Genomic DNA, 47703 nt, shown 5'->3' on the forward strand with positions numbered 1-47703 from the left:
TGGCAAGCGCCGAATACGTCTGCGCCCGGCGGAATCAAGGCGAAAGACGCGCGCTTGTTCTTGGGCGGCGCGACGGCGACTGACCGTGTGTACCGCTTGCAGGCGTTCACGCTGCGCGCGTCGTTCCGCGCCCAGCAAGTTCCCGAAATTGGCTCGCGCAACCTGGCTGGCACGGTCACGAATGTGCCGCAAGTGCGACTTGACGTTGAGTTTGCCGCCGCCGATCCGCAGCCCGACTCGACGTTCTTCAGCACCGGCGCAACCAAGTCGGACTATGCCAACCCGACGCTGCTGACGGGCAGTGCGATCCGCGTCTACGATCCCAATGCGGCGGAAGGCGCGACGGTCTTGCGCGCGTGGTCGCTCGAAAACCTGATCGTCGGCGATGCGAACCCAGTGCGCGCCCAAGTTCGCAACATGGCAACCAAGCGATACTCGCTCGTGGTCCCGAAAGTGACGACGGCGGGCAGCGCGGGGGTCAGGCTTTTCGTGGGTGACATTGTTTAATCGTGCGCCGAGCGCAAGCAAAGTGATTGCGCTTGCGCTTGGCGAATTCAAACGGAGGAAAAGATGGTTGAGGAAAAACAGGTTATGTGGAAAGTCAGCGTGGACGATATGTTCCGCTGGGTCATTGCGGTGAATGTCCTGGGTCGTCCGTATTGGATTCGTGCGTTGTCCGATACGGACACCCAGGAACGCGACGCCTACGCGTTGCGCGTGATGGCGTTGCGCCGCAAAGCTCTGTCGACGCCGGGAACGGATGAACACTTGGTCTATATCGAAGGACTCGCCGATGAAGACGACGACGTTCTGCGCTCGGTCGTGCTCGCGGGCGATGTGCGCGACTGGGTGCGTGAAGTTCAGCAAGTCATTCAACCCCAACTTTACCCCTTCCCCGACAACGCGACCGACGAAGAAAAAGCCGAAACACTTGCCCGGCGCGACGCCGAACCCGAACGTATCCGCAAACTGCGTGTGGACTGGGTGAACGAACGCGCCGAGCCGCGCAAAAAGCAACTCGCCGAGTTCGATCACGCGACGTTGGTGCGGCTCGCCAAAGAACGCCAGATCGTCGCGCAGACGCGTGCGATGTACGACAAGGCGTTCATGGATTACACGATTTATCTTGCGTACTTTCGGGACGCCCAATGCACTCAGCGCGCTTTCGAATCGGTCGAACAAGTCGGACAGCAAGCCCCCTTTGCCACAGATGCGATGGCGGACCAGTACATTGAGGAAATGGAGCGCATCACGCCGGAGGACTTGCAGTATTTTTTATCGATGAACGACTCCAAGGATTCTTCATCAACCTAGAAGGATTCCATCTTCAACTTGGCGCTGACCCGCGCCGAATTCCTTGGTGGTGGACGCACGCCTTGGCGATGTATCGCCAAGTCAAGGGCATCCTGGAAGCGAGCGCGCTCGACCACGAGAAGATGGTTGCGCCCAAAGAGTACTGGTTCAATCAACAAGAACTCGACGCCTGGTACGAGTCGCGGCGCGACAAGGCGGCGAGACTCCCGAACGGTGACACATGAGCGACGAACAAGTTCAGGCACAAGGCAGCGACAGTTCGCTGAATGAAATCATCGGCATTGACGTTGCGTTAGACGCCAATGCGGGCAAGGCAGTCATCGAATTGGTGACTGCCTTGCAATCGTTAGACACCACACTGACCAACCTGGGTAGTAAGGATCTCGGTTCGTTCTCAAGTCGGTTTATTCAGCAACAAGCGGCGATGCAAGCGAGCATCCGCGCGACGAATGAGCTGCTGATTACCCAGCGCGAGTTGATGGGCGCGCAAGCGACTGCGCCCGCCGCCGCGCAAACCTTTCCCTCTGTCGCGCAACGGCTTGGACGTGATGAGGGCGGGAGCTACGCCAGCCGCTACGCTACCGTGTCCGAAGCGACGGCGATTGAAAACTCGGTGCGCGCGCGCCTGTCGCGGAGTACCGGCGAGTCGTACACTCCTTCGCCAATCACGAGTATTCGCAATGGAGTTGTGTACGAGAATGTGCCATTTCAACCGCGCTCGGTCTATCCGACGGGCAAGATCGTTCCTGGGTATGGACCTGGGACGATGGATGTTGAAGGCGCTGCCGAACTCGAACGCCACAATGCGCGGAAAGCCAAGCGTATCGCCGCGGCTGAACTTAAAGCCAAGCAAGTTGATCTTGGCGCGATCCCGCCCGGTGCGATCAAGTTCGAAAGCTATGAGCAATGGGACTCACTACGCACGCCCTACTTCAAACGCAACATCGAGGGTGCGGACTATCTCATTCCCGAACCCGTTGAAACGCCCAAACCCAAGAAAATTCGCGGAGCGGAAGCGAAGGCGCGCTCCGCTCGCCGCGTCGTCGAGGACAGCGACCTGGGTGACGTGGTAGGTTCGTCGGTCGGACCGTTGGACCTTGCCGCGCGCGAACGCGCTGGTAGAGTCGGACTGCCCGGTGTTGACTTGTCGGGCAAACACGTCGTCGTTCCGCACCGCACACAAGAACTCAGGTCAGCGCCCGAAGCCGAATCGAGTGAAGCAAAACCGCGTCGCAAACGCCGAACCAAAGCGGAGATGCAAGCGACAGAAGAAAGACTGAAGCAACAAATCCGCGACGAGTCAGCGGCATTTGTTGAGTCAGCCGAACGTCTATATCCCGACGTTGAAATCCAGGACATTGGCGGATTCCAAGTTCCGGTTCGCAAGGCAAATAACGCGGCGCGAAATCTTGTGACTGACAGCGGCAGAGTGTTGCCTATTCCAACTGCGCCGCCCAGCCCATCGCCGAACATTCCGCCGGCGCAGCCACACGTCGCGCCGAACATTCCGAACGCACTTGGTCCGTCGTCAATCCCAATGAGCGTACCGTCATGGTCGCAGACCGCGACGACTCGGCGCGCAACGCAACCGGCGACACCGCCATCGGTTCCGCCAACTCAGCCGCCCCCTCCGTTGACTCCTGGGAACAACACGCCGCAAGGCGCGTTTTCCCAACTGCCCTCGCCGCCGCTCGTTGACCGCATGTTGGCGTACAAGCATGGCGTCATGCGTTCGAGCGCCGATTTCCAGGCAATGAATCCTGAAACTCAAGATCAGTTGATTCAAAGCGTATTGTCTGGCTATGGGCACGAAGGGGTATTCCGGGCGAACAAGTGGATGCCAAGATCGTGGCAACTCAGCCAAGCCGAGCAAGATATTTTGCTCGAGTCGCCGATTGAAAGAACATTCCGACAACACGCCAATCCAAACACAGGCGTGCTCAATACGGATGCGTTTTCGAATCAGTTGGCGCGCGAGCGACTGGGATTCACTGTGCAAAACTGGCAGCGCGCGCAAACGATGCGTCCCGACTGGGCAAAAGAGCAGGCACGCCAAGCCTTGCTCGCCGTGCCCGAAGAAGAAGTGGTCAAGGCATTCACGAACGGCACGATGACTGCCGCGCAGATGACGCAGTTGTTGAACGACAAAGCCACTGCCGCGTCGCGCACGATGTCGGGTTGGCAGCGGGTCTTCAATGGACTTGAGTTTTCAATGGTGCGTTCCATCATGGTGATGGGCGTCATGTGGGGCACTATTCAAACTGGGGGACAAGCGGTTGCCGCGCTGACGGACAATTTTCTCAAGCTCGACAAAGCATCGTCGCAAGCGGCGTATGCGTCGGGTCGCTCCATCGGCGAGATGCGCGGACAGGCGCTTGACGCGATGATCACTGGCGCGAAGTACGGGCAAGGTCCGACCGAAGCGATCAATGCGTTCACCCAAGCCTCGCGCTACACCAAAGATACGAGCGATCAGCAAAGATTGGTGGATACCAGCGCAAAGATGGCGGTGATGACGGGCGGCGATCAAGCCAAGATGATGAAAGACCTCATCACGATCACGCGCCAGTGGAATTTGTCGACCGCCGAAACGACGCGCGTGCTCGATGTGTCCGCTGCTGCCGTCAAGAACACCAATGCGAATCTCGGCGACTTTGTTGAATCGATGGCGCAAGGCGCAATCGTCGGCAAGGAAATGGGCTGGTCGCTTGAGCAAACCGCTGGGATGTACGCGGGCTTTTTGCAGATGAGCGGCAAGGGCGCGGGTGAAGCGACGACGTTCTTTGAACGCTTGACGACGATCGGTTCGCGTCCGACGGACTTGAAACAACTGAATGACATCGGCGTCTACACGCGCGATCAGAACGGTGAACTGCTGCGTTCGTCGCAGATCCTTGACCAGCTTGCGGCAAAGTGGAGCAGGCTGTCGGATACCCAAAAGCGCATGGCGTCGGACTCGATGGCAGGGCAGCGCCAACTCGACAATTTCTTGGTGCTCATCAACAACTATGCCAAGTTGACGGACTATCAAAAAGAATTCGCCAACTCTGCCGGCGAAGGCGAACGCGCGGTCACGACCATGATGAGCAACATCAGCGATCAAGCGGGTCGCGTGTTCCCGGCTATCGGTGCGCTGGTGACGGCGGCGCTGACGCCTGATAGCGAAACAATGGCGTGGTGGACGAATTGGCTCAGGGGGATTGCCGACTCTGCCGGCGCACTGGCGGCGGTCAGCTCCAAGAAGGGAAGTTCGCCGGGACTCAAGTACGCCATGGACCAGGGTGCGGGCTTTGACGTTGCAGTATACGAAGCACTGGGATGGAATGATTCAGCAGACGCGCGACTCCGCGAAGCCATCGCCACAGCCAGCAAGATTGATAATAGCAAGTATCGCGGTTATGGCGCTGAACGCGCACTGCGCCTGGAAGACGCCGAAAAAGAGTTGCGCTTGGACCCGACTTCGGTTGGCATGTCGGAATCTGAAATCATTCGAGAGATTGAAGGGCGAGCCGCGACCCTGGGTTGGCAGAAAAAGGATCTCCGTTCTACCAGCCAGCTGTGGAATTCGATTATTGGCGCTGGCTATCGTGCGCCCGAAGATGGCGCGGCGGCGATCAATGGTGCGCCCGGCACATCGCGCCCGTCGGGTTTTGAGCCGACTGCGTTCAAGTTCGGCAATCTCGACATCACCAAGTACACGCGCGCCGAAGTGGACTCGCTTTCTCAGATGTCGGAAAACTTGAGCAAACAGTATCTTGCCGCGATTGCGCCGCTCGACAAGAACGGTGAGTACGCCAAAAAGATCAAGGAAGAATGGGCGAACACGGCAGTCGTACTGCGTCTGGTCAATGGCGAATTGATGACGTTGACCGGACCCGCCGCCGCATTCCTGGGTCAGACCGAGAAGATCAAAGAGAATCTTCAGCGACCGAACATCCAAACAATGCCGGAGCTGAACAAGCAAACCGCGCCCAAGCTGCAAGGTTATCTCAAACAATACGAAGGACTGTTGACGAATCTCGGCGTCAAGCAAACTCCGCAAGACTATCTGATGTTCGGACAGGGCGGGCAACTTTACAAGTACTTTACGTCGTCCGAAGCGATGACCTTGGCGATGGAGTTGTTGCGCGAGGAAATCAAAAAGAACACTGACGAGCAAGGCAAGCTGCGCGGGCATTACAACATCCCGACCGCGTTTGGCTACAAGCCGCCGACGCCGTGGGAATACTACGACAAGACGGGCGCGCGCGACATGGGTCCCGTCAACTATCCTTGGCTATTCAAAGATGGTCCGACCGACAAGGACGGCAAGCCGTTGATCGGGTCGGTGCCAAGTGGGATCACAAACACGTATGCCACCACATTCGGCGCATCGGTGGACCGGTTCGACGTGGCAGTGACTCGCTTGCTAACTGGGGCTAGTCCCGACGGCAGCAAAAGCGGGAGCGCGTCGGCGCTCCAAACCTGGGCGCGCGGCGAGAATAACGTTTCCCCGGCGAGTTCGCCGGCGGGCGCGCTGCGCGGCGCATCGGCGCTGCAAGCCCGGGCGCGCGAGGAAAGTCAAGTTGATGGCGCTCCGTACAACGGACGCGGAACTTACGCACCTGGCTTTGGCTTTACCGATTTTGCGCCAACTCAATCGCGTGGAGTTGACCTTCAAGACGAATTCCGCGATGACATTTTCTCGAAATACAACTTTACCAATCAGTCGAGAAGTGTTTTGGCAAGTGTGCCGCTCTATCTGAATGACAAAGATAGCCGCGAAGGATACACGGAATATCGTGAACGCGACGACGGCAAAGTCGAAGACATCGCGGTCGTCCTGCAATCTGCCAAGGTTGGGCAGTTCCGCGATACGTCCGTGCATGAATTTGCTCATGCCTGGTTCTTTACGATGGACAAGGCGATGCGCGACCAATTTGTATCGGCTGCGCGTGATGCGACCAAATCGTCTACCCCCGAACTCGCCAAGCTCATCTCTGGGACGAAGGACGAAGAACTGTATGCGACCATCGCATCATTCATCATGGGTGACACCAGCAAGTTGCCAGCCAGCTTGCAGGGCTATTACAGCGGAATGTTTGGCGGACTTGGACCAATGTCCGGCGTTGCGATGTCCACGCCGACTGGGGCGCGCGGCGCGCCATCCCGCAACAACCGACTCAACGTTCCCTACGCCGATCTCATTACTGCTGCCGCGAACAAGTACGGCATTCCCCAGGAAAACCTTGCCGCGATCATCAAAGCCGAAAGCGCGTTCAAGCCCGGCGCGATCAATCGCGCGAGCGGGGCGACGGGACTAGGGCAAGTGATGCCGAGTGACACTCACATCATCCGTAACGGCGTCAACTACGATCGGATGTTCCGCGACCGACCGACGACCAAGCAACTGCTCGACCCAGCCACGAATATCGAATGGACGGCGCGCATCTTGGCGGGCAACTGGAAACGCACCGGTTCGTGGGAAGGCGCGGCGTCGCGCTACTTTGGGATCGGACGCGACGCCCAAGGCACGACCACCTCGCAAGCGATGCGAAACTACACCAACGCGCTCGCACAGATCAACGGCGGGCGACCGATGCAAGTGCAGGGCATTCCGCAAACCAACTCGGCGCTTTCGAATATCAGTTCGTCCAATCGCATGATGGCGACGAATATGTCGGCGATGCCGCGTATGGCATCGGCGATGACGATGATGGCAAGCATGGCGTCACAGCAAGTCTCGCTCTTGTCGCGCATCGCCGCGTCGGTGGGCAAGCCCATCGTCGTAACGGTGCAAGGCACCGGATCGGTTAGCGCGAGTGGCGCAATCGGCAAGGGAAGCGCCGCGTCAGGCACGAGCGGAATGACTGGCGCGAATGCCGGACCGTGGAGGAAATAATGAGCAAGTGGACTATCGGCGGAAACACGTTCGACTTGAATCCCAAGTCCGACTCGGGTTGGCGGTATCCGCCGGTGCGAAGCAAGCTCCAACCCATCGGCGCGAATCGCTCGATCATTCAGCATCACGGCTTTGAGTCGGGCACACGGACAATCGAAGGACTGACCAAGAGCAAGGCGCTGCGCGACGCCTTGCTCAACTTGCACCTGTCGGGCAATCCCTTTACATGCACCGACCAGGACGGCGCATCGTTCTCGGCGCTGTTTGCCGAGACGCCCGAATTCCCCGTCCACATTGATACGAGCAACCCGGCGAACCTTTTCCAGTCCTACGATTTCAAGCTGACGCTCATCAAGGCGTAAGCGCAATTTTTGCGCTCGCCAGTGGTTGCAAATTGCGCTTGAACACAATCACTGTATCATTACACTATTGCAAGTTGTGTTGAAACATAATATAATCTGTAGTGTAAATAGGGTTACTCCCCATGGGTTTGAACGAACAAATCGCCGCCTACTTAAATCGTCCGTCGTTCCGCGTGTTCGTCAGCGGCGCGCCGTTTTACTTGGCGACCCAAATTTCCATTGCCGGTTCGTTCGATCAGCAGATCGCCGAGGCGCGCATTGCCATTCCGAGTGAAGTCGTGCTCGACCCCAGCATGACCTACCCCGTCGAGATCTATCAGGGCTACAACGGATTCGAGGAACGCACATTCTACGGCTTCATCGAAGACGTGGAAGTGGCGCGCGTCCCCGACACCTGGGAACTGGTGTGCTCGGACGCCTTGATGAAAGCGCGCGAGACGTGGCTGGACGAAGTGGGCGTGTCATTTTCGATGACACAAGCCGAAGACGCGGTGCGCCAACTGCTCGGCATGGCGGGACTATCGGTCAACGCGCGCGCGTCCAACTTCTCCATCGGCGACACGCACCCCAGCGAGTTCAAGTTGTGCAGCGTGCTCGACGCCGCAAACCAGATTGCCGCGCTGATTGGCTGGGCGATTTGGGCGACCACGGACGGCACGATCATCTTTGACTATCGCAAGCCACTCCCCGGCACCAACCACTTTTGGACGTACCGCGAAGCGTCGTCGCCCGCTGCGACCGACGGCAATATCATCGGCAAGTTTCGGCACACCAAAACGCAGCGCCATCTTCGCAACCGCACGATCATCCTGGGGTACGGCAAGATCCGCGCGGAAGCCAAAGCAGGTTCGGCTTACGTGCCCAGTCCACCGACCTATCGCACGGCGATCCTGTCAAGCGAGTTGGTGGATACGCAAGGCATGGCGAACGCGATGGCGCCCTGGATGTTGAATGACTTGAATCATCTGTGGGAGAGCGCCGAGTTTACGATTCCTGGAAACCCGCGTCTTCGCATCGGGCACACACTCAAGCTCATCGAGAGCAAGAGTCGGCAGAACGCCAACTATTTTCTATTCGGCTACACGTCGCAGATGGATGCGAGCGGCGGATACACGATGGACTTGGAAGTGGTTGGCGGCAACTCGTCGCCGTTCACGTACGACGGCGGCGAAGAACAAAAGCCCGTCGCGTCGTTCGATTACGAGCAAGTCGTGTGGGGCGATCCAATGCCCGTTCTCTATGTTGACGCATCATCGTCTTATTCGCCGGACGCGACGATCACACTGTATAGCTGGGACTGGGGCGACGGGACACCCGACGAATCCAGCGCATCGCCTTACGCGCATCACAAGTACGACTATGCGCTTTACATGACGCCAGTGACGGTGACGTTGACGATCACCGATTCGCTCGGGCAAACCGCGACGTGTTCCAAAACCATCGTCATCGGCGATGTCGGCGACGAGGGCTTTGCTTATGCGACGCTCTACGCCGGCGGTGACGCCAACGTCTACGTGACACTCGATAGCGGACTGACCAAGACGACGATCCCGATTAGTTCAGCCGTGAATCACATCGCCGCGAATGTTCGCAAGACCAAAGGCACAGTCCTGGTCGGCTGCGTGGATGGCTCGCTCTACAAAGTGACCAGCACTGGCACATCGGTCATCTTGAAGCGAACATTTGGCGCATCGGTACGCTCGTGCTACGTCGATCACAACGACGATGGTCACTGGCTCGTCGGACTCGGCAACGGCGAACTGTGGGAAACCAAGGACAAGGGCGTCGAGTGGACGCTGATTCACACTTTCGAGCACGGCATCCGGCGCTATGCGTTCATCAATCCGCAAGACGCGATGGAGTGGTGGGCGCCGACGGCGGGCGAATTGAATCACTCGATTGACGGTGGGCTAACCTGGGAAAACAAACTCGTCAACTGGGCGAACGGCACATTCAATTTTGTCGTCGGGTTGGCGTGGCATTTTATGCAACACCTGGTCGTCGCGGTCAACGGCGGAACCAATCCGCTCGGCTACAGCGGCGATAGCGGCGGGAGTTTCGTCGGCGGCGGAAATCCGACGTTCTCTCACTCGGCGATCACCGGCGGAATTCTTTCGCCGACCGAGTTCGCCGCGAGTTCGACTGACACGGCGTATGTGTTCGTAACGAACGACGGGGCAGTGTGGACTCCCAGTGAAAACTTTGTGACGTTGCTGGGCGCGCGCGACGTGCTCTATCACTGGCGTTTGCGTGGTACGCTCGCGGCGGGGGGATAGCGATGGGACACGGAGTTGAACTGAGCTTTGACGCGCAGACGTGGAAATTGCTGTTTGAGACGGGCAGCGATCCGGTCAACACGCTGTGCTGGGGACCGATTCGCAAGCTCACCAAGCGCGTGATGTATTGGGGTGACGCGTATCAGGTCGGCGGTGGACAAAATACTGTGGTGGTGTGCTCGCGCGATGGCGGGGCGACGATCTATTCGTCGTGGGACTTTGGCTATGTGTCGGGTGCGCGCAATTACATCGTCGAGATTGCGTGCTGCAAGCTCGACCCGAAGACAGCCTACGTGGTGCTCGACAACGGCAAATGCCACAAAACGATTGACTATGGCAAAAACTGGGCGGACGTGACGCCGACCGACTCACTGTTTTACGGCGCAACTACCCGGCAGATCGCCATTCATCCGACCAACCCGGACATCGTTGTTCTGGCTTGCTATGGTTCCTTTTGGACTTCTGGGTTTTTCTGGTCTACCACTGGCGGAACGTCGTGGTCAGAATATCACACGCACGCCTCTTACGACGACATCCCGCAACGCGGGACCGGTGCGACGATTACTCCCAATGGACTCATCCTTGCGTCGTGCGATTACTTTACGCGCGTTGCGGAATCCTATCCAACACGAAACTATAAACCGTCTGCTAGCGCACAGGTATATCAGGGCGACGCCAATCGAAATGGCGGACGGATGGACTCGGCGATCACGGGCGGCACGCGCGTCTTGATGGCGGGGAACGATCCGAGTGTAGTGAATGGGATCGTTCTTTCCAAGACACAGGGCGAATCGTTTGTTGACCAGTACCCCTCCGGATTACCTGGACCCTGGTACACGGACAACTTTACCAACTGCGCGCTTTCCAAGTCAGGCATGATCGCTTACGTTTCAATCGAAGGGCAAGGACTGTATCGCAGTCAAGACAACTGCGTGACGTGGGAGCAAGTGTACACGTTTGTCGGTGGGGGAGTTGGAAACGACTATCGTGTTCGCAATGTCGTGGTGTCCGATCCAGTCAACGAGGAATGGGTGTGGATGCTCGCCGGTGAAAATCAGGCGCTCGGAATGAATAATCCCAAAGCAATCCGCTTCTCTGAGAATGCCGGCGATGACTGGGAAGACGTACGCGCGTTGGTTTTGCCTAGCCCGTATCTTTCTTACAGCGCACATTTTGCGCTGGGCTACGACAAAACCCTGAACGCGAGTGAGCCGATCCTGACATGAACGACTGGAACAAAATTCGCATTCTGGTTCAGCACATGATCGAGGAAGCTCTGCTGCGCTTCGCGCATGGCGCGGGGACGGGACCGAGCGCGACGAACGTTGTCACCAATGTGTTCGAGGACATCGGCGGCATCAAGGCGGGCGACGCCGCGGGCGGCGATTTGGACGGGACATTCCCAAATCCGAGCGTCAAGGATGACTCGCACAATCACACCGCCGCGACACTTCCCGCTTTTGCCGGCTATACCCACGATCAAGGGACTGCCAACGTCGTGTGGACTATCGTTCACAACCTTGGTCGCTATCCACAAGTGACGGTTGTGGACAGCGCGAACACGCGCATTTTCGGCGAAGTCGAATATACCAATCTCAACCAAGTCATCGCACGCTTCTCGGCTGCCTTCAGCGGCAAGGCGTACTTGGTGTAGGAGTCACAATGTCTATTCCGTTTTTATCCAACATTGATCTAGGCAAGAACGAACTGCAAAACGCGGTCGTGCAAAAACTTGCCGTCGCGCCGTCCTCGCCTGTGCAAGGTCAAGTGTACTACAACACAGCCGACAACAAGACCTATCAGTACAACGGTTCGGCGTGGGTCTCATTGAGCGAGCAAGGCGTTGCCCTTACCAGCAGTACGCCAACCGCTGAAACAGTTGGCGCAACGGGTAACGTCGGCGCTGGAACATTAGCCGCCAGAGACGATCATCGTCACGCTATGCCCGGATTGGCAACTGCAGGCGTAGACGGCTTTATGCCGGGGACCGACAAAACCAAGCTCGACAATGCAACCGCAGCGGCAACTGCCAACATGCTGATGTTGCGCGATGCGAGCGGACGCGCGCAAGTTGCCACGCCTAGCGCGGACGCCGACATTGCGAACAAGAGTTATGTGGACTCCGTTGCCCAAGGGCTTGACGCCAAGTTGTCGGTTCTCGCGGTAGCAACGAGCAATGTTGCGAGTCTTTCGGGTACGACGACGATTGATGGCGTTGCGCTCGTAGCAAGCAATCGCGTGCTGCTGACCGCGCAAACCACTGTTTCGCAAAATGGTATTTGGGTCGTGCAATCAGGCGCATGGACGCGCCCGACCGACTTTGACTCAACTGCCGACGTGCATGAGGGCGCGTTTGTCTTCGTTGAAGAAGGCACATCGTACGAAGCGAGTGGCTGGGTGCTCTCCGAACTCGCGGGGACGTTCCCCAGCAACACGACGATGACCTGGGCGCAGTTCAGCGGAGCCGGGCAGATCGTCGCCGGCAACGGTTTGACCAAGACCGGCAACACACTCGACGTGAGCGTGGACAACTCGACCATCGAGATCAACGCCGATGCGTTGCGCGTCAAGGCGTTGGGCATCACGGACTCACACGTTGCCACCGCGAACAAGGACGGCGCGGCGGGCACGGCGTCCATGCGAACACTGGGGACGGGCGCACAGCAAGCCGCCGCCGGTAATCATGCTCACTCCGGCGCGGCGTTCAAGTATGCCGCCGCGCTTGTGGGCGGCGCGACGAGCGAAGTGGTGACGCACAATCTCGGGTCGCGCGATGTGATCGCCAAGGTGTACCTAGTCAACTCGCCGTACACGGAAGTGGAGTGCGAGATCGAGCATACGAGCACGACGCAAATCACGGTCAAGATGGCGAGCGCGATCGCGGCGGGGACTTATCGCGTCGTCGTGGTTGGATAAGCGATGGCAATTCCAGTTAATTCGGACCTGACTGCCAAGAACATCACCGTCACACGCGCGACGGATGCGGCTTCGACTGAAGTAGTGCATGGCGGGGATACGCGATTAGCGCAAGCCACGACGACTCAACGCGGGACGGTTGAATTAGCGACGAACGGTGAAACTGCCGCGAACGTGGCAGTACAAGGCAATGACTATCGCCTCACTGGGGCGACCATCTCTGCCTATCTTTTCTTGAGGTAAATCAAATGGCAACATCTCCAATTTTTACCGGCACACCCAGGTGCGCCACCGGACAGGTCACGGTCGCCAATACTGGGCGCGATGGTTCTGGTACGCTGGTAGACATTTTTACTGCTGGCGCAAGCGGTGCGCGTGTGTTCCGCGTGTACTGCAAAGCAGCGGTGACAACCACCGCCGGGATGGTGCGACTGTTTATCAACAACGGTTCGACCACGCGTCTTTGGCGTGAGTATCAAGTATCCGCGATCACAGTCGGGTCCGTAACCAAGTCATGGGAAACCGAAGAAGCATTCGCCGACTTGGTGCTCCCGGCAAACTATGTGATCAAGGCAAGCACAGAAAAAGCGGAAGCGATCAATGTCATCGTCGAGGCGGGAGATTTCTAATGAATGATGGGCTGCTCGGATTCCCGCGCGGAATCCAAATCTTGACGCAACCGCAATGGACAAACATCGGGGTTGTGGGAACGAACTTGCAAGCAACGTGGACGCCAGTAGCTCAAGCGGTCGTCTATGAATTGCTGACCAATTCAGCCCCAACCGAAGTAGGGGCATCGGTTCTCGCGCGAGTCGTCGGTAATTCTGTAGTGCAGGCGCTCAATCAATCATCTGTCGGAAACCTGACGCTACTGAATCCTGATTTTGAAAGCGGCGATTTGATTGGATGGAATCTCAAGTGTCCCATGTCCATCACGACTTCGTCGCCGCATGGTGGAACGTACGCTTTATCTTACAACGGAAACGGCTTGCTCTCCAATTTGCCCTTTGCCGTCTCAAACGATTATCCCATCGTCGCGTCAGCGTCGTATGTGGCGTCGGCATGGATGATACTCACGACTTTGGTGGACGCCAACGACTCGATCAAGCCACGGGTTAACTGGAAAGACGCGAACAAGACGACCATATCCTTCGGCGAATTTGGATCGTACGGTAATCCTGATAGTGTGTGGCGTCAATACGCCGCTACGCTCACCGCGCCCGCCAATGCCGCCTACGCGTCGCTCGAAGTCTGGTTTAGCTCTATTGTATATAACTTGCAACCCGTCGCATTCAAGGTAGATGACTTTGCGATGGCTGGACCGACCCCAGCCCAAGATACCAAGTTCTATGCAGTCCGCGGCTATGACGCGAATGGCAATGTTACTCCAACATCTTCATGGGTAAAACCAGTTCAATCTGCGGCGGCGCTGGGTAATCCAACTGGTAGCCATGCTCAAATTGATTACCCGACCGCCACGATCAAGTCATCCAACTTTGTTCCTGGCGCGACTGGGTACAGCATTTCGCCGAATGGGATCGACGGTCGAATGACCGGCGGCGATGGTTGGATCTCGGACGCGGCAACATGGACTTACGCATCGGCGACGACATTCACAATCAGTGGCGATGTGAGGACCAAGTTCCCCAAAGGCGCTAAGATCAAACTGACCCAAACGACCGTCAAGTATTTCTACGTCATCAATGCAACCTACTCAGCGCCGAACACGACGATCACGGTCGCGGCTGGGTCTGATTACTCGTTGGCAAACGCGGCGATCACGTCGCCCGCGTATTCGTATGCAGAAATTCCACAGGGCTTCCCAGAGTGGTTCAACTACAATTGCACGTGGGGTGTAGATACCGCGCCCTTGCCTTCAATTGGCAATGGAACATTCACGGCAGTGTTCAAACTTCAGGGAACACTCGTGACGTTTTGGATTCGACTAAGTTGCGGGAGCACGACCACCTATGGAGGCGCGGGAACATATTATTTCACTGTGCCAATCGCGCAGAGTAGCATGGCAGACGGTCTAAGTCACGGAATGATGAGCGGGTTTGCTCACCGCCCCGGCGTGTGGCTGGTTCAAATGATGCACTACTGGTTCAATCCAACGTCGTTCAATGCGATGTATTGGACAGCGGCTGGGGACCTTGTATTTTTCGGTGCAGCCGCTCCGGGACTGGGTAGTGGCGCTCAAGTTCGTATGACCGGTCAGTATCGGATATGGTAGCTGCGATGCGAACCTTACTCGACACGATCGTGATGATGCTCGGCGCGCTGGCGCTGTCTTTTGTCGCCGAGCGCAGAGATGGAGAAACAAAACGATGATACCGCCATTCCCATACCCACCACCCGGAACCCCGATTCCAACTGTCGTCGCGCTTGAATCGCTTCACGCATTCGCACTGGATCCATGGAGCGTTGTCATCGGCATTGGCATCGGCATCGCGCTGACCATCGGCGTCGCCGCGCTCTTGTTGTTCATCCGCGTGCGCGAGATACTGAACGCGCAGTAGTGAAGGTAATCGTGGACGCCATCAAGAACTACAAATTGACAGTGACCATCCTGGCTTGCATTGTCGTTGTGCTTTGCCTGTGCCTGGCATTGCACTTTGAATACGGCGTACATCGGCCCCCGACACCGAGCGCGCCAATCATTCTCAGTGGCGGTTAGCCACGACTGAAAGGGGGTATGATGGAAGAAACAAAGTTGGCGCAACCAACTCCCGCCGCGCCAACGCAAATTGCTCTAATTGCCCAAGAGTTGAGGCATCTCAGCGATGCCATCGCGCGCTTTGAAACAAAGCTCTTTGGCAACGGCAAACCCGGTTTGATCGACGAAGTAAACGCGATCAAGAATCATGTTGGGTACGCCGCCGGCAAACCCAGTATTCCCGAAGAACTGAACGCGATCAAGGCGCACATCGGCTTCAGCTCTGGCAAAACAATTGACGACCGCGTATCGCGTCTTGAAACAATGGCGGCAGCAGTGCTATTCGTGCTCTCGCCCATTGCAGCGAAAGCGGCGGTGGACATTTATCAGATGTTCGTCAACGTCGCGCAGCACGTCAAATAGCGAGGTCAACATGAGTTTTCTCGAAGGTGTATTCGGTCTCATCAAGATGCTCGTCGGCATGGCGTGGTACTCTTGGTGGAAAAATCAACAGGCGCGCCTAACGCGCGTATTCAGAAAGGAGCAAGTCAAATGGACGAAGGAATGAAGTTGGTCATCGGCACTGTGTCGCTGCCCGTATTCGCGGCGCTGATCTTGTGGGTTGCCCACAAACTCGGCATGTCCGAGATCTACGACAAGCCGCTCGGCTTTGTGATCGCACTCGCGTTCGCCATGCTGGTTGTGACGTTGCAGTTCTTCCCCGAGTACAGCAATTTGATCGTCGGGGCGGTGACGATGATTTACACGTTGCTCACGACTTGGCAAAAGTTCGTGCCCGAATCACTCGTCGCCGTGTTCGGGACGAGAGAGCAAAAGATGACGCTGGCTGCCAGGATTGCAAGGTAAGTTGACAATAACCCAGAAGTATAAGAAAATATCCCACAGGGTTCTGTGGGATATTTTCATTGGTGCAAAAATTGATATGTGGTCTGACGAACAATTAGTTGACGCGCTGATGCGCGGCGAAACCTGGGTCATGTCGGCGCTGTACGACCGCTATGGCAGACTGGTATTTTCGCTCGCGCTGAGAATTCTCAACGACCGCACCGCCGCCGAAGAAACGGTGCAAGAAGTTTTCGTCAAGGTCTGGCGGCGCGCGCGCAATTTTGACGCGTCGCGCGGCAAGTTCTCGTCGTGGCTCACCGGCATCGCACACCACCACGCTATTGACGAACTGCGTCGCCGCCGCGTTCGCCCGTCCGTCGCGGAAGATGAGATGGCGGTGCTCGACGTTGTGGATAGCGGTCCCGCACCGCACGAATTGGCGGTGCAAAGTCATGAACGTCACCGCATTCGCGAGGCGCTCGGCGCGATTCCGCTCGAACAACGGCGCGCGATTGAAATGGCGTACTTTGAGGGCTTGACGCAACAAGAAATCGCCGATGCGTTAGAGCAGCCACTCGGCACGATCAAGACGCGAATGCGCTTGGGCATGCAAAAACTCAAGACGCTGCTCGATGAGACCGTCGCCTAGCGAAAAACTTTGCGAAGGTTGATCGGAAACTGGTTTCTCGATGACGCACCTGCCGCTTGCAAACCACGCTTGTTTTATCGGCTTCACCTTCGCAAGGTCGAACGAGTTTGTGTCAAATAAATCTGTCTTCGTTAGTATTGCGTATGAATAGGTGAGAAGGAACGATGTCCACCTGTCAAGAAATTCAAGAACTCATTCCAGCGTACGTACTGGATGCAGTAACCGATCAAGAACGCATTGCCGTTGAGACACATTTGCCGCGCTGCCCAGACTGCGCGCAATTGGTCGCGGCATACCGTCCGATTGCCGATTCGCTCGCCGCGTCCGTGCAACCCGTCGAGCCGTCCGCGGACTTGAAATATCGCGTGCTTGCGGCGACGATGCCGCGCGCAAAATCGTCGCCTGCGCGCGATCCGTGGTTCACGCGGCTTGGCTCCGCGCTCGCCGCGCTCTTTCGTTCGCCGATATTTTCGGCGACGGCATTGGTGTTGGTCGTCGTGCTGGCGCTGTGGAATTTCTCCTTGCACAATCAGTTGGATGACCAGACCGCCGCGAATCAACGCTTTATCACCGAGTTATCGCGCCAACGCGATGTGATGTCGGTGATGGCGTATGGCGCAGGACAACCGCGTCAAATCACCGGGACGGAAATCGCCGCGCGCTCGACTGGGCGATTGTATGGCAAATCCGATCAAGTCACTTTTGCGATGGTCGTGCATGGTCTCCCGGCGTCCAAGCCAGGCAAGGTTTATCAATTGTGGTTGATTGAGGTGAGCGGTGATCGCACGAGCGGCGGAACGTTTACCGTGGGTGAGGACGGGTACGGCTGGCTCTCGATTCATTCGCCCAAGCCGTTGGGTGATTATCAAGGTATTGGTGTCACCGAAGAACCGGCGGGCGGCAGTCCCAAGCCGACGGGTCCCAAAGTGATGGGAACGAATTTGCAATGAAAATCGCGGGAGAAATATTCTCCCGCGATTTTTTGTTGGGGCTTTGGCAAAGTCGTGTTGTGTCATTTCGAGAAGGCGGTTTGTGCCGGTGCTGAGCGAAGCCGAGGTAAGCAATCCCCGATTCGCTTGTTGGGAATTGCTTCGCCGTTGGGCGGCTCGCAATGACAGCCCGCTACGACTTTGACATGCGCGCGTAGATGGCGTATGATTCCGCGCAACCAAACTGAGAGGTGAAGCGGAATGATAGACAACCAAGTGACACAATCTCCCGCGCCGCGCGCGCGCGTGTGGAGCGCCGACACGCGCCGCTGGGTCATCATCGGACTGGTGCTCGCTGCGCTGTTGATCGAGTACGCGATTCGCGACACGCTGCCGCCGCTGATTATTGCGTTGCTGTTGACGTACTTGCTCAACCCAATCGTGACCGGCTTGGCGCGACGTTTACGCGCGCCGCGCATTCTCGCGCTCGCGCTGGTCTATCTCACGTTCATCGCGTTGAGCGTCGCGGCGCTCGCCACGCTCGTGCCGATTTTGATTCGCCAGGTCGCGTCGTTGGCGACCGGACTCGACCGAATCCTCTTGCAAATCAGTGTCGCCGCCAAACAGATTCCACTGCTCGAAGCGATCGGCGTGCCCGCCGATTCGAGCGCGTTGGCGGACCAACTGCGCGGCGAGATCGCACAACTCGCGTCCTCCGCGCCGCGCGTGCTCGCGGGCGCGGCATCCGGCGCACTCTCGCTCGTGTTCATTCTCGTCCTGTCGTTTTATCTGCTCAAAGACACGGAAGCGATCGAGCGCAGTATTGACGGCGCGATTCCCGAACATTATCGCGATGACGCGTGGCGCATCAAAGCGGAACTGAACGACATCTGGTCGAGTTTTTTGCGCGGGCAAGTCGTGCTCGCGTTGATCATCGGTACGATCACGACAGCGGTGCTATGGGCGCTCGGCGTTCACAACGCGCTCATCCTCGGCGTGCTCGCCGGTTTGCTCGAAGTCGTGCCGACGATCGGTCCGATCATCGCGATGGCGCCCGCGGTGTTGATCGCGCTTTATCAGGGTTCGCTGAATTTGCCGGTGGATAATTCGACGTTTGCGCTCATCGTCGTCGCGGCGTACTTTGTGATTCAACAATTGGAGAATCATCTGGTCGTGCCGAACGTATTGGGATCGAGCGTGAACCTGCCGGCGGTTGTGATTCTGTTCGGCGCGTTCGCCGGCGCAAGTCTCGGCGGGGTGCTCGGCATTTTCCTCGCCGCGCCGGTGCTGGCGACGGCGCGGTTGTTCGGACGGTTTCTACTGCAGCATCTCCTCGAATAGGTAGCACTCGACCAAATCGTGGAGATCGAAGCGGGGCGATTGAAACACCTGCACAGCACCAAACGCAGTGCGGTGCAAGTGTCGCCTTTGTGAGGCGTTCCGCCGGGCGTCCATCCCTCATTGCATTCGGGACAATTGCCTGCGTGGACGCGGTTTCGCCCGTGTAGGCGGGCGACCAGCCGCAGGCTCATGCGGGGCAATTTCAATTGCCAGATGAAATTGCCGCGACTAGAATCCAGGTTTCTTCAAGAAACCTGGATTCTTTCTGTGCTTGCCGGTTGCATTCAGAATGATTTTGGTATATCCTATTTCCAGAACCAAAGAGTTCCTTCGTCGCGTTTTGCATTGTCGAAGCGGAAGGACCAAAGGAGGTCAAGATGATGCGACAGTTTCTGCTCCGCTTGAGTTTATTCCTGAGTATGCTCGTCCTGGGTTTGTGCGCGCCAATCGCGCAAGCCAGTCCCCCCGGCGTGCCGTTGTTGAACGGTTATTTGACCGGCTGCACGGGCGAGTATTTCAACAACATCTCCGTGTCCGGTTCGCCGGCGTTCGTGCGCGGCGATGGCGCGCTGAATTTCTTTTGGCAAGAAAATGCGTCACCCGCGCCGGGCGTCAACGTCAACAACTATTCGGTGCGGTGGACGTGCACGGTGAACGCGCCGTCATCCGCGAACTACACGTTCAACATCGTCACCGATGATGGCATGAACGTGATCGTGGATGGCAACTTGATCTTGTGGGCGTTCTACGATCAAGGTCCTACGGCGTACTCGGCGACGACGTACCTCAACGCGGGCGCGCACACGGTGCGCGTCGAGTACTATAACAAATGGAATCCGGGGACGGCGCAGGTATCGAGTTCGCTCGGCAGTGGCGGCGGCGCCTCGTTTCCGAATTGGAAGGGCGAGTACTTTAACAATCAAACACTTGCCGGCGCGCCGACGATCACACGCGATGATGCGAACATCAATTTCAACTGGGGCACTGGTTCGCCCGATCCCGCGATTCCGACAGATTATTTTTCGGCGCGCTGGACGCGCAATTTTTATTTCAATGCCGGCGCCTGGCGCTTTACGACGACGACCGATGATGGCGTGCGTTTGTGGGTGGATGGCAACCTGGTGATTGACAAATGGTTCGCGCAGACCGTCACGGCGTACTCGGCGGATGTGTCGCTCGGGGCGGGCAATCACGCGGTCCAGATGGAGTACTTTGACCAAACGCTCAACGCGATTGCCCAGTTGAGTTACACGCCGGTGTCTTCGCCGCCGCCGCCGCCGCCGCCACCGCCACCGGGTCCGACGAGTGCGTGGCGCGGACAGTACTTTAACAACCTGACGTTTTCCGGCGCGCCGGTGTTTGTGCGCGACGACCCAGTTTTGAATTTCAACTGGTACGAGGGTTCGCCCGGTCCTGGGATGCCGATTGACTTTTTCGCGATCAAGTGGGACTCGACGCAAAATATTCCGGCGACCGGCAATTACACCGTCTCCGCGACGTCGGATGATGGCGTGCGCCTGTGGATTGACGGCGTGCTCGTGATTGACGCGTGGTACGATCACGGTCCGACCCAGTTCACGACGACGGTGTATCTCACCGCGGGCGCGCACGCGGTCCACGTCGAGTACTATGATCGGCAACTCGGCGCGATGATTAGCGTCCAAATTGGCGGAGGCGTGTTGCCACCGCCGCCGCCGCCGCAACCGGTCGGCGATGTGATCGTGGATGATCGCGGACCGGGTTGGCAAGCCGGCGGTGTGGGCGGATGGCTGGATGTCGCGGCGGGCATCGGCGGGCACGCGTTCGTGTCGTACACGCGACCGCATTCGTCGTTCGGTTACAACTGGGCGCGCTGGTTCCCGACTCTGCCGCGCGCCGGATACTACGAGGTGTTTGCGTACATCCCGGCAGGCACTGCGAATTCATTGCGCGCGCGGTACTGGATCGCGCACGGCGGGCGATACAATCTTTCGGTACGACCTCAAGCGTACTATGCCAATCAGTGGGCGTCGCTCGGCACGTACTACTTTAACGCGACCGGCGGCGAGTACGTCTCGCTCGCGGATGTGACGTACGAGTGTCTCTACTGTCGCTCCGTCGTCTTCGACGCGATACTGTTCAGTCCGCGATAAAGTCGAAAGAATGTAACACACAAGAAAGACGAGAGGCGAGTCATCAAGACTCGCCTCTTGTCGTTTGGGCGGCTATCTGCCGGCGCGAATTTTTGCGCCGCTCAATGGGCAACTAAACAGCGGCGCGAACACGCAAAAGTCGAGTAACCCCGCGAGCAACGGCAACACGCCAACGAACGCGACGATGATGCCAGTCGTGCCGCCAACTCCCAGCAAGCCCCACGCGATCAGGGCGATGCCTGCCACGATGCGAACAAGGCGACCAGTGGTGGAAGCCATGAAACTAATGAACGGGTTCATATCAACATCTCCTTTTGTTTGGGTTTGTAAGCTTGACCCGATTATAGGAGATGTGGCGATTTTTGTCGGTGACAATGTCACACAACGGAGCGAGTTTGCAGAGATTCAAAATCGAGGATTTCGACCGCGCCGCGCGCCACGCGAATCATCCGTTCGCTCGCAAGACCTTCGAGGATGCGGCTGATGACTTCGCGCGAACTACCCAGCTCCGCCGCGATTTCTTGATGCGTGATGTGGATGGGATTCTCGGTTCGACTGCGCTTGAGCAAGAGCGCGGCGACGCGCGTATCCACGCGGCGGAATGCCACCTCGTCCACGATTGCCAGCACGCTGACCAGGCGCTGCGAAAGGAGATCGAAGACAAAGCCACGCCACAGGTCGTAGCGGCGCACCCAGTCGCGAAAGGCATCCGCCGGAATCATCACTGCCTCGGCGTCTTGCTCGACGGTCGCAATCGCGGGAAATGATTGTTGACTGAGAATCGCGTTCGCGGTCAGGATACACGATTCGCCGGAGCCAAAGCGATACAAGGTAATCTCGCGTCCCGTCTCGCCGATTTTGTACACCCGCACCACGCCCGCAAGCAACAGCGCGATCGCATCGGCGCGGTCGCCTTCGACGAACACGTCCTTGCCAGTTGGGATGCGCGCGAAGAACGCGGTCTGCTGAAACTCGCGCACGAGTTGCGGATCGGCGCGCTTTAAGATGGGCACGACGCGTGCGATGCGGTTGAAGTGTTCTTGAGTAAGCATTGGGTTATTGATGTTGAGGTTTGTTCGTAGGATTGGATTGGCGAAAGTATAGCCACGATAGAACTTGGCGTCAATATGTGGAGCCATGACACCGCGCCGCTTTTTTGTTTGACTTGTACCGCGAGCACTTGTATACTTGCCGCAATCCTCTCGAAACGAGAAACCCGATGCCACCTCAAATCGCGTACGACCAAATCGAACGGCTCGTCAAACGATTCAAGAATCTTCCCTCGCGCGAGCGTCACGCGTACAACGAAGACAACACGCGCAAAGATTTCATCCTCCCGCTTTTTCGCGCGCTCGAATGGAACATTGACGACGCGCGCGAAGTGACCGCCGAGGAAAAAATCTCGCGCGGGTTTGTGGATTTTGCGTTTCGCATCGGCGGCGTGCCCAAGTTCATGCTCGAAACGAAACGCGTCGGCGAAGATTTGAACAAGCGCGAATGGGCGCAGCAGGCGGTTGATTACGCGTACCACAAGGACGTAACCTGGGCGGTGCTCTCCGACTTTGAAGGATTGAAAATCATCAATGCCGAGATCAAGGAATCGAATCCGCTCGCGGCGACGTTCAAATCGTTTGCGGTGGACGAGTACGTCACGCGCTTGAACGAATTGTGGTTGCTCTCGCGTCCGGCGTTTGCCGAAGGATTGTTGGATCGCGATGCGGAAAAAGTGTTCAAGCGCAGCATCAAGACGCCGATCACGCAAACGTTGTTCGACAATCTGACGACGTGGCGCAAAAGTCTGTACAAGAATCTGCGCGCGTACAATCCGTTGTGGTCGGACCAGGACATTGACGATGCGGTGCAACGCCTGCTCGACCGATTGATTTTCATTCGTACCGCCGAAGACCGCGAGGTGGAAGGCGAAAAATTGCGCGCGCTCGTGCGCGAGTTGCAAGACCGCAATCGTCTGAACGATTTGATCCCCGCGCTGTCCCAGCGTTTCCGCGCGCTCGACGGAATTTACAACAGCGAATTGTTCGCGCCGCATCTGTGCGAATCGCTGACGTACGAGCCGACCGTGCTCGTGGATATTATCGAGCAGTTGTACGGTTCGGAAGCGAGTTTACTGCGTTACAATTTCGCGTTCATTGACGCGGACGTGTTGGGCAGGGCGTACGAGCAATACCTGGGTAACGTCGTCGCGGGTAAATCGGGTAGGGGCGTTTTATTAAACGCCCCCACAAACGCCGCCCCGACAAAATCGAAACGCAAATCGCAGGGCATTTACTACACGCCGACATTCGTCGTCAAGTACATCGTTCAGCAAACGCTGGGACGCTACTTGGACGAACACGGCTACAACCCCTCGCGTCCGCTGCGTGTGCTCGACCCAGCGTGCGGTTCGGGTTCGTTCTTGATCGAAGCGTTCGACGTGTTGGATCAGTACATCGCGCGCACGACGGGACAAGACCGACCCATCCCCCCAACCCCCTTCCCTCGCAGGGAAGGGGGCAAGGGGGATAGGTTGGACATGCACGATTACGCGCGGCATCGCCAAATCTTGTCCACGAATATCTTTGGCGTGGACAAGGACGCGCAAGCGGTCGAGGTGGCGCAACTCAATTTGCTGTTGAAAGCGTTGAACCACCGCGAGAAATTGCCGAAGCTGGAAAATATTCGTTGCGGTGATTCGCTCATCAGCGGCACGCCGAAAGAGTTGGAAGAATATTTTGGCGCGAGCGCGAAAGAGAAAAACGCGTTCAACTGGGAACGCGAGTTCAAGACGGTGATGGCGGACGGCGGGTTTGATGTGATTGTGGGCAATCCGCCGTATGGAATGCTTCAGCCGCATAACACTGACAAAGCCACGCTCGATTACTTGAACGCAAAGTATGGCGTCGCAAGTTTCAAGATAGATATGTTCCATTTGTTTATGGAACGTTGTATTCATCTGTTGCGTGGTGGCGGTTATTTGGGTTTGATTGTGCCAAACACGTTTATAACCAACGTGTACACTCAAAAACTTCGAGACCTGCTCGTTTCCAATTGCAGAATTTTAGCGATTGTTGTATCGCAAGAAAAAATCTTTTCTGATGCAGAAGTCAATAATGCGATCATCGTTTTCCAGAAAGAACTAGACGCTGATAAGTGTGACGCTAATTATCTGACAGTCACATTAAATGCAGATGTTGCTTTGTTGACCGGACAACCTTCCGCATCTAGCACCCACAAACTAAGACAATCAGACATGGTTTTCTTGGGAAGTGGTTCTTGGAATATCAAGTTGTCAGATGAGGCAGTAAAACCATTGAAACGTATTCAAGCGCATTCAACGTCGCTCGGTGATGTTGCAAAAATCAATCGCGGTCTTATAAGTGGCGATAGAGAAAAATATTTTGCGGCCAAACCAAAAAGCAAGAAATGGTTGCCGATAATCACAGGAACAGACGTAAGCAGGTATTCCATTCAACAAGCCAAAGAGTTCGTCCTGTTTGAGAAACCAGCGGGCGCGGGCGGATGTTGGGATCCGCAAGTACACCAAGCAAGTAAAATTGTAATTCGCCAAATTGGTTACTTTCCAATTGCGGCGTATGACACGCATCCATATTGCGTCACGGGTAATATTTTCACGGTTCGCTCGACGGGAGACTATCTTCCGCAATTTCTTCTTGGGATTCTCAACTCGAAATTCACTCAAGCGTTGTGGCAATTATTGTACGGCGATTTCAAAGCGATCTTTCCGGAACTCAAAGGAATTTACCTTGAACAGTATCCCATCCGCCGCATCAACTTTGCCGACCCAGCCGAAAAGAAACAACACGATGCCATCGTCGCGCTCGTCGAAGAAATGCTTGACCTGCAAAAAGATTACGCGGAGGTGGCGCGCGAAAAATTGCCGCGTGCCGATTCGCTCAAGCGCAAAATTGACGCGGTGGACGCGGAGATTGACGCGGCTGTGTATCGGTTGTATGATTTGAACGCGGAAGAAATCAAGGTGGTGGAAGGAAAGGAATAGGAGGAAGAGTGGAAGCAATTCGTCTGCATCAGGTAATCGAAAAAGACGGCGAGATTCTCGTTACCGGTTTACCGTTCCGCAAAGGGCAACATGTGGAAATGATCGTGTTGCCAGATGCTCCCGCACCGTCAGAGCGTCCACCGCTAACCGTGCGCGCCTTGCTGGAATCGGGATTGATCGGTATGTGGAAAGACCGTGATGATATTGGCGACAGCGCGGAGTTTGCCCGCAAATTGCGTGAACAGGCGCAGAGGCGGTGGTAAACCATGTTGCTTCTCGATACCGATGTGATGGTTGATCTGTTCCGCGAATATCCGCGTGCTCTGGAATGGGTTACGGCACGCGGCGAAGAAATCGTATTGCCTGGATGTGTCGTGATGGAACTCATTCAAGGATGCAAGAACAAGATTGAGCAAGAGCGATTGGAAAAAACGCTCGGCTCGTATGCGATTGCTTGGCCCTCGCCGCAAGTTTGCGATGAAGCATTGTCCGTATTCGCGCAATACTATCTCAGTCAACACATTGGTATCTTTGACGCGTTGATCGGGCAATTAGCGGTTTCGCTAGATGTGCCGCTTTACACTTTTAATGAAAAGCACTATGCGGCAATTCCTAACTTGAGAACCAGGCAACCCTACCCGAAACAACTCCCGTCTTGACAATGCGCGTGGGAAACTCACCGCACGATGCCAGCGTCGCACGCGTACAAGAAATGCTTGATCTGCACGCTCCGCGGGATTACGCGGAAGCAGCGCGCGAAACGCATCGCGTGCCGCGCGCGGCTTCACTCAAGCGCAAGATTGACGCGGTGGACGCGGAGATTGACGCGGCTGTGTATCGGTTGTATGATTTGAACGCGGAAGAAATTAAAGTAGTGGAAGGAGGAAAATGATATGACAGCCCAGACATATCGGCAACTCATATTAGATGGCATCAACGGATTGCCGCCAGAGATACTCGCGGAAATCATGGATTTCGTTTACTTTGTTCGCAAACGAACGTTGCAACCGCGTGATTTTGAAACCGAGTTGAAATTGCTCAGTCGCGCCGAGTCCACCCACCTTGAAAAGGAATTCCAAGATTATGAGCAACGCTACCCCCGCCAATGAGTTCGTCGCCGATACGGTTGCGTTGGTCCTGCGGCTTGAAGAACGCAAAATGGGTGCGAACGCCGAATCTGTGTTTGAGCGAGTCGAGTCCAGCCAAGCCACGATCTACATCCCCGCAATGGTCTTGGCAGAAATTCTCTATCTTTCGGAGAAACGCAGAATCGTTACCTCGCTCGACACGGTTCGTGACTATATGCGCCGCTATCCTAATTGCCAAGAGCAGCCGATGAATTTCGCTGTCATGCGATCGGCGTCCGAGATTACGGATATTCCAGAACTACACGACCGCTTGATTGCTGCCACCGCGCGATCATTCGATCTGGAACTGATTACCGACGATTCGGTGATTCAAGCATCGGCATACGTCAAAACAATTTGGTAGATGATGGTTTCAACGTCACGGTATATCGGTTTATGATTTGAGCGCGAAGAAAACGGAGACCCGCAGAGGTTCCCAAAACCCTGCGGGTCTTATCAATAAAGCCAGGAGCGGAACTGCGTTCCTTCCCTACAAACTCATCCCCAGGTTGGCGCAGGTCGCGGTTCGTTGCCGCGCCGCCCGCCGAGCGCCGAACGAATCATCAGGAACTCGCCCAGATTGTCCATCGTCACCAAGCCGACGAGTTGACCGCCGCGCATCACCGGCATCGTGTGACAAGCGCACGTTTGCAAACGTTCCGACGCGCCTTCAAGCATCTCCGACGCATCGGCGGTGAGAAACTCGCGTTGCATCGCGTCGCCGACGAGCGACATCTCGCCGCGTTGTTTGAGCGCGTTGATCAAATCGGCGCGCGTGAGAATACCCACGACGCGATTGTCCTCCGTCACCGGGAAATCGTGTTGCGAACCGGTCAACAAAACATCCGTCGCGTGCGCGAGCGAATCGTGTGGGGAGAGCGTGCGAAAATCGGTGATCATCGCGCGGCTGATCGGAATGTTGCCGAGCGCCGAACGCATCTGCGTCATGCCCGCCTCTTGCGCCGCGCCGATCCACACAAAGAACGCGATGAAGAGCAGAAACGGATTTGTGAACAAGCCGATGAATCCGAACACGAGCGCCATCCCTTGCCCAATCATCGCCGCGATATGCGTCGCGTTCACGTACTCCATCCGCAGCGCGAGCAACGCGCGCAGGACGCGTCCGCCGTCCATCGGAAATGCCGGCAACAAGTTGAACGCGACCAGCGAGAGGTTCACCGCGAGCAAGCGTCCCAGGAACGAACCGCCCGTCACACTGAGCGATTCAAACGGTTCGAATCCCGACGTAACCGTGAGCCACGCGAACAAGATGATCGCGATGACGACGTTCACCGCGGGACCGGCAAGCGCGACCCACAACTCTTGGCGCGGATCATCCGGCATTCGTTCGAGGCGCGCAACGCCGCCAATCGGTAGAAGCGTAATGTCGCGCGTCGCAATACCGTAGCGACGCGCGGTAAGCGCGTGCCCGTACTCGTGCAACACGACACAGGCGAACAGCGCGAGGATGAATGTCACGCCGTTAACCGCCATCGCGATACTGCGGTCCTGGATCAAGTGGCTCACCACGACCCAGCCCAGCAACAGCAAAAACGTCGCGTGCATGTACACGTCAATCCCGGCAAAGCGTCCCAGCTTCCATGACCATTTCATATTGTTCCCCACTAAACCCGAAGGGTCGCGCAGACCCTTCGGGTTTCCCTGTCGTCAATCCTCGCGTCGTCCGCCGAGCAAGAACACATAGTAAAGCAACGTTGAAACGGCTTGCGCCGCGCCGGCAACGTACGTCAGTGCCGCGGCATTGAGCACCGCGTTCACGCCACTTAACTCGGTATGCGCGAGCAAACCATTGCCGACGAGTTGTTCCTTGGCGCGCGCGCTCGCATCGAATTCGACCGGCAGTGTGACGAGCGCGAACACCGCGACCGCGGCGAAGAGCGCGACCCCCAGCCACGCGAGCGATGTGCCGATTGCGCCGGCGAGAAAGAATCCCAGCATGAAGATGAGCGGACCCACCCAACTGCCGATTTGCACCGTCGGCACCATCATACTGCGCAGCGCGAGAAAGGCGTACCCTTGTTGATGTTGCAAAGCGTGACCGCTTTCGTGCGCCGCGATGCCCGCCGCCGCCAGACTGTTGCCTTGGTACACGTGCGGCGATAAGCGCAACACGCGTTGCGTCGGGTCATAGTGATCGGACAAAAATCCTTCGACCTGCTCGACCTTGACGTTGCGTAATCCGTGATTGTCGAGAATGCGTCGCGCGACCTGCGCGCCGGTAACGCCGGTCGCCGTGCGCACTTGCGAAAACCGGTCGAACGCACCCTTGACGCGGAGTTGCGCCCATAATCCCAGCAAGAGCGCCGGGAGACTGAACAACAAATACAATCCGTAATTCTCAAAACCGAACATGGTTCCTCCGGGGTGTGCCGTGAAAGAAAAAACGAGACTCACACGGCACGGTGTGTCGTGTTGGTCTCGCCTCTGGTCTGTCTCGCCAGCGAACAGCCGAGAGCGATGCTCTGTCTTGACGACTGTTCAAATCGAACGTGGGCTACTCCCCAACTCTGCTACCATTCTACCGGAACGCCGGGTGAATGTCAATGTGTTTTGATTAGAGTTTGCTAAGTAAACGTTTAGAGGTTGTTAAAATCGGGCGGCGCGATCAACGCGCACACGCGAAAACCGATGTCTTTTTCGAAACGATTGTTCGGCGGTTGTCGCAAACGGCTCGCACAGCGCGCGCGATTGGGTTTGCTAAAGAACGAGCCGCCGCGCACGACGCGCATACCCAGGTCGCCGGTTTGTTCGCGCCAATCGTCGTTTTGATACGGATAGGGCTTGAAGAGACTGCGCGTCCATTCCCACACATTCCCGATCATATCCGCGCACCCGTACGGGCTATCCCCGCGCGGGCTGAACGCGCCGACGCGCGTCGTCGTCTTGCCCGGCGATTCGATGTTCGCGAGATCCGGCGTTGGCGCGTGATTGCCCCACGACCAACTGCGCCCGTCCGCGCCGCGCGCGGCTTTTTCCCACTCGGCTTCGCTTGGCAGACGAATCCACAAGCCCTTGAGTTTACTGAGCCACGCGCCAAACGCGTATGCGTCGTGCCAACTCACTTGCGTGACCGGATGGTCGGCGTGTGGATCAACCGTGTCGAGCGGTGTGCGCGTGGCGAGTTTGGTCGCGCGCGCGAACACGTCGAACTGCGCGATGGTGACTGGATACTTGCCGATGAAATAATCGAGCAGGTAGATTTTGTGTTGCGGCGTTTCGTCGTCGTACGCGAGCAGATCGTCGGGGTGACTGCCCATCAAGAATTCGCCGGCAGGCACGCGCACAAATTCCATCGCGAGGTCGGGCGCGAGCGCGAGAATCAGTTTGTCTTCCATAATCCCGTGCGCGACGCGGTGCTCGAAACGCACGCGTTCGCGTGAGTGAATCGGTTGCCGTTTTTCGGCGGGTGAGAGATCGTCGGTGATAGGCATGGGCGCCTCATGCCAAGTATACCACACGCGAACGCCAAGTCAAACAACAATAGACTTTATCGGAAACAACTTTTACCTCTCGCCAAGACGCAAAGCACGCAAAGAATCATCTTGAAAAAACTTGGCGTTCTTGGCGGCTTGGCGAGAGAGGTCTTATTCCCGATAATGTCTAATAAAGACCTTCGAGGATTGCTCGAAGGTCTTGTGATTTACGATTCGCTGACTAACGCACGTCTGGTCTGCCACCACGCGAACAATCGTGGGGCGAGAAGAACGCTCGCGCCGCCGAACATCAACGCGATGCCGTCCACGATCAACGGTACTTGGAGCGTGAGCACATAGTTGACGCCATCTACGACGTGTTCCGGCGATGCCCACCACGGCGCGGTAATCATCATCAAACCCGTCACGATCATCGCGAGTCCACCCGGCAGCGCGAGATTGCCCTTGCCGCCGCCGGGAATTCCTAAACCACCTTTGTTCCAAATGCCGGGAAAACGAATAATGAGAAAAGCCAGGAGCGTCACGGACGTAATGTAAAATCGAATGTTCGTCGGCGCGACGGCGAGGAACGGGATATGGCGCGCCGTCGAACTGAGAACCATCTGGTATGCGGCGGCGCTCAAGCCAGCGACGAGAAAGATCAACGCACCGAGGTAGAACCAACGGTCGCCGCGCGCCGTCGCGTATGTCACGAGCGCCAACGCGAAACCAACGGCAATCTTGATATAGACCAATATCTGGAATGTCGGCATGAGCGGAATGATCCAGCGATACGCCGGGTATAAGGTTCCATTAAACGCGAGACAGACTGTGCCGACCGCGCCAAGCAATGTCATTAACGATGTTGCGCCGATGAGTAGCACGAGCAATACGCGCAAAACAAGTCCGAGCTTGTTGTTCATCATACCTCCGAAAAGTGAATAGCGAATAGCGAATAGCCGATGGCGAATAGCTGATGGCGGATTGGAATACGTGCTATCTACTCAACACCTTCGCCAAAATCATAAATTCATCCGCGCATAACGCGAACCCTGGCACTTGCGTTCCCGCCAGGGCAAGTGTAACGCGAATGAATTTAAAAATTAGCGGAGATTCGCGTTATGCGCGGATAAAAAAACTGGCGAAAACGATTTGGCGAAGGTATGGTCTACTATTTGCCATTTGCCATTTGCCATTTGCTATTCGCCATCCGCCAATTGCTATCCGCCAGTCGCTCCCAGCATAATCAGCGCCATCGCGCCGAGCATGTAGAGCGATGCGAATTTGTACAGACCGAAATTCAACTCAGGCGATTGTCGCGCGATACTAACGAACGTGAACGCGACGAGTGCGATGCCCAGCCACAGCGCGAGGTGAAAGTACGTCCAGGGCAAACGAATGTGCCACGCCGCGAGCACCATCGCGATGACCGCCGCGCTTGTTGCCCCGGCAATGGCGACGCGTGTGAGTCGTTCGCCGTATGCGTTCGGAAATACCGGCACACCCGCGGCGCGATACTGTTCAGCATACTTGATGCCGAACGTCAGCATGTGCGTTGGAATCCACAACAAAATGGCGAGCGCGAGCAGAATGCCGATCGCGTCAATCGTGCCGGTTCCAAGCGCGCGTCCGGCGAGAATCGGCATCGCGCCGGCAATCCCACCCCAGAGGATAGACCAGGGTGTGCGTCGTTTGAGCCACATCGTGTAAATCACAACATCGCAGAACCAACCCGCAAAAACGATCACACCGTACAGCGGCGCGAGCGCGCTCGCCCACGCGATTCCAACGACCGACATTGCGATGCCAAGCGCCGCGCCTTCGCGCGCGCTTACCTTGCCGACCGGCAACGGGCGCGCACACGTACGTCGCATCACCGCGTCAATGTCGCGATCCCAGACCATGTTGAGCACCGTGCTCCCGGCAATCGCGAGAAAAAGACTGGCTGTAACGGCAAGCAATGTTTCGCCACGCGTGAACGGACACCGCGCGCTCAAATAACCGGCGATGCCGGTCACGAGCAACAACCCAGTTTGTAAACTCTTTGTCAAAACCCAGTATTGACGCAGTTTGGCGACGATACTCGCCTCGCTCGCCTTCATTGGCAGGCGCATTCGCTCACCTCATCCTGAATTGACAATTACCATTTACCAATTCCCAATCACCAATCACCAATCACCAATCCTCATCTGCTCCGCGCACACCGGAACCCAACACTGGGTCCGTAGAAATCCGGCTCGGCGCTGTTGCGCGACCAGACGCTCAAGTTGTACGCGTACACGCTTTTGCTTCCGCCGCGCATAAAACGATAGTGCATCCCGGCGTACACATCACCAGTCCACTGCCACACATTGCCCGCCATATCGTACAAACCATACGGACTCTGGGCATCGCGCGTTGGATAGCCGTCGTACGTCTTGCCGTTGTAGAAACCGACCGGCGTTGTATCACCTTGCGCGCCAAACGATTTTTCGGCTGGGTCGCGGCTCGCGTACGAGTTCGCTTGGTTTAGCGCGATGTCGTCGCCCCAGGGATACGCGCGCGGGTCTGTGCCGCGCGCGGCTTTTTCCCACTCCGCTTCAGTCGGCAGACGCCCACCCGCAAACGCGCAGTACGCCTGCGCGCCAAACCATGTGATCGCGACGACTGGATGATTTTCGTAACCTGGTTTCACCGCGAATGTTTTTCCATCGAACACAAGACGCGAATCCGGGTTGCCGACAGGCACGTGCAGGTACTCGCCCGCATCAATTTTCTTTTCGTGACGCTTGCCCGTGAACTTGTCGCCCGGGTACGTGCCGACGATTTGTTGATTGACGAGCTTGACCGCGCCGGCGCCAAGCGCCTGGTTGAGATAGCGCGCGTACTGCGCGTTCGTCACGAGTGTGACCATCATTTCGTACGGCTTGGCGATCTGGACGCGCGCATTGTGTTGCCCCATCGCGAATTCGCCGGCGGGAATCGTCGCCCAGGATTCGGGATCAACGCCGGTGTCTGCCCGTAGCGGCGCGGCGGTCGGCGCGATTGGCGCGCACGCGACAATCAGCCAGGCGAGGAGTGACACGAATGCGAGCCGATTTGTCATTGCGAGGCGCGATTTTTGCGGCGAAGCAATCTCTGACCCTCCCCTTGCCCTCCCCTTGCCAAGGGGAGGGTTGGGAGGGGTTGATTCCTTCGCCGATTCGCGGCTCGCAATGACAGACCAAAGTGTTTGGTTCATTGGGATGCCTCTTCGAGTTCTTTCGACCATTTGCCTTTTGCCGCGAACAAATCCACAAGCCGCCAGATCATTAGCGCAGCGAGTGCGACGAGCACGGTTGCGAGACTCGCGTCAATAACGAACATCGTCATATCCACGATTGGTTGTTGCGCCGATTCGCTCACGTAGAGTCGCTTGGTCGAAAAGAACGCCGCCGCCGCAAACGCGAGATCGGACGCGACGATCACGACCCAACCAAACCACTGGCGCACCTTGCCCTTGAGTCCGATCATGTCCGCGTAGTAGAGCAAAATGATCGTCGCGCAAATCGCGGCGAGAATGTGCCAGTGCCCGGTTAGCGTCACGCGTTCTTCGCGCTGGAGCCACACACGAATCACTTTATCCAGCCGAATCGCCATAAAGATGCCGATGAACGTCACGACGAAATTCATGTACACCATTTGCCACAACGCGCCGAACTTGAGCGGGTCGTGTACGAGCGCGCCGATTTTCTGGACGAACGAGGGCTGGGCAATGTTTTGTTCGGCGAGTCGTTCGCGGATGAGTTTGCCGAAACCGAAAATCACCAGCAAGAGCGCGGACAACAAAATGAACACCGAGCCAACGTAGATAAAATTGTGCGCGATCTCCTCGAACGGAACGACGAGCCACACGCCCAACGTGATGATGATGGTGCCGGCGATCATCATCGGCATCGCGATTTTGTGGAGGACGCCTTTGAAATCGAGCCAGCGTCCGACGATGAGCGCGAGCGCGACCGCGATGAGCGTGAGCATAATGTGCAAGTGACCGATGACCGCAAGTTGCAACGCGTCCTTGTGAACCTCGCGCACCACATCTTCCGCGAGAAATGTTTTGAACCCATTGCCGGAGTACGATCCCGGAATCGCGCCAAAGAGCGATGAGCCGAGCGTCGCGACTGCCATCGTAAAGAACGCCGCGCGTTCCAAGTCTGCGCCGCGGCACGCGGCGTACTCGCTCCCTCGCGCGCCGTACTCCTTATCCCAAGGATTCAACGCGAGCGCGAGGAGAACGCCGGCGAAAAAGATGAGCGATTGCCCAAAGAGGAACAAGCCGTGGAAAATCCAGTTGTGTCCAAAGTACGCGAATGCCATTCCACAAATCTGCGAGGTGATGTAGCCAACGGTGATCGTGCTATTGATCGTCATGCGCCGCGACTCGTTCATCGGCAAAATCGCGTTGATGATGTACACCTCCATCGCGACGACTGCCATCGCAATCGTATGATACAACATCACGATGCGCCCCTCGCGCTCGGCAGGATTGAGGATCATGCCCGTCGCGCGGACGACTACATCGCGAATACCGAGTTCCGCCATTGGTCCCGAGAGCATTCCCCAGATCGCGGTTTCGAGCGCGATGAGCGCAATCGCGACGAGCACGAGTCCTTTGGTCGAACGAAAAAGAAAATTGAAACGGTGTGACAACATGCGTGGCTCCACAATTAATAATGCCTGCCGATGCGTTTACGCATCCGACAGGCAATTCAGCGCCTTTGGATCAAACTGCTCGCGCATCTTCGCGCCGAAAGTTTTGTTCTGCGGACAACCATACCATAAGATGGCGAAATCGTCATTGACTTTTGTCACATTGTTGAGTGGCGGTTCAGACCTTCCAGGCGCTTGCGCGAAACCTGCAAGGTTTGTGGGCTTCATCCATGAGTACTAGTACTCCAATGCCATTGAGCGAGGCGTCTATCTGTGGTTAGAATGAGATGCAATTGTCCCCCCAAACAAGTGTGTCTTCGAAACGTTTTCCATCGCTGATTGAGAACAAGCTCTACCGACGGCGCAAGGATCATCTCCATTCAACTGGCTGAGAATTTGTTCCCTAACGTTGCTTCGGTTTCCCGCGCGACACGCATTCTTGATCGCGTCGCTGCCGCATAGCGAAATGCGATGATGGCGCAGATGGAATGCGATTAGTCATTCAGCCCCGTGTGTCTTGGGAATTTCCGTGCTTTACCGCGCGCAAGGTTGATCCGTGAAACTTGCGGTTTACCACTTGGGGTAGACCGCCGCGACAACCGACATGTGATTGGCGAGTCCAAACTCTGGCGCGCGTGAAAAAAGAAAGGAGAAGTGAGTTTGAAAAAACTAGTCCTAGTTGTGACCATTCTGTTTGCGATGGGGTTTGCGTTCTTTCCCCAACAGCAGACTGGTACACTAACCAAACAGATTGCTGCATCCGCCGATGATGTCAATGAAGATGGGACAACCTTCGATGCCACCAGCAAGAACATGTGGATCGGGAACGTTCAATCCACAACCAACAGCTACACGGGGTTTCGTTTTACCGGGACGACGATTCCCAAAGGAGTGACGATAACCTCCGCGCGGCTCGAGGTCTACTCGATTCGTGATCAATGGATTCCGGTGGGTTTTTTGTTTGCGGCGGAGGCGGCGGATAACCCGACCGCATTCAGCGCATCGTCCAGACCTTCCCAGCGCACGTTGACCACACAACGCGTCGATATCCACAATGATGTTTCCTGGAATCAGGGCACGTGGTACACCTTTGACGTGATCCCGGTGGTCCAAGAAATAGTCAATCGTCCGGGCTGGCAATCCGGCAATGCCATCAACATGATCGTCAAAGGTACGGGCGGCGCGTGGGGCGCCAAGAGCATCGCGAGTTATGATCTTGCCCCGGCGAATGCCGCGCGCCTCGTCGTGAGCTATTCGTCGGGCGGCACCCCGGTGGCAACCGCGACGGCGACGCGCACGAACACGCCGATGCCCACCGCAACGGGAGTCCTACCGACCGCGACGCGCACGAACACGCCGATGCCCACCGCAACGGGAGTCCTACCGACCGCGACGCGCACATCCACACCGATCCCACCCGGCACCGCCGCGCCGACGCCAACCCAGGTGTTGGTGCCATCCATCATGTTGAATTCGGTGCCGCCCCAGGCATTGCCGGTCGGCTTGTTGACGATTCGCGTTCGCAATGCCGCGGGCGTTTATCTCAACGGTGTAGGAGTCAAGTTCCAGTCCTGCATTGCGCCAGGCGCGGGTGCGTGCACCGCGTACGAGGGTGACACAACCCTGGTTACTTTCAATCGGTTTAACTCGGACGGTATCATTCACTTGGCGGTCAACTGTGATACGTGGTATCGCTTGACGCTGGGTACCGTTGTGCGAGATGTCTACTTTTCGCCGACAACTGGTTATCAGTACGTCGAGTTCGTCCAGTAGCCGGCACGCGTGATGGCGTAGTCGAAATGACGCCGGGCTGATTAAAAATAGAGTGTCTCGCAACGATTCGTTGCGAGACACTTGTCTTTCAACTACTCATCCTTGCGAAGGTCGGCAAAGTGATTGGTACCCTTCGCAAGGATGGGGCTGGGCAGGCACCTGTCAAGGAGCAGTCCCGACGCAACATTCTGGGTCAGCCGCGAAAGAGGGTGGTCTCCAATTGCGCCAATCGCGCGAGCATCGCGGGATCGCGCACTTGAATGTGCGCGCGTGTGGAAACGATGTGCCCTTCATCTTTGAACGCTTTCAGCGAACGACTCAACGCTTCGGGTACCGTCGCGATGCGCGCGGCGAGTTCTTGATTCGAATGCGCGTGGCGGTCAATCGTGCGCGCGCCATTGTGGCTGAGGTCGAGCAAAAGTTTCGCGGTGCGCGAGAGGACGGAACGAAACGAGAGGTCTTCGTACTGCGCCACGAGCACGCGGTAGCGCAGCGCGAGTACGCGGAGCAAGCCCAACCCGATGAGTGGATAGCGCTCCAACAACGCGTGGAAACTTTCATGGCTCACATTCCACGTCGTGCAGTCTTGGGTCGCGCGTGCGGTCGCAAGATTGACGCCGCCGTCGAGCGCGCTGACCTCGTTGAACATGATGATCGGCTCGACGACGGAGATGATGGATTCGTGTCCTTGCGGACCGAGTTTATACAACTGCACGCGTCCATTCATCAACACGAACATGCCAGCGCTCGCTTCGCCTTCGCCGAAAATGAGCGACCCAACCGGGAACCGACGTACTTGTCCTGCCGCGACAATTGTGGTGAGATCCGCTGTACGCATCCCTTGAAAATGGGGGACGGTCCGCAGTTGTTCGGCGAGCGATGACGCGTCGTACATCGCGAATCCTTACGCGGTTTTTTGCGGAGCGATGGTGGGGGCGGGTTTCGGCACAACCCAGCGCGATGCAAAGAGCGCGATTTCGTACAGCAACACCATCGGCATCATCACGACGGTTGGCGCGACGATGGGATCAGCCACGGGCGTCACGAGTTCGGCGAAAACAAAGATGACGAACCATGCAATTTTGCGCTGCTTGCGAAGTTGTTGCGGGCTTACAATGCCGATGCGGACGAGCACCAGGAGCACGATTGGCAATTCAAACGCAATGCCGGTGGCTAATAGAAAATAGGTGACGAACGAGATGTACTGATCTGCCATCGGGAGATACGCGATCGGGCTTGCATTCGGGTCGCCAAACATTCCGATCAACACGGTGAACATGTTGCTCAACATCACATAGCCGAAGAGGTTGCCCAGCAGAAAGAGCACCACCATCGCGACGACGCCAGGGACGAGCCAGCGTTTTTCATGCGGCAACAAGCCAGGTTCGAGGAACTTGAGCACCTGATAGATCCAGATCGGCGCGGCGAGCGCAATGCCGCCGTACAGCGCGACGCGAAAACGTACCATAAAGCCGTCCATCGGGCTGGGCGCTTGAAGCTTGAGGTTGCCGGCGGGCGCGGTCAAAAGGTACAACAATGTATCAGCAAAAAAGTAGGCAATCGTCGTCGTGACGAGAATCGCGATCAACGCGATGAACAAGCGGCGGCGGATTTCTTCGAGATGATCGAGAAACCCCATGCGTTTTTCTTCGGGCATACGGATAAACTCTATAGACACGTAGACAGGTAAACAAGCGACCGGACTTGTTTACCTGTCTACGCGTCCACCTGTTAATCTATCGAACCTGGGTTTTGCAAAAATAACTTTACCTTGCAAAAGTTCGGCAAGTTATTTTTTCTGTCCCTAGGACTTGGGCGCGGGTGGTTCTTCCTTCTTGACGTCGGCGGGCTTTTGCAATTCTTCGTTCAAACTCTGGGTCGCTTCTTTCGTCGCGCTTTGGAATTCTTTCAACGTCCTGCCGATTGCTTTGCCCAACTCCGGCAAACGCGAGGGACCGAAAATCAACAGCGCCACAACCAGAATGATGACCAAATGGGTAGGTTGCAAACCAAACATGTTCGTATGCTCCTTTCTCGAACTGCTTCGTAAACGATTGTAGCATAGAATCACACCCCGCGCAAATCGGGCGAAACTTTCACGCGCCAAAAACGCAATCTCGTGGTATACTGATTGCCGTTATTTGATTTTTATTCTGACGGAGGCAATCATGCAAGAGTTGCAAGATCGGATTCTCAAGGAAGGGCGCAACCTGGGCGGCGGCATTCTCAAGGTAGATTCGTTTCTCAATCATCAAATTGATCCCGCATTGATGGTGCGGGTCGGCGGCGAATTGGCGCACCGCTTGGCGCACACGCAGCCGACCAAAGTGTTGACTGCGGAAACGAGCGGCATCGCGCCCGCGCTCGCCACCGCGGCGGCGCTCAACATTCCGCTCGTCTTTGCGCGCAAGAGTCCGCCGTTGACGATGGATTACACGATTGTGCGCGAAGCGTGCCAATCGCGTACGCACAACAAGCAGGTCGAACTGATGGTCTCGACCGAGTACTTGCGCGCCGGTGATCGCGTGTTGATCGTGGATGATTTTCTCGCCACCGCGCAAACAATCCTCGCACTCGCGCGCTTGACGGCGAAGGTCAACGCGCAACTCGTTGGCATCGGGACCGTGATCGAAAAAGAATTCGAACACGGACGCGAAAACGCGCGCGATCTCAACGTGCCGATTACCAGTCTCGCGGTCATCGCGAGCATGGACGACGGCAAAATCGTATTCAAATAATTCCCTTCCCTGCGGAGCGGGGGAGGCGATGGTGTGACATCCTGCGGCGCAAAGCGCCGCGTCAAGGATGCACCATCGGGGTGGGGGTTGGTTTGTCCGACACAATCGCAATTCTCGATTTCGGTTCACAGTACACACAACTGATTGCGCGGCGCGTGCGCGAACTTGCCGTTTACTCCGAGCTTGTGCCGTACGATGCAACGCGCGACGAAATCGCGCGGCTCAATCCGCGCGGCATCATCTTGTCCGGCGGTCCTGCCAGTGTCTACGACGATGGCGCGCCCACATTGCCGGATTATGTGCTCGACCTGGGTATTCCGGTTCTCGGTATTTGCTACGGGATGGGCTTGCTCGCGCTCAACCTCGGCGGACGCGTTGAACGGTCGGCGCAACGCGAGTACGGTCCGGCGACGATTCAAGTGGATCGCGCGGAAAGTCTGTTCGCCGATTTGCCCGCGTCGCTCGACGTGTGGATGAGCCACGGCGATCAAATCACCGCGTTGCCACCTGGGTTTACCGCGCTCGCGCACAGCGACACGTGTCCCTTCGCCGCGATGGCAGACCCTGCGCGAAAATTGTACGCATTGCAATTCCATCCCGAAGTGGCGCACACGCCGCGCGGCACCGACATCTTGCGCCATTTTCTCTACGATGTGTGCGCGTGTCACGGCGATTGGACACCGCACGCGTTCATCGAATCGTCCATCGCGCAAATTCGCGCGCGCGTCGGCAATGGACGCGTGTTGTGCGCGTTGAGCGGCGGCGTTGATTCGACGGTCGCCGCGACGCTCGTCGGCCGCGCGATTGGCGAGCAGTTGGTGTGCGTGTTTGTAGATCATGGACTCTTGCGCGAGGGCGAAGCGCGCGCGGTGATCGAATTGTTCCAACAAAAACTTGATCTGGAAATCGTGCCGGTGGACGCGAGCGCGCGTTTTCTCACCAAGTTGCAAGACGTGACCGACCCGGAAGCCAAGCGCAAGATCATCGGCACAGAATTTGTGCGCGTGTTTGAAGAGACCGCCGAGTCGCTCGCGAGCGACAAGCCAATGCGATTTCTCGCGCAAGGCACGCTGTACCCGGATGTCATCGAATCGCGCGCGCCGGAACGCCGCGCCGCCGCGCGCATCAAAACGCATCACAATGTTGGCGGGCTGCCGGAGGATTTGCAATTCGAGTTGATCGAGCCGTTGCGCTATCTTTTCAAAGACGAAGTACGGGCGGTGGGCTTGGAATTAGGTTTGCCGGAGCAAGTGGTCTATCGTCAACCCTTCCCAGGTCCAGGTCTCGCCGTGCGAATTCTCGGCGCGGTTACCCAAGACCGAATTATGATGCTGCGCGGCGCGGATGCGATCACGCGCGAAGAGATCGAACGCGCGGGATTGGGGCGCGAGGTGTGGCAGTACTTTGCCGTACTGACGCCGCTCAAGACGGTCGGCGTGATGGGCGATGGGCGCACGTACGATAACGTCGTCGCGATTCGCGCGGTGACGAGCAGTGACGGGATGACGGCGGACTGGGCGCGCTTGCCGTACGAGGTGCTGGCGCGCATCAGCAGTCGCATCGTCAACGAAGTGCGCGGAGTAAATCGCGTCGTCTACGACGTGACGAGCAAACCACCGGGAACGATTGAGTGGGAGTAGGGGTATTTTCGATTTTCGATTTCTGATTTTTGATTTCCAGACGAAAGGAGACGCACCATGATCAACCTGGGATTGATGGACATTATCTTGTTGGTGATTCTCGTTTTAGCGTTGGTCTACTCAAATCGCAGAAAGACGATGACGCCGTTCTATGTGGTGTTGGCGTTGCTCGTGATGATCGAATTCGAACGATTGTTTCCGGGATTATTTCCTGCCGTTGTGCGCGGCGTAGATGCGATCAACGCGCAACTGCCGCACGTGCAGATTTCTCCGATCATCACGATCAAGTAGTGTAACTGCAAAGCGCAACTCAATTTCAGGCACTGAGCGCACAGAGGTCATAGAGGAATTCATAGATGTTCCCTGTGCCCGCTGTGGCATTCCTGACCAGTTACCAAATGGAAAAAAAAGGCGAAGGAATTACTCCTTCGCCTTGCCATTTTCAAACAGGGTTTGTTGATAAACGCCGACTTGAAGTTTGGCGCGAATGCGATCGAGCACCGCGCGCAAGTCATCGGCGTGGCGCACGATATCCAATTGATCGGTGTCAATCGTCAGCACCGGCGCAGCGGTATAGTGCGCGAAAAAATTCTCGTACGCGTCCGCGAGCGCGGCGATGTACTCGCGTTCCATCGCGCGCTCGTACGCGCGGTCGCGCAATGCGATGCGCTCCATCAATGTATCGGTCTCGGCGCGCAAATAGACGACCAGATCGGGCGACGGAATCTTGGTTGCCATGATGTCTTGGACGCTTTCGTACATCGCCAGTTCGTCGCCGTCAATCGTCAAGCGTGCGAAAATCTTGTTCTTGTCGAACGAGTAATCACTAATCAGATCGCTTTGCGCGAGCGCGGCAGGTACGGCTTCGTGCTGTTGATGGTAGCGACTGAGCAAAAAGAAAATCTGGGTTTGAAACGCGTACCGCTTGCGATCCTGATAAAAGCGCGCGAGAAATGGATTCTCCTCGAACACTTCGAGCAGAACCTGGGCGTTAAACTCGCGTTGCGCCAATCGCACGAGCGTCGTCTTGCCGACGCCGATGACGCCTTCGATGGCGATGTAGAAATTTTTCGACAATGCTGCCTCGCAGGGAAAAAGGTGAATAGGTAAACAGGGAAACGAGAAAACAAGGGAAATGAAGGAAATGGGGGAAATAAATGAATGTTTTCCCTCATTTCCTTCATTTCCTTATTTCCTGCATGACAAGTTGTACTTTCAACACGCCCGGCTGAACCGCGCGTTCAAACGCTTCGACGCCGCGCACAAGCGGATACTCGGCGGTGCTGAGCGAGTCCACGTCCACAAGTCGTTGTTCGAGCAAACGCAACGCGGGTGCGAATGGTCCACACCGCGAACCGATGATCGAAATTTCATCAATCACAATCGGCGCGAACGGCATCTCTTGCGCACCGTGAAATGTGGATTTCAGCACGAGCGTTCCACGCGGGCGCAACAATTTTCGCGCCAACTCGAATCCGCTTGCGTGTCCCGCGCAATCCACCACGAGATCGAACGCGCCGCGCATCGCGTCTGCGTCGGTCGTCGTCGCGATGCCGCGGCGCGCGAGAATCGCGAGCTTGCTCGCGTGCCGACCGACGACGAGCAAATCGCAACCGGTCAGCGCGAGGACTTGCGCGCAGAGCAGACCCAGTTTGCCATCGCCAATCACCGCGACGCGATCGGTCGGGTGAATGTGGATGCGCTCCGTGATTTCACACGCGGCGGCGAGCGGCTCGACGAACACGGCTTGCGCGTCGGAAACTAAATCGGGAACGCGATGCAAAATCCGCGTGGGCAAAGTCAGGTACTCGGCGAACGCGCCATCGCGATTCACGATGCCGAGCGTTGTGCGATTTGGACAGTGGGTCGGATCGCCGCGCAAACACGTCGGGCATTCGCCGCAGTACGCGTTGATCTCGCCGACGACGCGCGTCCCATCATCGGTCACGCCGACGAACTCGTGACCCAGCACGCCGCGATAGCCCATGTATCCTTTGACGATTTCGATGTCAGTGTTGCAAATCCCCGCGCGCAACACGCGCACGCGCGCTTCGCCGGCAGGCGCGTGCGGCGTTGGATAATCGCGCACGAGTTTGATTTCACCATCAAAGACGAGTGCGTTCATCTGGGTCTCCTTGTCGCCGCAACTATACCACGCGGCGCGCGACGTGTCAACGAAAAAGACCTTCGAGGTTTTTCAAAACCTCGAAGGTCTACAGTGTGGCTCCTCGGCTAGGACTCGAACCTAGAACATCGCGGTTACGTCTACCCTCACATTTCTGAGAGGAACGGACTATCTCATCACCCACGTGGGGTGTCGGGCGCTGTCGGGGCTTATTGGTTGGCTCCTCATCCCCTAGTCTCTGCACCTTTCTGACTACGTTTGCCATTCGTCAGACTTGGCTCAGGATTACCATCGCGTTTTCACGCGTCCAGGTTTCCCTGACTTCACCCGATTTTTCCGCTACTCATTGCTGAGTAGGGCTGCAATTCAATACAGCCGCGCGCTCTGCCAGTTGAGCTACCGAGGAATATTCAGTTGCGTTGGTATTATACGCAAGAACGATTTCAGGTCAAATTTACGCGAGATAATCTTTCAGTTTCCGGCTTCGCAACGGATGCCGCAATTTGCGTAACGCTTTCGCTTCGATTTGGCGAATACGTTCGCGCGTAACGCCAAATTCTTGTCCGACTTCTTCGAGCGTGCGCGCTTGCCCATCGCGCAGACCAAAGCGCAGTTCCAGCACGCGGCGCTCGCGCTCGCCCAACTGGTCGAGCACGTCCTGCATCTGCTCCTTGAGCAATTGGCGCGATGCCTGGTCGGCGGGACCGGGCACGGACTCGTCCTCGATGAAATCGGCGAGCGACGAATTTTCTTCGGTGCCGACCGGTGTTTCGAGCGACATTGGCTCTTGCGCGATTTTCAGAATGCGGCGCACTTTGAGCGCGGCGCGTTTCAAGCGGCGTTCGAGCATCGGTTCGAGCGACTCGCCTTCGGCTTGCTCTTCGAGTATCGCGCGGCGATCTTCGGGCGGGAGAATTTCCATCTCGAGCGCGATTTCGTCGGAGGTCGGCTCGCGTCCCAGTTCCTGGGTCAAGCGGCGCGACACACGCAACAACCGATTGATCGTTTCGACCATGTGCACCGGAATGCGAATCGTGCGCGCTTGATCGGCAATCGCGCGCGTGATCGCCTGGCGAATCCACCAGGTCGCGTACGTCGAAAACTTGAACCCCTTGGATTGATCGAACCGTTCGACCGCGCGCAACAATCCGATGTTGCCTTCCTGAATCAAATCGAGCAACGACATCCCGCGTCCGATGTAGCGCTTGGCGACGCTGACGACCAAACGCAAATTCGCCTCGGCGAGTTTTTGTCGCGCGAGTTCCGCGGATTGAATCGTGGCTTCTAAACGCGTTTTTGTTTTCGCGTTGATCTGCTTGCGTTCGAGCGATTTGTGCGCGGCTTCGCCCTGTTCCATCGCAGTTGCCAGGCGTGTTTCGTCCTGCGAATTGAGCAGTGGTACGCGCCCGATCTCGCGCAAATACATTCGCACCGGATCGCCAACCACCTCGGGCACATCGAATTCGAGTGGCGCGACCGTGTCTTTTTCCGGTGCGGATTCTTCTTCAGGTTCGATTTCTTCCGGCACTGGGAGACGCCCGTTGTTCACGATCTTGATGCGCATCTCGCCGAGCAGTTGTTTCAAATCGGCGATTTGTTCCGGATCGTCTTCGATCTCCGGAAATACTTCGCGCACCTGTTCGATGGACAAACGTTTGCGCGGTCCGGCTTTTTTGACGAGCGCGTCGAGCGCGGCGTCTTGATCGGGCAAGTCCGCCGCGCGCGCCCACGCCGCATCCGGTTTCGCGCCGGGCAAATTCGCCGCGAGCACCAACACGGATGAAGACTTTTTGGTCTTTTTCATTTGCTTGGGTGCTGGGGTTTTCTTTTTCGCAGTCATGCGCCTAGATCATTCCTGCCGCGTAAAACGGGTTGGGTTTGAGTAACGTACGTGCGCTCAAAGCTTTCTGTCCATCGGTCAAGCGTTTGCGTAAAAAATCCACGCGCTCGCGTAAGAGTTGTTCATCTTCAGTCGTATGTTCGTCGTCCTGATCGCGTAACATCACTTCGAGTTGCGCGAGTTCGGTTTTGTCGTGTTGTAAACGCAAGCGGTACGCGGTGCGTTCCAATTCGCGTGCCGCATCCGCCGCGTTCAATTCCGGCAATGGGTCGCCGCGCTGCGTCAATTGATCATAATACGGTTGGAGCGATTCGTCGAGCGAAGCGCGAAAGGATTCGCGTTCAAAGAAATCGTTCGCGACGGCAAAATCAATCAGCGCGAGATACATCGCGCGTCCCGCCGCGTCGTCGAAATCTTCCGGGTCGAGAAACGCGATATGCGATAAATGCTCCGGCGTCCGCAACGCGAGCGTCAACAAATACTCTTCGAGTTTTGAAACCGGCGCTGGCGCATAAACCGGCGTTTCGCTCGGCGGCGGCGTGGCGCGGGCGGCGCGTTTCGTGTGCCCGATCTCTTGCGCGACGACCTGCTCGGACACGCCGACGAGCCGCGCGAGTTGTTGCGTGTAATGCGCGCGCTGCACCGCGTCGCCCACTTCGCGGACGACCGGCGCAAGGCGTTTGACCGCGATGGATTTGTCGCGCGCGAGTTTCAGATCGAGATCACGCGTCAACGCGTGCAGAAAAAAATCTACGAGCGGCTCGGCGTGCTCGACCAGGTTTTGCCATCGGTCCGGCGCGTCGTGAATCAACTCGTCGGGGTCTTGTCCCGCTGGCAACGAAATCACGAGCAATTCCGCTTCGAGGCGCTCCTCAAAACCAACCAAGCCCGCGCCAAGTGGAACTGGGACAGTCTTGCGGTCTAACGCTTCGCGGGCAACTTGGAGACCGCGCTTGGTCGCTTCTTCGCCTGCCGCATCCGGATCGAGCGCGAGCGCATATCGTTTCGTCAATCGCTTGAGCAGTTCGAGTTGCTTTTGCGTGAGCGCAGTGCCGAGCGACGCGACGACGTTCTTGAATCCGCCCTGGTGCGCGCCGATCACGTCCATGTATCCTTCGACGATGACCGCGAGGTTCTGCGCGCGAATCGCGTCCTTGGCGAGATCGAGTCCGTAGAGCGTACTGCTCTTGTCGAACAGCGCGGTCTGCGGCGAGTTGAGATACTTGGGTTCTTCGCCGCTCAACGTGCGCGCGCCAAACCCGGTCACTTCGCCGTTGCGATTGCGAATCGGAAACATCAAGCGTCCGCGAAAGCGATCATAAGTCGTGCCGCGTTCGCCTTTGATGCTCAAGCCCGCGGCTTCGAGATCGTGAACCGCAAATCCTTTGCCGGTGAGAAACGATTCGAGACCTTGCCACTCGTTCAACGCATAGCCGAGTTGAAACGCGTCAATCGTTTCCGGTTTGATGAAACGTTTTGCGAGATAGTCGCGCGCGTGTTGCGCCGCCGGATTATTTTTGAGCAAGTGATGGTAATGTGCCGCCGCCGTGGCGAGAATCTCGCGCAGGCGTTTGCGTTCGTCGCTTTCGCCGGGCGACTCGCGCACGAGTTCGACGCCGGCGCGTTGCGCGAGCCGGCGCAGCGCCTCGCCGAAATCCAGGTTCTCCTTCTTCATCAAGAAGGTGAATACATCGCCGCCTGTCGCGCACGAGCCAAAGCAATGCCACGTGCCTTGATCGGGAAAAACGATGAACGAAGGAGTTTTCTCGTTGTGAAAAGGACAGAGCGCCTTGAAATTGCGCCCTGCTTTTTTTAACTCGGTGTACTGTCCGATGAAATCTACAACGTCAATCTTTAATTTGATTTCATCAACAACCGACATCGTGAATCCCGGCTAACAAAAAATTGCAGAGAAATTTTGCGGGAGTATATTGTCACAACTCGAAAGGAATGTCAAGATAGGTCGCGCTTGTTCGTTGCGAGCGAAGCGAAGCAATCCCCAATTTGATGTGAAGATTGCTTCGTCGTCCAGCATTGACACGCGCAAATGGGTCTAGACCCCGATCACGCGATTGCGAATCACGCCGATGTGTTCGATTTCACTTTCGAGTACGTCGCCCGGTTTCAAGAATTCCGGCGGTTTGCGCGCAAAGCCAACGCCGGCGGGCGTGCCGGTCGTGATGATGTCGCCCGGTTCGAGCGTGAGCGTGCGTGATAATTCCGCGATGGTGAACGCGACCGAGTAGATCATATCGCGCGTGTGACCGTCTTGCTTGACGAGGTTGTTGACGCGGCAACGCAGACTCAGGGTTTGCGGATCGGGAATCTCGTCCGCGGTGACGATCCACGGACCCATCGGGCAATAGCCGTCCACCGATTTGCCGATAAAGAATTGGCTCGTGCGATCCTGCAAATCGCGCGCGGTCACATCGTTGATGATCGTGTACCCGAACACGTAATCGAGTGCGTCCGCTTGGCGAACCTTGCGCGCGCGTTTACCGATGACGACGCCGAGTTCGACTTCCCAATCAATTTGGACGGACACGTCGGGATCAATCACTATGTCGCCGAACGGCGCGTTGACCGTCGTCGGCGCTTTGGTGAAGACGACCGGTGGGCTGATCGCCGCGCCGCGCGCGCCGGCGGATTCTTTTGCGTGCTCGCCATAGTTGCGTCCGAGCGCAAAGATATTTTTGCGCGGACGTGGAATCGGTGCGAGCAGGCGCACGCGATCGAGCGAAATCGTTTCGCGCGCGAGCGCCGCGATGTGTTGCGCCTCGGCGAGTTTGCCCGCGTCAATCAACGCGAGCATTGTCGGCGCGACGGCATCGAGCGGTACGATATTCTCGCCGCTCACCGCGCCGAGGCGCGACTTGTTGTCGAGTTCGAACGTAACTAGTTTCATGGTTTCTCCTCGTATAATAGATTTGCACGAACAGGGTGTCCCAGAGAAAATGACTCGGCGTTTCGACGGGTCACGTGGGCAGTTCTTTTTCTCCATGTTGGCTCGTGACTTCTTTTCAAAGACTGTTACCCACGCC

Annotated in this window: 47 protein-coding genes (1 of these 47 cut by a window edge); 29 read left to right on the forward strand and 18 right to left on the reverse strand. The window is 56.9% G+C overall.

The genetic code is table 11. The features are described 5' to 3' along the window. The 19 genes from HY868_25550 to HY868_25640 all read left to right on the forward strand — a co-directional run. Positions 1–507: the 3' portion of a hypothetical protein gene (locus tag HY868_25550; GenBank protein MBI5305520.1), read on the forward strand. 498 nt of this gene lie to the left of the window's left edge; 507 of the gene's 1005 nt are visible here — the last part of the coding sequence; its start codon lies off the left edge, out of view; its stop codon occupies positions 505–507. An 84-nt stretch (positions 508–591) separates the two neighbouring features. Next, positions 592–1314 carry a hypothetical protein gene (locus HY868_25555; GenBank protein MBI5305521.1) on the forward strand — a complete coding sequence of 241 codons (723 nt, stop codon included), beginning with the start codon at positions 592–594 and terminating at the stop codon, positions 1312–1314. A gap of 62 nt (positions 1315–1376) precedes the next feature. Continuing rightward, positions 1377–1538, forward strand: coding sequence for a hypothetical protein (locus HY868_25560; protein MBI5305522.1), 162 nt, complete (start codon positions 1377–1379; stop codon positions 1536–1538). Then, a complete protein-coding gene (locus HY868_25565) occupies positions 1535–7195 on the forward strand; it encodes a phage tail tape measure protein (GenBank protein MBI5305523.1) in 5661 nt (1886 codons plus the stop codon). The genes HY868_25560 and HY868_25565 overlap by 4 nt, the downstream gene beginning before the upstream one ends. Beyond that, a complete protein-coding gene (locus HY868_25570; GenBank protein MBI5305524.1) occupies positions 7195–7557 on the forward strand; it encodes a hypothetical protein in 363 nt (120 codons plus the stop codon). The genes HY868_25565 and HY868_25570 overlap by 1 nt, the downstream gene beginning before the upstream one ends. 122 nt (positions 7558–7679) lie before the next feature. Next, the gene (locus HY868_25575; GenBank protein ID MBI5305525.1) at positions 7680–9833 is read left to right on the forward strand and encodes a hypothetical protein; all 2154 of its coding nucleotides are present in this window, start codon (positions 7680–7682) and stop codon (positions 9831–9833) included. Between the two features lie 2 nt (positions 9834–9835). After that, positions 9836–11059, forward strand: a complete 1224-nt coding sequence (locus HY868_25580) for a hypothetical protein (protein ID MBI5305526.1) — start codon at positions 9836–9838, stop codon at positions 11057–11059. Beyond that, positions 11056–11487 carry a hypothetical protein gene (locus HY868_25585; protein MBI5305527.1) on the forward strand — a complete coding sequence of 144 codons (432 nt, stop codon included), beginning with the start codon at positions 11056–11058 and terminating at the stop codon, positions 11485–11487. The genes HY868_25580 and HY868_25585 overlap by 4 nt, the downstream gene beginning before the upstream one ends. Before the next feature lie 8 nt (positions 11488–11495). Next, positions 11496–12749, forward strand: coding sequence for a hypothetical protein (locus HY868_25590; GenBank protein ID MBI5305528.1), 1254 nt, complete (start codon positions 11496–11498; stop codon positions 12747–12749). A 3-nt stretch (positions 12750–12752) separates the two neighbouring features. Continuing rightward, entirely contained in the window at positions 12753–12992 is a 240-nt protein-coding gene (locus HY868_25595) for a hypothetical protein (GenBank protein ID MBI5305529.1), read from the forward strand. A gap of 5 nt (positions 12993–12997) precedes the next feature. Continuing rightward, positions 12998–13378 carry a hypothetical protein gene (locus HY868_25600; GenBank protein ID MBI5305530.1) on the forward strand — a complete coding sequence of 127 codons (381 nt, stop codon included), beginning with the start codon at positions 12998–13000 and terminating at the stop codon, positions 13376–13378. Continuing rightward, positions 13378–14982, forward strand: coding sequence for a hypothetical protein (locus HY868_25605; protein MBI5305531.1), 1605 nt, complete (start codon positions 13378–13380; stop codon positions 14980–14982). The genes HY868_25600 and HY868_25605 overlap by 1 nt, the downstream gene beginning before the upstream one ends. 94 nt (positions 14983–15076) lie before the next feature. After that, positions 15077–15268, forward strand: coding sequence for a hypothetical protein (locus HY868_25610; protein ID MBI5305532.1), 192 nt, complete (start codon positions 15077–15079; stop codon positions 15266–15268). 179 nt (positions 15269–15447) lie between these two features. Then, positions 15448–15828, forward strand: coding sequence for a hypothetical protein (locus tag HY868_25615; protein ID MBI5305533.1), 381 nt, complete (start codon positions 15448–15450; stop codon positions 15826–15828). Between the two features lie 129 nt (positions 15829–15957). Continuing rightward, positions 15958–16272, forward strand: coding sequence for a hypothetical protein (locus tag HY868_25620; GenBank protein ID MBI5305534.1), 315 nt, complete (start codon positions 15958–15960; stop codon positions 16270–16272). Between the two features lie 76 nt (positions 16273–16348). Then, entirely contained in the window at positions 16349–16900 is a 552-nt protein-coding gene (locus HY868_25625) for a sigma-70 family RNA polymerase sigma factor (protein MBI5305535.1), read from the forward strand. A gap of 164 nt (positions 16901–17064) precedes the next feature. Then, positions 17065–17850, forward strand: coding sequence for an anti-sigma factor (locus HY868_25630; GenBank protein MBI5305536.1), 786 nt, complete (start codon positions 17065–17067; stop codon positions 17848–17850). A gap of 240 nt (positions 17851–18090) precedes the next feature. Then, entirely contained in the window at positions 18091–19170 is a 1080-nt protein-coding gene (locus HY868_25635) for an AI-2E family transporter (protein MBI5305537.1), read from the forward strand. 377 nt (positions 19171–19547) lie between these two features. Then, on the forward strand, positions 19548–21302 hold the full coding sequence (locus HY868_25640) for a hypothetical protein (protein ID MBI5305538.1): 1755 nt from the start codon (positions 19548–19550) through the stop codon (positions 21300–21302). 72 nt (positions 21303–21374) lie between these two features. Here the strand turns inward: HY868_25640 and HY868_25645 are convergent, their stop codons facing one another. Next, on the reverse strand, positions 21375–21602 hold the full coding sequence (locus HY868_25645) for a DUF2892 domain-containing protein (protein ID MBI5305539.1): 228 nt from the start codon (positions 21600–21602) through the stop codon (positions 21375–21377). Positions 21603–21679: 77 nt separating this feature from the next. Next, on the reverse strand, positions 21680–22354 hold the full coding sequence (locus HY868_25650; protein ID MBI5305540.1) for a Crp/Fnr family transcriptional regulator: 675 nt from the start codon (positions 22352–22354) through the stop codon (positions 21680–21682). Between the two features lie 167 nt (positions 22355–22521). On the opposite strand from HY868_25650, the gene HY868_25655 reads away from it, so the two are divergent. Genes HY868_25655 through HY868_25680 form a run of 6 tightly spaced genes read left to right on the forward strand, consistent with a single transcriptional unit; the run spans position 22522 to position 26808 of the window. Beyond that, positions 22522–25317 carry an N-6 DNA methylase gene (locus HY868_25655; GenBank protein ID MBI5305541.1) on the forward strand — a complete coding sequence of 932 codons (2796 nt, stop codon included), beginning with the start codon at positions 22522–22524 and terminating at the stop codon, positions 25315–25317. 8 nt (positions 25318–25325) lie between these two features. After that, the gene (locus HY868_25660) at positions 25326–25580 is read left to right on the forward strand and encodes a hypothetical protein (GenBank protein ID MBI5305542.1); all 255 of its coding nucleotides are present in this window, start codon (positions 25326–25328) and stop codon (positions 25578–25580) included. A 3-nt stretch (positions 25581–25583) separates the two neighbouring features. Further along, positions 25584–25976 carry a PIN domain-containing protein gene (locus HY868_25665; GenBank protein MBI5305543.1) on the forward strand — a complete coding sequence of 131 codons (393 nt, stop codon included), beginning with the start codon at positions 25584–25586 and terminating at the stop codon, positions 25974–25976. Between the two features lie 8 nt (positions 25977–25984). After that, positions 25985–26209, forward strand: a complete 225-nt coding sequence (locus tag HY868_25670; GenBank protein MBI5305544.1) for a hypothetical protein — start codon at positions 25985–25987, stop codon at positions 26207–26209. Position 26210: 1 nt separating this feature from the next. Further along, complete coding sequence (locus tag HY868_25675) at positions 26211–26426, forward strand: hypothetical protein (protein ID MBI5305545.1); 216 nt, start codon at positions 26211–26213, stop codon at positions 26424–26426. Then, on the forward strand, positions 26401–26808 hold the full coding sequence (locus tag HY868_25680) for a PIN domain-containing protein (protein MBI5305546.1): 408 nt from the start codon (positions 26401–26403) through the stop codon (positions 26806–26808). The genes HY868_25675 and HY868_25680 overlap by 26 nt, the downstream gene beginning before the upstream one ends. 134 nt (positions 26809–26942) lie before the next feature. Here the strand turns inward: HY868_25680 and HY868_25685 are convergent, their stop codons facing one another. From HY868_25685 to HY868_25720, 8 genes are all read right to left on the reverse strand, one after another. Continuing rightward, positions 26943–28058: a site-2 protease family protein gene (locus HY868_25685; GenBank protein ID MBI5305547.1), complete on the reverse strand. Its 1116-nt coding sequence runs from the start codon at positions 28056–28058 to the stop codon at positions 26943–26945. Between the two features lie 54 nt (positions 28059–28112). Beyond that, complete coding sequence (locus HY868_25690; GenBank protein MBI5305548.1) at positions 28113–28817, reverse strand: zinc metallopeptidase; 705 nt, start codon at positions 28815–28817, stop codon at positions 28113–28115. Positions 28818–29041: 224 nt separating this feature from the next. Beyond that, complete coding sequence (locus HY868_25695) at positions 29042–29896, reverse strand: formylglycine-generating enzyme family protein (protein MBI5305549.1); 855 nt, start codon at positions 29894–29896, stop codon at positions 29042–29044. A gap of 209 nt (positions 29897–30105) precedes the next feature. Continuing rightward, entirely contained in the window at positions 30106–30801 is a 696-nt protein-coding gene (locus HY868_25700; protein MBI5305550.1) for a hypothetical protein, read from the reverse strand. Positions 30802–31098: 297 nt separating this feature from the next. Next, on the reverse strand, positions 31099–31992 hold the full coding sequence (cyoE, locus tag HY868_25705) for a protoheme IX farnesyltransferase (GenBank protein MBI5305551.1): 894 nt from the start codon (positions 31990–31992) through the stop codon (positions 31099–31101). A 71-nt stretch (positions 31993–32063) separates the two neighbouring features. Beyond that, positions 32064–32963 (reverse strand): formylglycine-generating enzyme family protein, encoded by a 900-nt coding sequence (locus HY868_25710; protein MBI5305552.1) that lies wholly within the window; start codon positions 32961–32963, stop codon positions 32064–32066. A gap of 131 nt (positions 32964–33094) precedes the next feature. Next, positions 33095–34549: a hypothetical protein gene (locus HY868_25715; GenBank protein ID MBI5305553.1), complete on the reverse strand. Its 1455-nt coding sequence runs from the start codon at positions 34547–34549 to the stop codon at positions 33095–33097. A 36-nt stretch (positions 34550–34585) separates the two neighbouring features. Then, complete coding sequence (locus tag HY868_25720; GenBank protein MBI5305554.1) at positions 34586–34774, reverse strand: hypothetical protein; 189 nt, start codon at positions 34772–34774, stop codon at positions 34586–34588. A 432-nt stretch (positions 34775–35206) separates the two neighbouring features. Between HY868_25720 and HY868_25725 the strand changes: the two genes are divergently transcribed. Then, entirely contained in the window at positions 35207–36319 is a 1113-nt protein-coding gene (locus HY868_25725) for a hypothetical protein (GenBank protein MBI5305555.1), read from the forward strand. 193 nt (positions 36320–36512) lie between these two features. On the opposite strand, the gene HY868_25730 is transcribed toward HY868_25725, so the two are convergent. The 3 genes from HY868_25730 to HY868_25740 form a co-directional block, all read right to left on the reverse strand. Then, positions 36513–37214, reverse strand: coding sequence for a Crp/Fnr family transcriptional regulator (locus HY868_25730; GenBank protein MBI5305556.1), 702 nt, complete (start codon positions 37212–37214; stop codon positions 36513–36515). Positions 37215–37223: 9 nt separating this feature from the next. After that, positions 37224–37976 (reverse strand): twin-arginine translocase subunit TatC, encoded by a 753-nt coding sequence (gene tatC / locus HY868_25735; protein MBI5305557.1) that lies wholly within the window; start codon positions 37974–37976, stop codon positions 37224–37226. A 147-nt stretch (positions 37977–38123) separates the two neighbouring features. After that, positions 38124–38336: a twin-arginine translocase TatA/TatE family subunit gene (locus HY868_25740; protein MBI5305558.1), complete on the reverse strand. Its 213-nt coding sequence runs from the start codon at positions 38334–38336 to the stop codon at positions 38124–38126. Between the two features lie 151 nt (positions 38337–38487). Between HY868_25740 and xpt the strand changes: the two genes are divergently transcribed. The 3 genes from xpt to HY868_25755 all read left to right on the forward strand — a co-directional run bounded on the left by xpt (position 38488) and on the right by HY868_25755 (position 40988). Then, positions 38488–39057 (forward strand): xanthine phosphoribosyltransferase, encoded by a 570-nt coding sequence (xpt, locus tag HY868_25745; protein MBI5305559.1) that lies wholly within the window; start codon positions 38488–38490, stop codon positions 39055–39057. 92 nt (positions 39058–39149) lie between these two features. Beyond that, positions 39150–40697: a glutamine-hydrolyzing GMP synthase gene (guaA, locus tag HY868_25750; protein ID MBI5305560.1), complete on the forward strand. Its 1548-nt coding sequence runs from the start codon at positions 39150–39152 to the stop codon at positions 40695–40697. 57 nt (positions 40698–40754) lie between these two features. Continuing rightward, positions 40755–40988 (forward strand): hypothetical protein, encoded by a 234-nt coding sequence (locus tag HY868_25755; GenBank protein ID MBI5305561.1) that lies wholly within the window; start codon positions 40755–40757, stop codon positions 40986–40988. A 129-nt stretch (positions 40989–41117) separates the two neighbouring features. On the opposite strand, the gene HY868_25760 is transcribed toward HY868_25755, so the two are convergent. The 5 genes from HY868_25760 to HY868_25780 form a co-directional block, all read right to left on the reverse strand. Then, positions 41118–41774: a deoxynucleoside kinase gene (locus HY868_25760; GenBank protein ID MBI5305562.1), complete on the reverse strand. Its 657-nt coding sequence runs from the start codon at positions 41772–41774 to the stop codon at positions 41118–41120. A gap of 103 nt (positions 41775–41877) precedes the next feature. Then, positions 41878–42822 (reverse strand): alcohol dehydrogenase catalytic domain-containing protein, encoded by a 945-nt coding sequence (locus HY868_25765; protein MBI5305563.1) that lies wholly within the window; start codon positions 42820–42822, stop codon positions 41878–41880. 454 nt (positions 42823–43276) lie between these two features. Next, positions 43277–44626: an RNA polymerase sigma factor RpoD gene (rpoD, locus tag HY868_25770; GenBank protein ID MBI5305564.1), complete on the reverse strand. Its 1350-nt coding sequence runs from the start codon at positions 44624–44626 to the stop codon at positions 43277–43279. Between the two features lie 40 nt (positions 44627–44666). Then, positions 44667–46544, reverse strand: a complete 1878-nt coding sequence (locus tag HY868_25775) for a DNA primase (protein MBI5305565.1) — start codon at positions 46542–46544, stop codon at positions 44667–44669. 171 nt (positions 46545–46715) lie between these two features. After that, entirely contained in the window at positions 46716–47567 is an 852-nt protein-coding gene (locus HY868_25780; protein ID MBI5305566.1) for a fumarylacetoacetate hydrolase family protein, read from the reverse strand. Positions 47568–47703: the final 136 nt, after the last annotated feature.

The organism is Chloroflexota bacterium, assembly GCA_016219275.1.
Classification (GTDB): Bacteria; Chloroflexota; Anaerolineae; order UBA4142; family UBA4142; genus JACRBM01.

What these genes read in the sequence shown, in the direction of transcription:
- HY868_25590 (MBI5305528.1), top strand. Translation starts at nt 11,496, where the DNA reads ATGTCTATTCCGTTTTTATCCAACATTGATCTAGGCAAGAACGAACTG.
- HY868_25730 (MBI5305556.1), bottom strand. Translation starts at nt 37,214, where the DNA reads ATGTACGACGCGTCATCGCTCGCCGAACAACTGCGGACCGTCCCCCAT.
- HY868_25585 (MBI5305527.1), top strand. Translation starts at nt 11,056, where the DNA reads ATGAACGACTGGAACAAAATTCGCATTCTGGTTCAGCACATGATCGAG.
- HY868_25780 (MBI5305566.1), bottom strand. Translation starts at nt 47,567, where the DNA reads ATGAAACTAGTTACGTTCGAACTCGACAACAAGTCGCGCCTCGGCGCG.
- rpoD (MBI5305564.1), bottom strand. Translation starts at nt 44,626, where the DNA reads ATGAAAAAGACCAAAAAGTCTTCATCCGTGTTGGTGCTCGCGGCGAAT.
- HY868_25610 (MBI5305532.1), top strand. Translation starts at nt 15,077, where the DNA reads ATGATACCGCCATTCCCATACCCACCACCCGGAACCCCGATTCCAACT.
- HY868_25555 (MBI5305521.1), top strand. Translation starts at nt 592, where the DNA reads ATGTGGAAAGTCAGCGTGGACGATATGTTCCGCTGGGTCATTGCGGTG.
- HY868_25605 (MBI5305531.1), top strand. Translation starts at nt 13,378, where the DNA reads ATGAATGATGGGCTGCTCGGATTCCCGCGCGGAATCCAAATCTTGACG.
- HY868_25570 (MBI5305524.1), top strand. Translation starts at nt 7,195, where the DNA reads ATGAGCAAGTGGACTATCGGCGGAAACACGTTCGACTTGAATCCCAAG.
- HY868_25645 (MBI5305539.1), bottom strand. Translation starts at nt 21,602, where the DNA reads ATGAACCCGTTCATTAGTTTCATGGCTTCCACCACTGGTCGCCTTGTT.
- HY868_25755 (MBI5305561.1), top strand. Translation starts at nt 40,755, where the DNA reads ATGATCAACCTGGGATTGATGGACATTATCTTGTTGGTGATTCTCGTT.
- HY868_25620 (MBI5305534.1), top strand. Translation starts at nt 15,958, where the DNA reads ATGGACGAAGGAATGAAGTTGGTCATCGGCACTGTGTCGCTGCCCGTA.
- HY868_25765 (MBI5305563.1), bottom strand. Translation starts at nt 42,822, where the DNA reads ATGAACGCACTCGTCTTTGATGGTGAAATCAAACTCGTGCGCGATTAT.
- HY868_25595 (MBI5305529.1), top strand. Translation starts at nt 12,753, where the DNA reads ATGGCAATTCCAGTTAATTCGGACCTGACTGCCAAGAACATCACCGTC.
- HY868_25710 (MBI5305552.1), bottom strand. Translation starts at nt 32,963, where the DNA reads ATGACAAATCGGCTCGCATTCGTGTCACTCCTCGCCTGGCTGATTGTC.
- HY868_25775 (MBI5305565.1), bottom strand. Translation starts at nt 46,544, where the DNA reads ATGTCGGTTGTTGATGAAATCAAATTAAAGATTGACGTTGTAGATTTC.
- xpt (MBI5305559.1), top strand. Translation starts at nt 38,488, where the DNA reads ATGCAAGAGTTGCAAGATCGGATTCTCAAGGAAGGGCGCAACCTGGGC.
- HY868_25720 (MBI5305554.1), bottom strand. Translation starts at nt 34,774, where the DNA reads ATGAAGCCCACAAACCTTGCAGGTTTCGCGCAAGCGCCTGGAAGGTCT.
- HY868_25675 (MBI5305545.1), top strand. Translation starts at nt 26,211, where the DNA reads ATGACAGCCCAGACATATCGGCAACTCATATTAGATGGCATCAACGGA.
- HY868_25625 (MBI5305535.1), top strand. Translation starts at nt 16,349, where the DNA reads ATGTGGTCTGACGAACAATTAGTTGACGCGCTGATGCGCGGCGAAACC.
- HY868_25740 (MBI5305558.1), bottom strand. Translation starts at nt 38,336, where the DNA reads ATGTTTGGTTTGCAACCTACCCATTTGGTCATCATTCTGGTTGTGGCG.
- HY868_25700 (MBI5305550.1), bottom strand. Translation starts at nt 30,801, where the DNA reads ATGAACAACAAGCTCGGACTTGTTTTGCGCGTATTGCTCGTGCTACTC.
- HY868_25690 (MBI5305548.1), bottom strand. Translation starts at nt 28,817, where the DNA reads ATGTTCGGTTTTGAGAATTACGGATTGTATTTGTTGTTCAGTCTCCCG.
- HY868_25715 (MBI5305553.1), bottom strand. Translation starts at nt 34,549, where the DNA reads ATGTTGTCACACCGTTTCAATTTTCTTTTTCGTTCGACCAAAGGACTC.
- HY868_25665 (MBI5305543.1), top strand. Translation starts at nt 25,584, where the DNA reads ATGTTGCTTCTCGATACCGATGTGATGGTTGATCTGTTCCGCGAATAT.
- HY868_25640 (MBI5305538.1), top strand. Translation starts at nt 19,548, where the DNA reads ATGATGCGACAGTTTCTGCTCCGCTTGAGTTTATTCCTGAGTATGCTC.
- HY868_25615 (MBI5305533.1), top strand. Translation starts at nt 15,448, where the DNA reads ATGGAAGAAACAAAGTTGGCGCAACCAACTCCCGCCGCGCCAACGCAA.
- HY868_25630 (MBI5305536.1), top strand. Translation starts at nt 17,065, where the DNA reads ATGTCCACCTGTCAAGAAATTCAAGAACTCATTCCAGCGTACGTACTG.
- HY868_25650 (MBI5305540.1), bottom strand. Translation starts at nt 22,354, where the DNA reads ATGCTTACTCAAGAACACTTCAACCGCATCGCACGCGTCGTGCCCATC.
- HY868_25635 (MBI5305537.1), top strand. Translation starts at nt 18,091, where the DNA reads ATGATAGACAACCAAGTGACACAATCTCCCGCGCCGCGCGCGCGCGTG.
- HY868_25580 (MBI5305526.1), top strand. Translation starts at nt 9,836, where the DNA reads ATGGGACACGGAGTTGAACTGAGCTTTGACGCGCAGACGTGGAAATTG.
- HY868_25655 (MBI5305541.1), top strand. Translation starts at nt 22,522, where the DNA reads ATGCCACCTCAAATCGCGTACGACCAAATCGAACGGCTCGTCAAACGA.
- HY868_25680 (MBI5305546.1), top strand. Translation starts at nt 26,401, where the DNA reads ATGAGCAACGCTACCCCCGCCAATGAGTTCGTCGCCGATACGGTTGCG.
- cyoE (MBI5305551.1), bottom strand. Translation starts at nt 31,992, where the DNA reads ATGCGCCTGCCAATGAAGGCGAGCGAGGCGAGTATCGTCGCCAAACTG.
- HY868_25600 (MBI5305530.1), top strand. Translation starts at nt 12,998, where the DNA reads ATGGCAACATCTCCAATTTTTACCGGCACACCCAGGTGCGCCACCGGA.
- HY868_25695 (MBI5305549.1), bottom strand. Translation starts at nt 29,896, where the DNA reads ATGCCTATCACCGACGATCTCTCACCCGCCGAAAAACGGCAACCGATT.
- HY868_25685 (MBI5305547.1), bottom strand. Translation starts at nt 28,058, where the DNA reads ATGAAATGGTCATGGAAGCTGGGACGCTTTGCCGGGATTGACGTGTAC.
- tatC (MBI5305557.1), bottom strand. Translation starts at nt 37,976, where the DNA reads ATGCCCGAAGAAAAACGCATGGGGTTTCTCGATCATCTCGAAGAAATC.
- HY868_25575 (MBI5305525.1), top strand. Translation starts at nt 7,680, where the DNA reads ATGGGTTTGAACGAACAAATCGCCGCCTACTTAAATCGTCCGTCGTTC.
- HY868_25565 (MBI5305523.1), top strand. Translation starts at nt 1,535, where the DNA reads ATGAGCGACGAACAAGTTCAGGCACAAGGCAGCGACAGTTCGCTGAAT.